Here is a 57,671-nt window from a genome sequence, read left to right on the forward strand (position 1 = left end):
TTACCTTTAGCTGAAGTTTATACCGCACTTAACCTTAAAATTATTGACGGTGCAGAAAACCCAATTCCTGTTTTATATGGCCAAAAACACCATGAAGCAGCGAAATTTCTTATCCTAACGGGCCATGTAGAAAACGTCACTAACTTAGTCATGGGAAGCAAAACCTACAGTAAATTACCTGAAAATATTCAACAAGCTTTGGTTGAATCAGGAAATGAAGCAGGCCAATATTTAACTGAATTAGTTCTAAAAGAAGAAAAAGAAATTATTGAAAAAATGAAGAATGAAGGGGTTACCGTCGTTGAAGTTGACCGTGAGCTTTTCAAAGAAAAATCTAAGCCATTCTATAATGAATTCCCAGAGTGGTCTGCAAATTTATACCAGCAAACACAAGATATTATTAATAATTAACCATCATGATTGGCGGTATATTCCGCCAGTCTTTTCACAATAATAAGGTTAGCTATTATTCTTGCAAGGATCTTCTATGTTTAAATTTCTGGGGAAATTAAGTGATATTGTATCATCACTCGCCGTCGCAGCGATTGTGATGATCACTATTCTTGCTGTGTTCATGCGTTGGCTTCTTAATGACCCTTTAATGTGGAGTGAAGAAGTTTTAATTATTTGCTACATCTGGCTTGTCATGATCGGTGCCGCTTCGGCCGCAGGTAAAAGAATGCATGTCAGTATTGATGCCATCACCTCTTTATTTCCTGAAAAAATACAGTTAGTTATCGCAGTATTCACCCATATTATGGCTATCATTGCTTTATCAATTTTCGGTTACCTTGGATACGAACTGTCTATTATTGCAGAAGATAAGATAACCCCAATTATTGGTGTTTCTTATTATTACATCGACCTCTCTGTTCCTATTGGTGCATCCATCATGGTGTTATTTTCAATTCAACATTTGTTGGAAGATATGAGCAAATTAATTAAAGGGGATAAACCATGTCAGTAGTTATCGCCTGTATTGTATTAATTTTCTGTTTTTTAATTAACGTCCCTATATTCTTAAGTGTATTAATCGCTTTACTCACTTATTTCTTTTCTGTTGGTGATATTTCTCCATTAATCGCCGTACAGAGAATTATTGGTGCAGGGGAAAACGTAACCTTACTAGCTATTCCTTTTTTTATTTTATTAGGAAATTTATTAAATTACACTGGAATAACCAGTCGAATGCTAAAATTCACTGGCACTTTATCCGGCCACTACCCTGGAGGTCTTGCTCAATCAAACGTATTGTTAAGCACCATGATGGGTGGGCTATCAGCATCTAACCTTGCAGACTGTGCAATGCTGTCTAAAATGCTAGTGCCTGAAATGACGAAATTAGGCTATGGAAGGAGTTTTTCTGCTGCTGTGACAGCCGCTGGTTCACTCATAACCCCAATTATTCCCCCTGGGATAGCCCTTATTATTTATGGGTTTGTTGCTGACGTTTCCATTGGCAAAATGTTTATGGCTGCAATTATTCCTGGCCTTATGTGCTGCCTTGCCTTAATGGTTACTATTTATTTGATTGCCAAGAGACGTGGCTATAAACCAGCAAGAGAAAAAGGACCGACTTGGTCAGAGGTATACCAAACCGGTAAAGGCGCAATGTCAGCTTTCTTGTTGGTTCTTGTGATCATTGGTGGAATTAGGTTTGGTATTTTTACCCCAACAGAAGCTGGTGCAATTGCTGTACTTTATGTCATCGTTATTGGTACCTTCTTTTATCGCGAAATGAAGTTAAAAGATATCGCCGCTTCGTTTCTCGAAACAGCTCGTTCAACCGCGAGTATTATGCTAATCATCATGACATGTTCCGCATTAGCATGGGTATTGACGAATGAGCAAGTGGCACAAGATGTCGCGCGAATGATGACCAATTTTTCTGACAATCCTTATGTATTTTTAATGATAGTCAATGCGGTTCTGTTAATTCTAGGCATGTTCATTGAAGGTAATGCCGCGATTATTGTGCTCGTTCCTCTATTAATGCCAACGGTGAAATTACTCGGTATCGACCCAATCCACTTTGGTATTGTGATGATATTGAATTTGGCTATTGGTTGTTTAACGCCACCAATGGGAACAGTGATGTTTGTCGCGACGTCTATCACAGGTGTGCGTATTGCTGACTTTATTCGTGAAGTATTACCGTTATTCTTCGCATTAATTGTTGTTTTATTACTAGTGACATTTATGCCTGTATTTACAACATTCTTACCAAGCTTATAAAAATAATACTAACTTTAGATGGCAAGTAGCTCAGAAAGCTACTTGCCCATTTTAACTAAGTGTTTTTATTTAAATTAATATAAATGAAATGCAGCAAGAATACGCATATTCACTTCACTACTTGACAACAGACTCCCTCGTAACAATTCACCATTACGGCTGAGCAACAATTTTGGGTCGAATAAATATGGCAGGAATAGCAAGAAGAGCCATTAAATAGAAAACCACACCATGATGGGCTGGAACGCGCTCATAAATATAACCAACAATAATGGTAAGCACAGCTAACCCACCACCGGTGGCTAGCGCAGAATACACCCCTTGTAACGGAATGATTTCATTTTCTTTACGCGCACTAATAAAACGCATCGCGGCTAAATGGCAAACCGTAAAGGTACCACTGTGCAGTATTTGTATAATGATTAATACTGGTAAACTGGTAAATGCCCCCATTAAGCCCCAGCGAATCACCCCACAAAATGCAGATAAGAGTAATAGATTACGAGCACTCCAACGCCTAAATAAACGGTGGCTCAACATAAAAACTATCACTTCTGCGACAACACCCAGTGACCACAAATTACCTATTACTAAATCTGAATAGCCCGCTTCTTTCCAAAATAGGGACGCAAACCCATAATAAGCTGCATGTGCACCTTGCAGCAGCGTTACGCAAACTAAAAACTTCACGATGTTCTTATCTGCAATTAATTGCTTAAAGGAAAGCTTATCATCGCCCTCTACTTTGGCAGCTCCAATCGGCATGATAGCGGGTTTTAACATTGACCCTAGCAATAATGCTAAGCAACTTATAATCAAAGCAACCATAATGGACTGATGACCCCAGACTCCCGCCAAATAGCCCATTAAAGATGAGCCGATAATAAATGCGATAGAGCCCCAAACACGGATTTTGCCATAATCGAATGAAAATTGTTTTTGCCAAGTGCCAGCCAACGAATCCCCTAATGGAACCATTGGTGCAAAGAACAAGTTAAACCCTATCATCACAAATAATAACCATGCCCAATGGGAACCAAAAGCAAAACCAACAGAGAAAATTAATGAGAGACCTGCTAGCAGTCGTAGTGCCATGATGAGTTTTGAGGGCTCTTTAACGGAAGGAGTAATAAACATTGCACCTAGGAAGCGAGCTGTTAGCCCGACACCGAGTAAAACCCCTATCATTTCTGCATCAATACCCTCGCCCTGTAGCCACACAGACCAAAATGGTAAAAAAATACTATACGCAAAAAAATAGGTAAAATAGTCAATAGCTAACCAACGTGTTGATGGAATGACCATCACCCCTCCCTTTTTTCAATGCAAAAAACCCGCTCATACAAACATGTAGAAGCGGGTTTAGGTAATTAAATATTGTTTATATTATGCGTAAACTGGGTATTTTTTGCAGATTGTTAATACTTTTTGTTTCACGCTTTCAATGGTCGCTTCGTCATTGAGGTTGTCTAGAATATCACACATCCAGCCAGCTAGCTCACCTGCTTCCGCTTCTTTAAAACCACGACGTGTAATTGCTGGAGAACCAATACGTACACCAGACGTTACGAATGGGCTTTTCGGGTCGTTTGGTACGCTGTTTTTGTTAACAGTGATATTAGCGCGGCCAAGAGCTGCATCAGCATCTTTACCAGTAATACCTTTATCAACTAAATCAACTAAGAATAAGTGGTTTTCAGTTCCACCAGACACAACTTTATAGCCACGTTTTTGGAAAACGTCGACCATGGCTTTCGCATTTTTCGCCACTTGCTGCTGGTAAACTTTGAACTCTGGCTCCATAGCTTCTTTCAACGCAACCGCTTTACCTGCAATCACATGCATTAAAGGGCCACCTTGAGAACCTGGGAATACCGCAGAGTTGATTTTTTTGTACATCTCTTCGTCGCCACCTTTAGCAAGGATCAAACCACCGCGAGGGCCTGCTAAAGTTTTATGGGTCGTTGTTGTGACAACATGAGCGTGAGGAACTGGGTTTGGATAAACACCAGCTGCAATAAGACCTGCAACGTGAGCCATATCAACAAACAGATAAGCACCAATGCTATCTGCAATTTCACGCATTTTAGCCCAATCAACCACACCTGAATATGCAGAGAAACCGCCGATAATCATTTTAGGTTGATGTTTTACTGCTTGCGCTTTGATATCGTCGTAGTCAATTTTACCGCTCTCATCAATACCATAAGGAACGATATTATATAACTTACCCGAGAAATTAACTGGCGAACCATGCGTCAAATGCCCACCGTGTGCAAGGTTCATACCTAACACTGTATCGCCCGGTTGTAATAAAGCCATGTAAACAGCAGCGTTTGCTTGTGAACCAGAATGCGGCTGTACGTTTGCGTAATCAGCACCAAATAATTCTTTTGCACGGTCAATCGCTAATTGCTCAACGACGTCAACGTACTCACAACCGCCGTAATAGCGTTTACCTGGGTAGCCTTCTGCATATTTATTGGTTAGCTGAGAACCTTGAGCCTGCATGACTCGTGGACTGGTATAGTTTTCAGAAGCAATTAATTCAATGTGTTCTTCTTGACGTTGTACTTCTTGCTCCATTGCTTCCCATAGTTTTGGATCATAGTCTGCAATATTCATTTCACGCTTTAACATTCGCTTCTCCTGCCTCAGCAATTCAATAGGTTGAAAATCGATTCATCGCAATAACACACAGTGTAAACTCTTTTTCTCTGTTGAGATAGCCCTAAAGAAAAAATATACGCAAACGATTGCATTAATTTTTTTCACTTCATTTGCTTCTTAAGGCTTCACTATAAAATAGCCCAAATTTTATTTTTTGACGCAGAGATCGCTGAATTTGCAAGCCCCTTCTCATTATGTGTTTATTTCAGTCATATTTTCCACGTTTGAGTATTTACTTGTTACCTTAAATATTATAAGTTGTATTTAAAATACATGTTTATAAATAAACTTTGTGTCTCTCAAATAAAAGTACGTTTATTACGGTGAAATAACGCTATCTAAATGAAAATATGCAATATATTTTCAAGTAGCTGAAAAATACATCATCGCGATGAACACTAAGGGAACATGAAAATAATTCAGGAGCACCTGTATGTTAGATAGCCAAACCATTGCCATTGTTAAATCAACTATCCCTGCCATTGCTGAGACAGGCCCCAAACTTACCGCCCATTTTTATGACAGAATGTTTAAACAACATCCTGAACTAAAAGATATTTTCAATATGACTCACCAAATGAATGGTGACCAACGCGAAGCCCTATTCAATGCTATTTGCGCTTATGCCGTCCATATTGAAACACCTGAAGCACTGGTTTCTGCCGTGGAAAAAATCGCACAAAAACACGTGAGTTTAAATATCAAACCGGAGCACTACCCAATTGTTGGGGAAAACTTACTGGCAGCTATCGATGAATTACTTAACCCAGGTCAAGAAGTGCTTGATGCATGGGGAAGAGCTTATGGTGTATTAGCGGATATTTTCATTGGTCGTGAAGCCGCAATTTACCAAGAAAACTCAGATAAAACGGGGGGATGGGAAGGCCTACGGGAATTTAAACTAAAACAAAAACAGCCACAAAGTGATGTCATCACCAGTTTTGAATTTGTCCCTGTCGATGGCAAACCCGTCGCAAATTACCGCGCAGGGCAATATATTACAATCTATGTAAATAGTGATGATTTTGAAAACCAAGAAATTCGCCAATATTCATTAACTACTGCACCTAATGGTCATAGCTATCGTATCGCCGTAAAACGCGAAGACCAAGGCGCTGTTTCTAATTTCTTACACCAGCAATTAAATGAAGGTGATAGCGTATTATTGGCCCCTCCTTGTGGTGATTTCTTTATCGATGTTGATAACCAAACCCCTGTCACGTTGATTTCTGCGGGTGTAGGCTTAACCCCGATGTTGAGTATGCTTAACCACCTCACAGAACAAGGGCACGATGCACAAGTCAATTGGTTACATGCGGCTGAAAATGGGGCTGTTCATGCTTTTAGCCATGAAATACAACAACTGATGGCAAAACAAAAAGCGGGGCAATCTACCATTTGGTTTAATCAACCTCGTACAACTGATCGGGCTGGCTTTGATTATCAATTCCAAGGTTTAATGGACTTAGAGCAAGTTCGTGAATGGATTGAGCAACCAAACATGCAGTTTTACTTCTGCGGCCCAGTCGGTTTTATGCAACATGTTGGTAAACAGTTGGTTTCAATGGGGGTTGATGCCAATGCTATTCACTATGAATGTTTTGGCCCACATAAGGTTCTGCCACTCAACTAATTGATAAAAAAATGCTCTTCTCGTGAGAAGAGCATTTCTTGAGATGCATTAACGCATTAAAATTGCTTTAATCACGTTTTAAAGCTCAAGCGGCTTAGTTTTCTCGCAATTTAGCGGTAACGGGTTCATCTAACAAATACACTGTTTTAATCCCATTCCTGTGTATTTTCCGTTACCGCTTTTTCCTTCTATGTTTAAATCGCTTCTTCGTCCTGTTCACCCGTACGGATGCGGATCACCCGGGCAACGTCATAAACAAAGATTTTACCATCACCAATTTTACCGGTTTGCGCGGTTTGCATAATGGTTTCGACGCAGTTTTCGACTATATCGTCCGGAACTACAATTTCAATTTTTACTTTAGGGAGGAAATCGACCATATATTCTGCACCGCGATACAGCTCGGTATGCCCTTTTTGGCGACCAAAGCCTTTCACTTCAGTAACAGTCATCCCAGTTATTCCTACTTCAGCCAGAGCTTCACGAACATCATCAAGTTTAAATGGCTTTATAATTGCATCAATTTTTTTCATAAATAGTCCCTGTTATGACCAGTTTTTACGGCCAAAACCTGAGGTGATCGGATAACGGCGATCTTTCCCAAAATTACGCATGGTAATACGCGGCCCAATAGGAGCTTGACGGCGTTTATATTCGTTAATATCAACAAGGCGTACAACTTTACGCACCATGTCTTTATCAAAACCTAACTTAATTAAATCATTAACGGAGAGATCTTTTTCGACATAACCTTCAAGTATCGCATCCAAAACGTCATAAGGCGGTAGGCTGTCTTGGTCTAACTGGCCTGGAGCAAGTTCCGCAGAAGGAGGCCTATCAATGACACGTTGAGGGATAGCTGGCGATATTGTATTACGATATTTAGCTAACTCAAAGACGAGGGTTTTAGGCACATCTTTTAATACATCAAATCCCCCAGCCATATCGCCATATAATGTTGAATAGCCCACGGCCGATTCACTTTTGTTACTTGTGGTCAACACTAAACGACGGCGTTTATTAGACATTGCCATTAGAATAACAGCTCGGCAACGTGCTTGTAGGTTTTCTTCTGTTGTATCAGCTGCTGTACCTTCAAACATAGGTGCTAATTGTGCCATGAATGCATCAAACATTGGCTCAATAGAAACAATATCAAATTCAACTCCGAGCAGCTCAGCTTGTTCTTTGGCATCATGGATGCTCATTTCAGAAGTATAGCGGAAAGGCATCATCACTGCCTGTACATGCTCTTTACCTATTGCATCTACGGCAATAGCAACAGTCAGCCCTGAGTCTATCCCCCCAGACAACCCTAAAATAGCACCGTTGAAGCCATTTTTAGTGATGTAATCACGTGTTGCCAATACCAACGCTTGGTAAACTTGAGCCACTGAGTTCGTTTCTTCTTGAGCCCCACCATCAGTCACCAATACCAAATCTTCAAAATGGACTGTCGCTACTTGTTCTTCAAACTCAGCCAACTGGTATACTTGTTTACCTTTATTCGCCAATACCTTAGAACCGCCATCGAATACTAGTTCATCTTGACCACCGACTTGATTGAGATAGACGATAGGCATATTAGTACGTTGGCAATGATCGACCAGCAAGTCACTACGAATATGTTCTTTGTGAATATCATAAGGTGAAGCATTTATCGTGAGTAATAACTCAGCACCGGCGCCTTTAACGGCATCCACTGGCTCGTCATACCAAATATCTTCACAAATCAATAACCCAATGCGATAACCTTTAAATTCTACTACGCAGGTTTTTTCATCAGCCGTGAAATAACGAGGCTCATCAAATACACCATAATTTGGCAGTTCTTGTTTAAAATAACGTGCGTGTAATTTGCCTTGGTAAAAAAATGATAACGCATTATAGATTTCATCGTTTTCATACCATGGGTGACCGACGATAATTGCTGTAGCAGAACTGGCTTTTTGTAGGCGTTCAAGTTGTACGAGGCAACGGTCTTCAAAATCACCACGGAAAATCAAATCCTCCGGAGGATACCCAGTCAGTGATAACTCTGAAAACATAACGATATCAGTGTGACCTGCTTGTTCTTTTACAACTTGCAGCATGCGTTCACAATTGCCTTCAATATCACCGACTAGCCAGTTAAGTTGTGCTAGCGAAATGTTAAGCTTACGGCTCATAAGGTGTTTTTTCTCCCGAAGCATGAATATGGATTGCTCTATTGCACATAATTTGTTCGATAAAATTCATGCGGTCAATAATTTTCATTTATTCTTTAAAATCATTGGCTTCTAAATCATGACGACCAAGTAATTTATAAAATTCTGTACGATTTCTCCCTGCCATTCTAGCAGCTTGAGTCACATTCCCCTTCGTCATTTGTAATAACTTACGCAAGTAATTTAGTTCAAACTGATTACGCGCTTCAACAAAAGTCGGGAGGGCCGTATTTTCCCCTTGCAGAGCCTGACTGACAAGCGCTTCACTAATAACAGGAGACGTGGTGAGTGCAACACATTGTTCAATGACGTTGACTAGCTGACGCACATTTCCTGGCCAACTCGCGGTAATAAGGCATTTCATCGCATCACTGGAAAAACTGCGTACAAACGGTTTATGGCGAGATGCTGACTCACGTAATAAATGATTAGCTAATAATGGGATATCTTCAGAGCGTTCATTCAATGCAGGAATACGTAGATTAACTACATTCAAGCGGTAATAAAGGTCTTCTCTAAACTCATTTTTTTCCATCGCTTTCGGTAAGTCACGATGAGTGGCAGATAAAATTCGTACATCAATATCTAAATCACGGTTACTTCCTAAGGGGCGTACTTTGCGCTCTTGCAACACTCGCAATAATTTGACTTGCAATGGCATTGGCATATCACCAATTTCATCCAAAAATAAGGTCCCACCACTAGCAGCGAAAAATAACCCCTCACGATTACTCACCGCGCCTGTAAATGCACCTTTAGCATGGCCAAAAAGTTCAGACTCTAATAATTGCTCAGGTAATGCGCCACAGTTAATCGCAATAAATGGCTTACGAGCACGAGGGCTTGCTTTATGGATTGCTTGAGCCAATACTTCTTTACCTGTACCACTTTGCCCATTAATTAATACGCTTACATCTGACTGAGCAACCATATGGGCTTGCTCTAGTAAACGGATCATTAAAGGGCTGCGAGTCACAATACCAGAGCTCCATTCCTCATCACTTATTGGGGTTGATGAAAGCGCAAGAGCTTCGTCGATGGCTTTATATAGTGCATCTTTATCAACGGGTTTAGTTAAGAAACTAAATACCCCTCGTTGTGTAGCCGCAACAGCATCAGGAATAGAGCCGTGTGCCGTTAATATAATAACGGGCATATTCGGATGGGCTTTTTGAATTTCATCAAATAACGCCATGCCATCCATTTCATCCATTCGTAAATCGCTGATCACTAAATCTAATTTTTCTTTTTGTAATATTTTTAGTGCTTCAGGCCCGCTTTCTGCCGTAATGACTTTAAAACCTTCACTACTTAAACGCATTCCGAGTAGTTTAAGTAGACTTGGGTCGTCATCCACTAACAGTAAATTTGCCGATTTACGGTTTGTCATTAGGTTCATTCTCCGATGAAGGCTGTTCTACAGATGAGCCCGATGTGTTACTTGGCTGCTGGCTCTCTGAAGATGTAGGTTTTTCCCCTTCTACTGCATTCTCGACTTCTTTTTCTGTTTCATTAGTACTTTTTTTGCGTGAAGAAAGTTGGCGTTCAATATCCGTTAAGTTTTCTAATTTTCGCGCAGTCGTGTTCAATTCAAAAGCCAGCTTGGCATTGTCTTCCTTTAGGCGGTCGAGTTTACTGTCCATTTCTTGCTGCAAACGCTTATAACGCGAACCTGCATCAGAAAGGTTAATAATTTGCACTTGTTGTTCACGCCATAGCTGCAATAAGGGGCGTACCCCTGTTGGAAAACTCAAACTATAGGTATTAATGCTATCAAGCATTTTTCGCCTTTCAGCAATGCTGGGGTCTGCTGAATTTAATAAGATATTTTGTTGAAATGCCGTCGACCAATCCGTCACCGTTATTTGATTAGCATCAGTTCGAGCCTGAGTCATATCAACCCTATCAGCACAATCCATCATACGTAACCAAAACAAGGCGTTTTCACGAGCTGCTAGCTGGTCATTATCCCAAATAGTTTCACAAGATGCATAGCGATAGTCAGTCACTTTAACTTCAGGTACAACAACTTGTGACAGTGTTTCAAGGGGGGATTGCCCATCGTTCGTAACACAACCTGTTAAAAAAAGGCCAAATAAAACCACCCCAATATGTGTAGTTGTACGTCTCATCACGTAACTAACCACCTGCTTTTGTTTATTAAACGCGACTTTATTACAAAGTACGGTTAAAAGTTCTGTAGACCGATTTACCATTATTCATTCTCTGCTGTTAGAGGCAGTTCAATTCTAAAACAAACATCTGCTGATTTATGAGGCACCAAGGAGAGCTCTCCCCCCATTTGTTTGATGCAATCCTGTGCAATACTTAGCCCTAATCCACTTCCTTTAACAGCACCTTTTCTTTGTAATGAACCTTGATAAAAAGGCTCAAATATCATGCTTTTTTCAGAATCTGGGATTGGAGTACCTGTATTAGCAACTTCAATCAGAAGTTTATTGTCTATCCTACGACTAGAAACCCAAATATTACCTGATTCGCTGCCATAGTGCACCGCATTGGAGTAGATATTATCGATTACACGCCCAAGAAGTGTCGGTTCTGCTAAGCAACTTTCAACTTTTAGACGCACGTCCGTTTTAATATTTTTCGCTCTCGCCGGTAAATTATGTGCATTTACAATATCGTCAATCAGCTTTTGCAAATCGACTAATTGTGCTTCAGGTGGGTTATCTACCAATTTGCGATTATAATCAAGAAGTTGTTCAATAAGTTGCTGAAGGTGCTTACTGCTATGATCTAAGATTTCGACAACTTCCCTTTGGGAGACCGTTAATGGCCCAGCAACCTCATCCGCAAGAAGCTCTGTTCCCTCACGCATACTGGCTAAAGGCGTTTTTAATTCATGTGAAATATGACGCAAAAATTCATGGCGTTGAGATTCAAGCCATGCCAAACGTTCGCTCAACCAGATGATCCGCTGAGCAATAGTACGCAGCTCTCGAGGGCCTTTAAAGCGTTCTATATTGCTCGCCAAGGTTCGACCAGTACCGAGGCGGTTAATCATTCGCTCAATAACCTTCACCGGACCAATAATCATCCTTGTGAATAAAGTGACCAGTAATGCGCTCAATAAAAAGAGGATTAAACTTTGCCAACCAAATAATTGCCCTTTATTGGCAATTGCTTTTTGTAATTGCTCTCCACGACTAAAAATCACATTTCTTGTTTCTTGAATTAAAAGTGCATTTTCAGCGGAAAATTGTTCCAATGCTTGAACAACTTTCTGGGTTGGTTCGTTATTTTCACAAGTAACTGCTTTAAGTTGCCCTAATATTTTAGACAGGTTAGAGGTATCTGAGTCTTTCGGTAAAATCGTCTTTTGGCGCTCAAGCATCTGTTCATAGTCAACAAATTGCTTTTGATACTGTGTCTGTAGTGTCGCATCTTGTAAAACACAATATTGCCGATAACTACGCTCCATTTCCAAGGCGAGACTACTCATGACCTCACTGCGCCTTGCGTCAAGCAATGTGGTCTTATTGATATCGGCTGCTTGATTACTCAGTTGCTCTAAGCTTTGGTAAGCCTGATAAGCTAACACTAAGAGTGGTAATAATACCAACCAGAATGCCATAACAACCAATTGGCGCAAGGAGCGCGGGAAAAAACGCCATTTACTCAATGCATTCATCTCATACTCATTAAACGTTTTTTAATGGTAACAGAACTCTTTGTAGGACGGGTAGTTGAATCACAATTCTGTATACCGCAATGTTGAAATCAGACTAAGTGTATAATGTGATAGCAATCAACATGCCAACCTCTCTAAATAAAGGTCGGGGCTTTTTAGCCACGCATATCTATTGATAAATAAATAGCAAAAGCGCATTTCAACAACCAATCACTTAAGATGATCTTTGGGGAAACTACACTGAGATAGCAACGCAGCGGTTCGAAAGAATGGGGGAGATAAACAGGAAGGCGGGATAGAGTATTGGACTCTACCCCGCCAGCGATGGGCTACTTCTTTTATATGACTATGTCTTTACAATAAAGATAATCATATAGGTGGTGCCTCACTCAACGTGTCGCCCTGTGTTTGATAAGGCCCGAAGGCGAGTATCTGTGCTGTTGGACGGTAGGCACCTTACTTTGGCGTCATTCTTGCTTTATGTGGTATGTACCCAACTAATTATGGACCTACATAATAAATTGAATGAGCAACTGAGTATTATTATGCACAAGCCATGCCAACTTTTCAAGAAAACACTCATCACTTTGAATAATAACAAAAAATATATTCAACCATTCTTTTACGGGATTTAAGTACACAAAAATAGTGTTCTCCATTCATCGTATTGTCGCTAATTTAAGACACTCTAGCACCAAAAATAAAATAACCTTAAATATCAAAAAGATAAATGTCTCCATTTGGCGACAGTGACAATACTGGTTTGTCGTTTATTTTATACACCCCGTATTAAAGGGGGAAAAACCTAGTTAACCCTATTGATATTTCAGTTAAGTTACATTAAATATATTTATATTTTACGTGTGAAATAAAATATTAACGCTAATTTGACAATCCATAACAAAGCAGACAATCAAAAAAATAATTACTTATAATACATTAAGATAAGAAATTATAGCATTTTCTTTTTATATGGTTTGCTTTTTCCGCAAAGCAATATAATACTTAAAAAGAACAAATCAATTGACCTTTTTTTAAACAATAATAGGATGTCAAATGAAAGACTCTTCAACGGTAACTAACAAACCAGATGACCTCAGTGCTGGCGTATACGTTTTACAGCAAACAATTGGTTTCATGTTTCAAGCTGCATTACGTGCAGCTGCAAAACTTAATTTAGCTGAACACTTAGAGAGTGGCCCCAAAACGTCAGAGCAGCTAGCACAAGAACTCGGTTGCAGAGAAAGAACAATTCGCCAAATACTGCGCCTGCTTGCCAGCCACCGGATTTTTACCTCTCTAGGTGACTCGCGTTTTGCCTTAAACCCTGAAGCCGAATTTCTAAAGGCTGATCATCCATTTTCATTACGCCAAGCGATACTCATGGTAACAGACCAAACATTTTGGATGCCGTCTTATCAATTAAGTGATATCGCATTAAAAAAACCGGTATTTGAAGATTTATTTGGCGGTAGTTTCTTTGAATATTGGGAGAAAAATGCCAACTTACCCGACAACTTCCATAATGGTATGTCATCATTTTCAGCGATAGAAAATAACTCTGTAGTTAGGCATTATGATTTCAATGAAAATATTGTTGTAGCTGATATTGCGGGTGGCTTTGGTGGTTTACTTCTCGAAGTACTGAAAAACAACCCAACAGTTCAAGGTATTCTATTTGATAGGGAACATGTTTTAGAAAATAATATCTTACACTTATTAGAAGATGACTCTCGTTGGGAAACTTGCCCCGGTTCTTTCTTTGAAAAATGCCCAGAAGCCGACATATTTTTACTTAAGTATATCAGCCATGACTGGCCAGATGACAAAGTTGTTGAGATCCTAAAAACTATCCGCCGTGCTATGAAGCAATCATCTAAATTACTCTTGATCGATTGTGTTATTGGTGATGATGACAAACCCTATTTTGGCAAAGAATTGGATTTACTCTGTATCAACCTTTCCGCGGATGGCGGCGGGCATACAAAAGCAGAGTTTGAAGCGCTATTTGCCAAGTCTGGGTTAAAACTTAATCGGATCATCGACACGGATACCCACGTTTATATCATTGAAGTAGTGCCTGTTTAATCATCTAAAATAAGGGGTAACTCTTCAGGTAATAAAACATTACGCCTTAGTTTTATTACCTTATACGATTAAATCATTGCCTATTGTGGGCTCGCCTTCCCTCCTCCTTTTATACTCTGCTTTTCTGATGAATATCAGAATTCTAAATGATGTTTATAGATTATCCTTTCCCATCTTGATATAAGACTGAGTAACACACTACACATTAAAATAATAAAGCCAAATGATAAAAATCGCCTTAATTGATGACCATATTGTTGTACGGTCTGGGTTCGCTCAATTGCTTACCTTAGAAAGTGATATTTCAGTGGTTGGGCAATATGCAAATGCCCAAGAAGCTTGGCCAAACCTAATTAACCTTGATATAGATGTGGCCATTATGGACATTTCTATGCCTGATGAAAACGGCTTGCAATTACTCACGCGTCTACGCCAGAAAAAGCCCGACTTCCGTACAATTATTTTAAGTATTTATGACACGCCGGCTTTTGTTCAAAGTGCGTTAGATGCGGGGGCTAGCGCTTATTTAACGAAACGCTGCGGGCCAGAAGAATTAGTCCAAGCTGTTCGTTCTGTCCATCAGGGAGGTTGCTACCTATGTTCAGATGCCATGAGAGCTTTACGCCATTCACCGCAGCAACAAAAAGGAATTCAAGAGCTTACCCCTCGTGAACGCGAAGTATTTGATTTATTAGTATCAGGGTTAAGCGTTAAGGTCATAGCTGAACAACTCGAATTGAGCCATAAAACTGTTCATGTGCACCGTGCTAATGTACTCGGTAAATTACAGTGTGAAAATACCATCGATCTGGTTCATTATGCATTAGAACACAACCTGATTTCTCGATAATTTATGATGAATAAAAGCCTGCGATTAACACTGCAATCCACCTTTCTACTTTTTACCTATTCATTATTGTGGGTTGGGTTGTGGATCATCGGTTTTTATTTGAGCCAAAATAGTTTTCAAGCAACATTATTTCTTCCTCAAGGGTTAAGACTCGCTTTAATGATCATCCTTTGGCGACGCTATTGGCCAACACTGCTACTCAGTGAAGGAATCCTCAATCTTTGGCTATCAGAAGAACAATTACTGTTTCAACCTATTTTATTACTCTCTCCATTGCTTAGCCTTGGAGTCGCTTTTATTATTCAAGATATCTGGTGGCGATACACTTTATATTGGCAACGTTTATTACTGTTGCTCGCCGGTGTGGCTGCAAATAGCATTCTGCATGCGTTATTATTTGGTTGGTTATCCCCCTATTCCGTTAGCCAGTTATTTTTAACGACATTCACTGGCGGAATTTTGCTATCCCCATTTGTTTACCTAATTTATGAATATCTACACGAACAGCACTACCAAATGTTACTTGACTATGGGACTCCTGATAAGCAATTACGTACTTCATTGATTGTCTGGTGCTTTTTGTTTTGTGTTGTCGGTTTAAGCGCTCAAGTCTTTTTTGCGCCTGAAATAGAGCGTTTAATTGTCCTACTGGTATTTATTCCTAATGTTTTTATGGCCTATCGCTATGGCTGGCAAGGTGGAGTACTTTCCGCTCTATTAGGGAGTTTAATTATTACTTTTGCTCGGCAATTCCACGGTGCCTTCGCTGATTTAGAAGAGCTAGAGATGTTCTTAAGTACCCAAGCCCTTATTGGTATTGGATTAGGGATTGCCATTAGCCGTCAAAAACAACTTGCTAGCAATTTACAACGTTACCGCCAACGTTTAGAACAAGAGCTAAAAGCTCGTCGTGATTTAATGCGCCAATTAGTCCATACCGAAGAAGATATTAAAAAAGCGATTGCCCGTGAGTTACACGATGAAATCGGCCAAAATATTACCGCCATCCAAATTCAATCAATGTTAGTCAAAAAAACTGCCGCTGATCCACTTGGCCAGCAAGCAGCGAGCCAAATTAATGAACTCGCGCAGCAAATTCACCAGTCTACACGGCAATTGTTGCGCCAGTTACGCCCGCCCGTGCTAGAAGAAATGTCCTTGGAAAAAGCGCTTAAACACTTAATTGCTGAGTTTTCCTTCCCTGAAAGGAATATTCAATGCCATTTTCATTACGGTTTACAAGAAACACCAATAAACGAAACGGTTTTATTTACACTATATCGGCTAGTCCAAGAGTTACTTAACAATATCAGTAAGCATGCAAAAGCCACTCAAATCCATATATCACTTGAACAAGTAAATGACCAGATCCAGCTTATCGTTGATGATAATGGCGTTGGTATTCCTTTTAGTAAACGAACCAGCGGCTTTGGTTTACGTGGTATTGAAGAACGAGTCAGAGCCTTAGGCGGTGATTGGACGTTAACCACCCAAAATGGAACGAAAATAAGTGTTAACTTGCCCACATTTTGAGATAAAACATCGCAAAACTAGGAATTATTCCTACCCCTCTAATACCTTCTCTCATCCTTTTTGTTAAAAACTTGATTACATTTGCCAAACAAGAGAAACAACACCATGACAGGTAATGACACGTTGAGTCTGGATAACACTTATCGTTTTTGGCGTCGCCGCTTAATGCTATCAATGATTATTGGTTATGCCACTTTTTACCTTACACGAAAAAGCTTTAATTTCGTGATGCCAGTTATGCAAAGTGAATTGTTTCTCGATAAAAGCGATATCGGCTGGATAGCCACTGCGTTTTACCTTACCTACGGTATTTCAAAGTTTTTATCGGGTATTTTTCACGATATTACAGGATATCGCTGGTTTATGGGGGCAGGCCTAGTGATGACTGGGTTGCTAAATATCGTATTCGCCTATTGCTTATCGTTCCCTGCTTTATTAGTGGTGTGGACATTAAATGGTTTTTTCCAAGGTTGGGGATGGCCTCCTTGCGCACGTATCTTAACCCATTGGTATTCACGCAATGAACGTGGCTTTTGGTGGGGATTATGGAATATCTCGATAAACCTTGGTGGAATGCTGCTGCCTTTATTGACAGCGCTATTAGCCACCCAATATAGCTGGCAGATGGCTTTAATTGTTCCTGGGGTAATTGGCGTGGTTGTTGGTTTATGGCTATGTAGTCAGTTACGAGGAACACCACAAGAAGAGCATCTTCCTAGCGTGGGCCAATGGCGAAAAGATGTGCTGGAATTACGCCAAGAGCGTTTGTCTCCGCCAATGCCAATGCTCTTGATTTTAAAAGAGAGCATCGTTTTTAACCGCATGATTTGGTTATTAGGTTTCTCTTATATCTTAGTTTATTTGATCCGTATGGCAATAAATGATTGGGGAAACCTGTGGTTAACGGAAACACACGGTACCAACTTACTGAGTGCTAACGCAACATTATCGTTATTTGAATTAGGTGGCTTATTAGGGGCACTTTGTTCTGGCTGGGGTTCAGATCTTTTGTTTCGCGGCCAACGCGCACCTATGATTTTACTGTTTTCATTGGGCCTGTGTGTTTCAGTTAGCGCCTTATGGTTAACGCCAATTCATCATTATGCATTATTGGCTGTATGTTTTTTTGCTATCGGCTTTTTTGTTTTTGGACCACAAATGTTAATCGGTCTAGCTGCAACAGAATATTGTCATAAAAAAGCAGCTGGAGCGGTAACAGGCTATCTTGGCTTGTACGCCTATTTAGGTGCCGCAATTGCTGGATGGCCACTCTCTCAGGTCATTGCACGTTATGGTTGGTCAGGGATGTTTACCTTGCTCGCCAGTGCAGCGGCTCTGATGGGGCTACTGCTAATGCCTCTTTTGATTGCCAATGTCAGCAAACGGGAGCACTTAGCAGGCACTGTTTCACCCTCTGATAATAAAACCTGAAAAAAGGACTGACAATGAAACTGAAAACTCTCTCTACGCTTATCGCTGCGGGTTTGTCACTTGCAGCAATCACTACCACTGCAAATGCCGCAGGCCGTCTGGTGGTTTACTGTAGCGCAACTAATGCCATGTGCGAAACAGAAACCCAAGCTTTCGCGAAAAAATACGATGTCAAAACCACATTTGTTCGTAACGGTTCTGGCAGTACTTTAGCTAAAATTGAAGCAGAAAAACGCAATCCACAAGCTGATGTATGGTATGGCGGTACATTAGACCCTCATTCACAGGCGGGGGAAATGGATTTACTCGAACCCTATAAGTCGCCAAAATTATCTGAAATCATGCCTCAGTTCCAAGACCCTGCGAAACGTAAAGGGAACTATTCTTCCGCGGTTTACATTGGTATTTTAGGCTTTGGCGTAAATAAAGACCGCTTAAAAGAAAAAGGTTTACCTATCCCAACTTGCTGGAAAGACCTGACTAAACCTGAATATAAAGGCGAAATTCAAATTGCTGACCCACAAAGCTCAGGGACAGCTTATACCGCACTGGCCACTTTTGACCAGCTATGGGGAAATGAACAAGCTTTTGATTATCTGAAAAAACTGAATGCGAATATTTCACAATACACCAAGTCAGGGATTGCACCGGCACGTAATGCGGCTCGAGGTGAGTCTGCTATTGGTATCGGGTTCTTACATGATTATTCATTAGAAGTCGAAAATGGCGCACCATTAGAGCTTATTGCACCTTGTGAAGGTACAGGCTATGAAATTGGCGGTATCAGTATCCTTAAAAATGCGCGCAATATGGATAACGCCAAACTATTCGTTGATTTTGTCCTCTCTAAAGAAGCGCAAGAACTTAGTTGGAAAGAAGGTAAATCTTACCAGATTTTAACCAATACCACTGCGGAGTCTTCCCCAATTTCATTAAAACTCAATGACTTAAACCTAATTAACTATGATATGGATAAATACGGGGATGCAGATGTCCGTAAAAATCTGATCAATAAATGGGTTACTGAAGTAAAAATGAGCAAATAACAATTTGGTGCGGCGTTAATACGCCGCATTGAGCACTTACTTAACTAAAATAAAAATTAATTTAATTAAGCTCAAAATAGTTTGTGTCATGGCTAAACACCCTGCTTACACAAAATATAATGAGCTTAGGGGGATCTATGTCTCAAACCCTAACACTGACACCGCCTAAAAAGCGAGATAGCACCTTTTTCTGGTTGTTATTAGCTTGGATTGGTTTTGCTTTGCTACCTTCTTGGAGCCTTGATTATGGCTTACTTGATTCTACGCAAGATGAAATCCTTGCCGCGTATGGTTGGAGCAGCTTAAACATTAGTTGGCTTTGGTATTTATTGCCTTCTATTTTATTTATTCGCCCGTTAACACCTGCGGATCGCTATCATAAAACTCGCCATTATTTGGATATTGGCATTGCAGTAGCAACGGTTGCTGTAGTCATTTTGACCTCTTATCTTGAAGGAAAAGGCTTAGGCTACTCTTCGATAGTGTTATTTATCGCCCTTGGCATGGTGATGACTCTCGCACTAACACGCCTTGAATGGCTTGGTGGCGACCAGTTTGTTATTGGTTCACTCATCACTGTTGTCACCCTGATTGCGCTGTTTATTGTTTTTCCGAGCGTGGCTATTTTTATTCCCATGTTCACCGATGGTAATGGCGATTTTGCTCCCTTTGCGTTTGTAGCGATTTTGACACAATCACATATTGTTCAAGTCATTATTAACTCAATCTTTTTATCATTGGCGGTTGGTGCTGGCTGTACCTTCTTTGGTTTAATTTTAGCTATTTACACCACTCGTATTGCGAAACGCTCCGCAATTATTGGCCGTATTTTCTCAATATTACCCATCGTAACTCCGCCATTCGTTGTCGGTTTGGGTGTTACGTTGATGATGGGGCGTTCTGGGTATATCACCGAATTTCTCGCGGCCTATATGGGGTTAGAAAATACCAACTGGTTATACGGTTTTACTGGTATTTGGCTAGCTCAAGTCCTCGCCTTTACCCCTATGTCATTTATGATTTTGGATGGGGCAATTAAAACTATTCATCCATCATTAGAAGAAGCTTCGTATACCTTACGAGCTAACCGCTACCAAACCTTTTTTAATGTGTTTATGCCATTACTGAAACCTGCACTGGCTAACGCATTCTTAATTGTCATCGTTCAGTCATTAGCCGATTTTAGTAACCCATTAGTGTTAGGCGGTAACTTCGATGTTCTAGCAACACAAATTTATTTTTATATCACAGGTTCTCAGCTCGATTATCAAGCAGCAAGTACCTTGGGTGCATCACTATTAGTTTTCTCACTATTAGTGTTCTGCGTTCAATATATGTGGATAGGTAAGCGTTCCTATGTCACTGTTTCGGGCAAATCGTATCGCGGTGATGTACAACCATTACCTGTGTCATTAATTGCTACTGTAACTACCTTCTTAGCTATTTGGGTTGCCTTTAACGTATTGTTATACGGTAGTATTTTCTATGGTAGCTTCACGGTAAACTGGGGCGTTGATTACACATTAACCTTCGATAACTTTATTAAGTTATTCGGTCAAGGTATGAGTGACGGCGCATGGCCATCCTTATTAGATACCCTTCTGTACGCGGGTATTGCTGCACCAATCACCGCCATACTCGGCTTGTTAATTGCTTATATCGTCGTTCGCCAAGATTTTCGTGGTAAAAAAACCATCGAATTTACCACCATGCTGTGCTTTGCCGTACCGGGAACAGTGGCTGGTGTGTCATACATTTTAGCCTTTAATGACTCGCCATTTTACTTAACTGGTACCGCAGCTATCGTCATTATATCGATGACCATGCGTAATGTTCCGGTCGGTATCCGTGCCGGTATTGCGGGCTTAGGGCAAATTGATAAATCGTTAGATGAAGCCTCACTCAGCTTACGGGCAGGCTCCATGCGCACCATTTTCTTTATCCTGTTGCCATTACTGCGCCCTGCGATTTTATCGGCTTTGATTTATAGCTTCGTGCGAGCGATCACGACAGTAAGTGCCATTGTATTCTTGGTAACCCCCGATACTCGCGTAGCAACTGCCTACATTCTTAATCGTGTTGAGGATGGTGAATACGGCGTGGCAATTGCTTATGGTTCAATACTGATTGTCGTCATGTTGGCCATTATTTTCTTATTTGACTATTTAATTGGCGAAGCCCGTGTTTCACGTTCCAAAGCCAAAAATGCACAGTAATCATGGAGTAACTGACATGACACAACATAATTTTGTTGAATTAAAAAATGTGACTAAACGCTTTGGTACCAATACGGTCATCGACGATTTAAGTCTTTCTATTCCACAAGGTAGTATGGTGACCTTATTAGGTCCCTCTGGCTGTGGTAAAACCACGGTATTACGTTTAGTCGCAGGGTTAGAAAAACCCACAGAAGGACGGATGTTTATAGATGGTGAGGATGTTACCGATCGTTCAATCCAACAACGTGATATTTGTATGGTTTTCCAATCATATGCCCTATTCCCTCATATGTCGTTAGGGGACAACGTCGGTTATGGTTTGAAAATGTTAGGCTTACCTAAAGCTGAAATCAGAAAACGTGTTGACGAAGCACTAGAATTGGTTGATTTAGCTGGCTTTGCTGACCGTTTTGTTGACCAAATTTCTGGTGGCCAGCAACAGCGTGTTGCTTTAGCTCGTGCCTTGATCCTCAAACCTAAAGTGTTGTTATTTGATGAGCCATTAAGTAACTTAGATGCCAATTTACGCCGTAGCATGCGTGAAAAAATCCGTGAATTACAGCAACAGTTTAACATCACCTCGTTATACGTGACCCATGACCAAAGTGAAGCCTTCGCCGTTTCCGATATGGTTTTGGTGATGAACAAAGGGAAAATCATGCAATTAGGTTCTCCACAAGAACTGTACCGTCAGCCTGCCTCAAGGTTTATGGCCAGCTTTATGGGAGATGCGAATATTTTCCCTGCCACACTGACTCATGATTCAGTAAATATTTTTAATTATCACTTACCTCGCCCAGCACAACTAGCAACGGATAATACGGAAATCACTGTCGGTGTACGCCCTGAAGCTATCACGCTCAGCTTACAAGGTGACGATAGCCAACGCTGTACTGTCACTCATGTGGCTTATATGGGGCCTCAATATGAGGTCACTGTTGATTGGCATGGTCAATCCATGTTGTTGCAAATTAATGCCACACAATTGCAGCCAACAGTAGGGGAAAACCTTTATTTACAGATCCACCCCTATGGCATGTTTATTCTTGAGTAATGTTACACTCTTTAAATAATGCTTAATGTGGTTAGGCAACAGGTAAATGAAATACCAGAGTAAAGTACAAGGAAGTAACCACGTTAAGAAGCATTAAAGACTAGCTTAACTAACAACAGAATAACTTGGCATTTGTGAATAACTCGTCGCCCCTCCGCCCTTTAGGGTGGAGGAATACGCAGCACCGATAGGAAGTTTAATCACTAAAAGCATGTAAGCCGTTATTTGAATATCAAACTTTATTTTTTTCTAAAAAAATAATTAACATACTTAAAAGAATAAATAACATACCGATTATCATTGAAATTGTCATAGACTCATCTAAAAGATAAGATGAGATCATGACACTAATGATTGGTGAAATAAGAATTGAGTATGATGACAGTTTAACACCGCCGTGCCCTATCATGTAATACCAAAGAATATAAACAATCACCCCATTAGCCAGCCCCATATAGATAATTGGAATATATACAGTCCAAAGAAATTCAGGATGTATATTACTCAATATGTTTACATCAACATCTAAAAATGGCATTAACAATACAAGAAAAATCAATGAGACTATATTTTGGTAAAATACTTTTGAAGTTAGGTTTATTTTTAAGACGATTTTTTCAGATAAAATGGTTCCTATCGCCCACATGAGTGCACTTAATAGAATTATCGCTTCGCCAATACTTATGCCAGATGGCGCTATAAATATAAAAATGCCACTAATACATAATAAAGACACAATTATTGAACGAAATTCAATGTGTTTATTCATTATGCTCAGCAAGAGTGTTGCCATTACTGGCATCGTATAAACAAGTACAGACGCCTTTACCGCTTCAGTATGCTTTAACGCCAAACTATTTAATATAGGAACCAAAAAAACATTCAAAAAACCAAGTGGGATACTTTTTAAAAAGTATTGAATATTAAACCGATATCGACCAATAATGAAAAATACAAAACACAAAAAAACAACTGAAATAACTAATGAATAGATTCTAAAACCCCAAACACCTACTTGGTCAATTGCCAGTTTTGATATAGGAATTGCACTCCCCCATATTAATGACATTAAAGTAGCACAAAGAAGCACTTTAATTTTTTTCATTATACCTCACAACTAATGCCATTCTTTTGCTTATTTTATTAGATGTTACTGTAGAAACAAAATGTGGGATTTTTCTTTTTTTTGTGTCAAAAATTAAAATATTTAGATATGATGGGATAAATGTTTCTAAAATTTCTTTTTTTTCGTTATCTAATATCATCGTTAACCCTCCATAGTTCGCTTCCCATTCCTTTGTTAAGTTAATCACGATGCCTATACCATCATCGGAGTCACAATGTGTAGTTAAAAAATCATTTTTATCAAACTTGCTTAAATATATGTTTGATATCATGTTTACTTTCTTTCCAGTTATACTCCATAAAAAATCTTTAAATTTAACATCATCAACAACCGCAATTAAATCAACTAAAATTATTTTAATTTCATCAAAGCATATTCTTCTAAATGAAAATGAAAACTCGCCATTATCTCTATCCTCAAATGCTATTGTTTTTTCATAATTGATACTCTCTATATCAGTGTCAGAAAGATAAAAATCGCTTACCCCTTGCCTATTTTTTATAATAAAACTCCATTTATCCTCTTCAATATTATTAATTAAATTTAAATTAACTTCAAATTCAGGAAAAAAATCTTTTATTGAAAAACTAGTATACCCATTACTTAAAAATTCTTTGTTATGCTTACTTATCCCCATTAAACAGATTCTCCTCTGAAAAACTCAAGTCCCTAAGTGAGATTGTAACTTTCCTTCCTTCCAATGAGATAGCATCATATTTAGTAATAACTTTAATTACTTGGTCAACCACTAACCCTGACATTACAGCTAGTGATGGTGAGCTTTGCCAAGCATTAACAGTTCTCACCCCATTTAAAAACTGTTGCTTCATTCTTGCTTCTTGAAACTCTTTCACTGTCGGGTCATCACTATAGAATGTTTTTTTAATTTGATGTTTAACATCAAAGTATGTTTTCCCTATTTGATTATTTAAATAAATAGGTCCTATGGATATTTCATGTGGGTCCCCACCAAGTTCAATGATAGGTATCGATTTATCAATAGCAACTTTGTGTATTACCTCCTCTACCGTATTTTTTTTGTAGTAGCCTAAACTTGCCCATGCAAGTAAAATCATATCAACATTATTAAGTAAATCATTAATTCTATTTTCATTTGGCGTTAAAAATTCAAAAAACTTTTCTATTTTAGTGTGTTTATTATGCTTATATATTCCATTTTCAGCTGAGTCAACTTTTCTTTTTCCGATATCCTCCTCTGTATATAAGACTTGTCTATTTAGGTTTGATAATTCGACAATATCACCATCAACAATCCTTAACGTTCCAACCCCCATTAATGCAAGTTGTAATGAGCACCATGTTCCCCATCCACCCATTCCCAACACTAAAACTCTGCTTTTTTTCAAACGTTCCTGATATCTTATCGATGATAAATTATCATTATCGACTAAAGAAAATTGTAATAATTGACGATCGTACAATTCAATCTCTCTAGAAGAAAGTAATTCGGATGAAATAATATTATCTTCAACTAAACCACATGATATCATTTTTTGAATAAAATCTATGACTTCATATTCTTCAACATTTAAGTTTCTATTTAATAGTTCCTTTATTATTCTAGGTAATGTATGTTCTCCATCTAATTTAGACAATACGACTTTTACCCATTCAGGGGGGGACTTAATTATTTTAGCCTTACTAGGGATCTCACCAATACAAATATTTCCATTATCAGATTCAATAACATGATGAGAACGCTTTATCATTGGTTTTGTTATTCCGTTATACATATTCACACCTCCATTAAAATGCCGCCGTGGACGGCATTTTTTCAATCTTTACGACTCTAATATAACTTCTTCATCTTCATTATACATCGCAATTTCTTCGCTAATTGAAGATATACGCTCAGTTAAATCATGTAATATTATTTCATTTTCCATATTTTCACCTAGAATAAATGTAATTTTAATTAAATATTATCCACATTGATAACATTAAGATTAAAAATGATTAAATTAAGACAGTCAATATCAATAGAGAAACAAAAAAACTAACCATATAACAATAAAAAATACTGATAATTCATATTATTTAAATATATGCATGCTATTTTAAACCTCATAAAAAAACCAGCGCTTAAGTCTCCTTAAACGCTGGTTTTTAATAGCAGGATTAATTATAAGAATGCTTTATATGGCAGTTCAGGTTCATTTTTAAAAATATCATTAAAGCCACGGAAATGCTGATAATGCATGCGGTCTTTATCTGTTGGGTAAGTATACTTACCACCTACCTGCCAGAAAAACGGCGCAAATTTGTATTGTAAACGCTCTTTTTTCATATTCCATAAAACTTCTATTTCACGTGGGTCATTTTGGAAGTTGGCCCAAATATCATGGTGGAATGGAATAACTCGCTCGCAATCAAGTGACTCCGCAGCACGCAAAATATCAGATGAAGTCATTTTGTCCGTGACTCCACGGGGGTTCTCTCCAAAAGAAAGCAATGCCACGTCAATATTATAACGGTTACCATGTGCTGCGTAATAATTTGAATAGTGAGAATCACCTGAGTGATAAATAGAACCACCTGTTGTTTCAATTAAATAATTCACCGCACGGTAATCCATACCATCTAGGATTTCTTTATCATAAGAAGACACGCCTTGCGGTAGCGTAACCAGTGCTGTACGGTCGAAAGAATCGAGTACACGAATTTTCATGTCTCCGACTTCAATCACATCCCCCACCTTTGCCACAACACAACGCTCTGTAGGAACGCCCCATTTGGTCCATAAATCAACACAAGCTTGCGGGCCAATAAATTTAACGTGTTCACCGCAATTTTGTAATACTGCGGCTGCGACATTGACATCAATATGGTCGGCATGGTCATGGGAGGCTAATACCGCATCAATGTGTTTAATTGCAAATGGGTCGAGAGGAAAAATAGAGGTTCTTAGGTTAGGCTGTAATGCTTCTACCCCTCCCATGCGCATCATTTGGTGTTGCTTATTCATCAACGGATTTTTCTGCGTTTTTTTACCTGTCCCACACCAAAAATCGATAGAAATATTGGTATTACCTGCACTTTTCAGCCAAATTCCTGTACAGCCTAACCACCACATTGAGAATGTATTTGGCTCAACAACCGTTTTTTCAATTTCTTCATTCAACCAAGTTCCCCACTCAGGAAACGTACTTAAAATCCAAGATTCACGTGTGATTTCATTTACTTTACTCATAGTATTAATACCTTTTTCCAGAATTTTGAATGTAGGGAGCTTGGCGCCTTAATAGAGCATTAAGGCACTTAGCAAGATAGGATTAAATGCAATAAACCAAATATATGAAGGAATTAGACCAGTATGACCCGTGTTCCCTGTGCTTCAATGGCTTTAATAACTTCAGGGTTAGCGTTTTTTCCAGTAATTAAAACATCAATTTTATTTGCTGGGCAAAAGAGCATTCCTGTTCGATGCCCCACCTTAGAACTGTCAACCACCACCACGAGCTTATCGATTTGGTCAAGCATCTGTTGTTCAGCCACCGCCGTTAACATATCCGCTTTATACAAGCCGGCCTCTGTTAAGCCTTTGCCCGATGTAAACATCCAGTTACCTGCATAACCCATTAAGCTGTTCAGAGCTGGGTTTAAAAAAATATTTTGTGCCTTGTTGTACTGGCCACCAATTAAAATAACATCGTCGTGGTCTTGGTCTATTAAATAGCTTGCTAGCGGAAAATAATTGGTCACTATCTGTACGTTTTTCCCGCACAATTGCTGCCCAAGAAGGAACGCTGTTGAACCGCAGTTAATTACCGCGCTCTCACCGGGTAAACAGATTTCTGCCGCCTTAACCGCTATTTGTGATTTTTCCTCGTAGTGGTCAGTACTGTTAATATTTAACGGTGTCCACTTACGCTTTTTATTTTCAATTCTTTCTGCACCATTACGGACTTTTCGTAACTTACCTTGCTCATCTAACTTAGAAATATCGCGACGAGCCGTTGCAGGAGACACATTAAAGTGATCGGTAATATGAGAAACGTTGATCACCCTATTTGTTTCTAATAAAGACAATATTTCATTGTGTCTTTGCACTTCATTCATAACTATCGTCCTATTAATAAGTAATCACCCTATGATTAAGTTTGATTACTTGTGATTGGTTTTGATTCTATTTATCTCGCTATTAGTTGTCAACCTTTGTCGCAACAAAAAACAAATATTTACTATGAATAAAAAAACAATATTGATTTTATTGGTATTTTTAAATTTTACGTGATCAAGTCGCCATTTATTTATTTTTTTGCTGGTAAAAAAACAGACAAATGCAAACAATCATAAAAGATCAGACGGTGATTACATATGATTACTTTTGGTTTTTTAACGACATTTTATAGGTTTAAAATGATTATATCGCAAGAACACCAGATACGATCAATATGATTAATCTCTACCCCATATAAATTACAAAAACAATTTGATTAGAGGTAAAAATATGGATTTTTTATACGACGCTTTCTATATTTTTTACAGCCAGGTAATGACAAAAGCGCCTCTATTATTAGGCTTAGTCACTTTTATTGGTTACTGGCTTTTGAAGCGTGACGGTACCACAATTCTTAAAGGAACAATCAAAACCATTGTCGGCTTTATGTTAGTCAGTGTTGGTGCCAGTACTCTGGTCTCCAGCTTCAAACCCGTGATTGAAAAAATGTCTGAATATCATGGCCTCACCGGTTCAGTCATTGACCCTTATACCTCCATGATGGCCACTATGGAAACCATGGGGGATGACTATTCATGGGTGGGTTATACGGTATTGTTAGCACTTGCACTTAACATCCTACTGGTACTCTTTCGCCGTATTACCGGTATCCGCACCATCATGCTGACGGGACATATCATGTTCCAGCAAGCAGGATTGATTGCTGTTTTCTATTTTGTACTTGGCGCAAGTATGTGGGAAACCATTATCTACTCTGCGGTTTTAATGGCGTTATATTGGGGGATTTCCTCCAATATTATGTTTAAACCTACGCAGGAAGTCACTGGTGGGGCTGGTTTCTCAATTGGCCACCAGCAACAATTTGCCTCATGGATAGCCACTAAAGTCGCACCAAAATTAGGAGATAAAAAAGACAGCGTAGATAATTTAAACTTACCAAAATGGTTACACATCTTCCACGATAGTATTTCTGCAACAGCGATTGTGATGACCTTGTTCTTTGGGGTTATCCTGATTTCCTTCGGCATTCCAAACCTACAATCAATGGCAGGCACAACACACTGGACCATCTATATTATTGAGACTGGGCTAAAATTTGCGGTAGCCATTCAAATTATTGTAACCGGCGTGCGTATGTTTGTGGCTGAATTATCGGAAGCTTTTAAAGGTATTTCAGAACGAGTGATCCCAAATGCAGTGCTCGCGATTGACTGTGCGGCTATCTACGCCTTTTCACCAAATGCAATGGTATTTGGCTTTATGTGGGGGGCAATTGGCCAATTTGTTGCCGTACTCGGTATGCTGGCATTTAGCTCCCCTATTATGATTATCCCAGGCTTTATCCCGATGTTTTTCTCAAACGCCACTATCGGTATTTTCGCTAACCACTTTGGGGGCTGGAAAGCCGTGATGAAAGTATGTTTTGTCATGGGAGTCATAGAAATATTAGGCTCGGCATGGGCGATTGATTTGATTAACCGCCAAGGCACTGATTTCAGCGGCTGGATGGGTATGGCCGACTGGGCATTAGCCTTCCCTGTTATTATGCAAGGGTTATCATTTTCAAAAATGTTTTTCTTTGTTGTCGTGGCGTTAGCCGTTGTCTATATGTACTTTGCGGCTAAAAAACTACGCGCAGAGGAAGATGCACAAGCCGCTTTAGGGCCTATTACTGAGCTAGAAGAAACTGAAGAACCACCCGAAGCTACATTTGAAAACCCCAGTGTTAAACCCGTTAGGATTTTAGCCGTTTGCGGTAATGGACAAGGTTCATCAATGATGATGAAAATGAAAATTGGTCAATACCTTGAGAAAAAAGGCATTCCCCATGTAATGGACTCCTGCGCAGTATCTGACTATAAGTCAAAATTAACGGCAACAGATATTATCGTTTCTTCAAAACACCTAAGTGCTGAGATGGACCCAGGTGAAGGCAAGTTTGTTTTAGGCGTACAAAATATGCTCAATCCACATTCGTTTGGTGATGAACTGCTCAGTATTATTCATACTAATTTTCTAGCAAATAAATAGCATCACTGAGGAATTATGACCTTAAATGTTCATTTAATATTAAAAGGAAGACAATGATGGGGTTTAAACAGTCATTAATTGATAATAATTCAATCCAGCTACAAGCATCCGCAACCAACTGGCGTGATGCCATTAAAATCGGTACGGATATGCTGGTCGCTTCTGGCGCAATCAAACCCGCCTACCATGATGCGATTATCAGTAGCGTCGAAAAACTCGGTCCTTACATTTGTATCGCGCCCAATCTCGCACTTCCCCATGCTAGGCCTGAAGATGGTGTGATCCGCACGGCTTTTGCCCTTGTCACATTAGAAAGCCCCATTATTTTTGATGGGGAAGAGGAACCCGTCGATGTGCTGATCACTCTTGCTGGCAGTTCATCAGATGAACACATGGAAGGCTTAATGGAAGTCACTCGCGTTCTTGATGATGAAGACAGTGAAACAGGCGTTGACCTCAATAAATTGCGCCGCTGTCGAACGATTGATGATGTTTATCAGGTTATTGATCAAGCATTATGCTAATTTAATGATAACAAAAGAAAATCACTAATTAGCTATAGAGGTAATCCACTATGTATAAAGTATTAGCACTTGATTTGGATGGCACCGTACTCACTCAGGATCACACAATTCACCCTGAAGTCAGACAAGCCATTCAGGCAGCAACAAAGCAATGTCACGTTATGATTGTAACGGGACGCCATCATACCGCTGCTCGCCCTTATTATGATGAGCTAGGGCTAACCACGCCTATTATTTGTTGCAATGGTACTTATATCTATGATTACCAAAACGAAAAAGTTATCACGCACAATGCACTCACCAAACAAAATGCACTCACTTTTATCGAACTCGCGCAACAAGACAAGCTGAAAATGGTGATGTATATCACTGATGCCATGGTGTATTCAAAAGTCGATCCTATCGATTACATGAATGCAATGGAGCAATGGGCTAACGCCCCAACAATGGCCCATCCACCCAAAATTTATCGTATTGATTCATTTGAAGAACAAGTCCAGCACGCTGACTATATTTGGAAGTTTGTTGTCGAAGGTGAACCCGCTACATTACAACGTTTCTTGAATTCCCCTTGGATAAAACAAACTTTTAATGCAGAAAAGTCATGGTCAAACCGTTTCGATTTCGCCGCTAAAGGCAATAATAAAGGAATACGTTTAGCTGAACACCTTAACTCTCTGGGGTATCAACCAAACCAAGTTATCGCTGTCGGCGATAATCACAACGATATCTCCATGATTGAGCTAGCGGGCTTAGGAGTTGCAATGAAGAATGCCGATGATACCGTGAAATCCCACGCAGATGTCGTTTGTGCTACAGATAACAATGGTGATGGCCTTGCGCGTTTGATACGTGAAAATATTCTAGGACAATCACAATGACCAAACCTTTGATCCAAATTGCATTAGACCAAACTGACTTACAATCCGCTTTAAACGTCGCTGAAAATGTGCACTCCTTTGTCGATATTATTGAAGTAGGAACAATTTTAGCCTTTGCGGAAGGAATGAATGCCGTTGCCACGTTACGCAAACAATACCCAAACCATATTATTGTTTGTGATATGAAAACTACCGATGGCGGTGCCATTCTTTCCCGTATGGCCTTTGAGGCTGGTGCAGATTGGATCACCGTTTCCGCGGCGGCTCATATCGCCACTATCGCCGCCTGTAAAAAAGTCGCCGATGAATTTAACCGGGAAATCCAAATCGAAATCTATGGTAATTGGACATTTGAAGATGCTAAAAACTGGGTTGAACTTGGTATCTCACAAGCCATATACCACCGGTCTCGTGATGCTGAACTCGCTGGTATTGGTTGGACTAACGAAGATATCGAAAAAATGCGTCAGCTTTCTGACCTTGGGCTAGAACTGTCTATCACTGGCGGTATCGTTCCTGAGGATATCCACCTATTCAATGGCATCAAAGCGAAAGCGTTTATCGCTGGGAGAGCCTTAGTTGGTGATACAGGGAAGCAGACCGTAGAAGCATTGCGTGAACAAATCAATCGCTTTTGGAAATAGTGTTTTCGCCCCCACTCGCTAAAAAAACAGGCCAGAAGAAAAATCAACTGGCCTGATAAACAACCTTAATTAACTATTAACCTAATTGTTTACGTGCATTACGGAAAATTCGCATCCATGGGCTATCTTCTCCCCAGTTTTCAGGGTGCCATGAGTTACTCACCGTACGGAAAACACGCTCTGGGTGAGGCATCATAATAGTGGCTCGCCCATCTTTTGTGGTAACCGAAGTGATCCCATTAACTGACCCATTCGGGTTAGCTGGATACTGCTCAGTCACTTGACCATAATTATTCACAAAACGCATGGCTACTAGCCCATTGTCTTCTAACTGCTGTAAATGTGTCGCACCACGAGCCTCTACCTGCCCCTCGCCATGAGAAACCGCTATCGCCATGCGAGAGCCAGCCATATTTTGCAGCAATAATGACGGGCTATTCGCAATTTCAACTAAACTAAAGCGGGCTTCAAAACGTTCTGAACGGTTACGAACAAAACGTGGCCAGTACTCTGCTCCTGGGATCAGCTCATGTAAGTTTGACATCATTTGGCAACCATTACAGACCCCTAAGGATAAGGTATCAGGACGATTAAAGAATGCCGCAAACTCATCACGAACTTTATTATTGAACAAAATTGATTTTGCCCAACCTTCCCCCGCCCCTAATACATCACCATAAGAGAAGCCGCCACAAGCTACCAGTGTTTGGAATTGACTCAGGGATAAATTCCCCGCTAACAAGTCACTCATATGAACATCAACCGCATCAAAACCTGCACGGTCAAAAGCGGCTGCCATTTCAACATGAGAGTTAACACCTTGTTCGCGCAATACCGCCACTTTTGGACGTACACCTGATAAAATATATGGCGCGGCGACGTCATCTTCAATATCAAAAGTCAGATGAGCATGTAAACCAGGGTCTTGGTCATCTTGTTTCATCGCGTGCTCTTCATCAGCACACACTTCGTTATCACGCAGACGTTGCATTTGCCATGTTGTTTCAGCCCACCATTGGCGCAGTTGGCTACAAGAGCCATGATAAACCACCGTATCGCGACTATTAATTATCACCGCATCATCTTGCGTCGCCGTCCCCAAATAATGAACACAAGAGGCCAAGCCAGCCTGAGCAAAGCATTCTTCTACATAAGATTTATCCGCGCCATTAATTTGGATCACAGCTCCAAGTTCTTCATTGAATAACGCGGCAAGAGTGTCTTCATCGAATGAGCTAATATCAACATTGATCCCACAGTGCCCTGCAAAAGCCATTTCCGCTAATGTGACAAACAAACCGCCATCTGAACGGTCGTGATAAGCGAGTAATTTTTGCTCTGATAATAATTTCTGCACAGTATTAAAGAAGCCGAGCAGCAACTCAGGGCTGCGTACATCAGGGGCTTTGTTGCCTAATTGGCGATAAACCTGTGCGAGTGCAGAACCACCTAATGCATTGTGGCCTTGACCAAGGTCAATCAATAATAATGCGTTATCTGTCGATGTTTTTAATTCAGGAGTCACTGTTAAACGCACATCTTCTACACGCCCAAATGCAGTGATCACCAATGAGAGTGGTGACGTCATTTCACGTTCCTCACCCTCATGCTGCCAACGTGTTTTCATTGACATTGAGTCTTTACCAACAGGGATGGTTAACCCTAATGCAGGGCAAAGCTCTTCACCGACGGCTTTAACCGCTTCATATAACCCAGCATCTTCCCCTGGATGCCCTGCTGCCGCCATCCAGTTTGCTGACAATTTGACGCGTTTTAAATCTTGAACGTAAGAACAGGCGATATTTGTTAACGCTTCACCGACAGCCATACGTGCAGAGGCCGCGAAATCTAATAGTGCTACCGGCGTTCTTTCGCCGATAGACATCGACTCACCATAGTAGCTATCTAAGCTTGCTGTTGTTACTGCGCAATCTGCAACAGGGATCTGCCATGGCCCGACCATTTGGTCGCGAGCGACCATCCCGGTAACGGTACGGTCACCAATCGTAATTAAGAACGTTTTCTCAGCCACCGCAGGTAAATGAAGTACACGTTTAACCGCTTCATTTAGGTTAATCGTTGTTCTATCTAATGCATCGGCTTCTGCTTTCAGGGTTTTCACATCCCTAAGCATTTTCGGCGTTTTACCCAGTAGCACATCCAACGGCATATCAATAGGTTGATTATTAAAATGCTGGTCATTTAGCGTTAAATGGCGTTCTTCTGTTGCTTCACCAATCACTGCAAATGGCGCACGCTCACGCTCACAAATTGCCGTAAATACAGGAAGCTGTTCTGGTGAAACAGCCATAACATAGCGTTCTTGTGACTCATTACACCACACTTCTAATGGGCTCATTCCCGGCTCATCATTGAGGATTTTACGCAGTTCAAAGCGACCTCCACGGCCCCCATCACTGACTAGCTCAGGCATAGCATTTGACAGACCACCAGCGCCCACATCATGAATAAATAAGATTGGGTTATCATCACCAAGCTGCCAACACCTATCGATAACCTCTTGGCAGCGACGCTCCATCTCTGCATTATCACGTTGCACGGAGGCAAAATCTAAATCAGCATCGGATTGACCTGACGCCATAGATGATGCAGCACCTCCCCCTAAACCAATATTCATGGAAGGGCCGCCAAGTACTACTAATTTAGCACCTACGGTGATCTCACCTTTTTGAACATGGTCCGCTCGGATATTACCAATACCGCCCGCTAGCATAATTGGTTTGTGGTAGCCTCGTAATTCTTCACCATTATGGCTGTTAACTTTTTCTTCATAGGTACGGAAGTAACCCAATAACGCAGGACGGCCAAACTCATTATTAAATGCCGCCCCCCCAAGAGGCCCTTCCATCATAATGTCCAGCGCAGTAACAATCCGCTCAGGTTTACCGAAATCCTCTTCCCATGGCTGTTCAAAGCCCGGAATTCGTAAGTTAGAAACAGAAAAACCAACTAAGCCTGCTTTTGGTTTTGCACCACGACCTGTGGCCCCTTCATCACGAATTTCACCACCAGACCCTGTTGCAGCACCAGGCCACGGAGAGATTGCCGTTGGGTGGTTGTGTGTCTCTACTTTCATTAAAATATGTGCATCTTCTTGATGATAACGATAAGTGCGCCCTTCTGGATCAGGGAAGAAGCGGCCAACTGATGAGCCTTCCATTACCGCAGCATTATCTTTATATGCAGATAAAACGTGATCAGGTGTTTTCTCAAAGGTATTTTTAATCATTTTAAACAGCGATTTCGGCTGTTCTTCACCGTCAATAACCCAATCTGCGTTAAAAATTTTATGGCGGCAGTGTTCTGAGTTTGCTTGTGCAAACATATATAATTCAACGTCTGTTGGGTTACGCTTCAAGCCTGTAAAAGCATTTAGCAGATAATCTATTTCATCATCAGCCAATGCTAACCCCATTTCTTTATTTGCTGTTTCTAATGCAAGGCGTCCACCAGCAATAATATCAACCACTTTCATGGGAGCTGGTTGTTGCTGCGCAAACAACGCACTGGCTTGTTCAAAAGAAGAAAAAATAGTTTCCATCATGCGGTCATGCAAAATAGTGATTACATCATGCCATTGTTCTTGGGTTAAGTTGTCCCCTTGAACATAGTAAGCAATTCCGCGTTCAATACGTTTCACTTGAGTAAGACCGCAGTTATGCGCGATATCCGTTGCTTTAGAAGACCATGGAGAAATCGTCCCCGGACGTGGGGTCACTAGAATCAGCTTACCGAATGGGTCATGCTCCGCCAGAGAAGGACCATACTTTAACAAACTGCTCAGTTTGCCTTGCTCACTTTCACTTAACGGCGCTGACAGCTCAGCAAAGTGCATATATTCAGCATAAATATCCGTAACAGGGAGCTGTTTTTCTGCGAACAGCGCCAAAAGGCGGGTAATACGAAATGCTGATAGAGCAGGTGAACCACGCAAAATTTCCATAGTCTTAATTTCTCTCTTTTAAACGCCAGCCCTGAACATGAAAGCAGGGAAACCGAAGGACATTATAGAGCAATGTTCATCAATACGAAACCGTTTGCGTGATTAAAAATGAAGCGGTTAGTTAAATATTATTATGTGCTAAATACGATAATATAGGTTGCACCGATCTTGATTGTTGAGCAAAATAGCCAACCACTGGAATTATAACCATTACTTAGCCATACTCTTTTTAGGTATACCAGCACCAGTTAATGCACGAGAAACTATTATTTGAATAACTTAAAAGTTAACTATCTAATCATCCTAGTTATCACGCTACTGGCTACAATGGTCATTGGTTTTAACGTCCGTTGGCCAAATACACAAGATTCACAAATTAATAGAATTATATCTCAAGGTGAATTACGTATTAGTGCTGTTAGCTCACCACTTATCTATATAGATGAGCAAAAACAGTTGCGCGGATTTGACTATGAACTCGCCCAAGGGTTTGCCTCATATCTTGGTGTTAAACTAAAAATCACCATTCGCCCAAATTTTGAGCAGATTTTTGATGATCTTGAAAATGGGGATGCAGATATCGCTGTCGCTGGGCTACTTTATAATAAAGAAAGGTTAGCAAAAACTAAAACTGGGCCAAGTTACCTTAATGTCACCCAGCAACTCGTATATAGAAAGGGAACCACGAGGCCAAAATCTTTCAATGATATTGATGGCAAACTACTGGTCACCTCTGGTACCGCCCATGCTAGCACGCTAAAGGAGCTTGCTAAGGAATACCCAAATCTAAAATGGGAAGAAACATCTCAATATACTACAAATCAAATACTTGAGATGCTAGCTGATGGTGAAATCGATTATACACTAGAAGATTCTATCGCCATCGCTTTACAGCAGCGCATCCATCCTCAAATTGCTGTCGCTTTTGACCTATTAGATGACCATGCTGTTACCTGGTATATGCGACGTAGTCAAGAAAATAGCTTAGATGCCGCATTACTGGACTTTTTCAATCTCAGCAATGAAAGTGAATTATTAGCACGGTTAAATGAAAAGTATTTTAGCCACGTAGAGTCATTCGATTACTTTGATACCATGGCATTTATTAAAGCTATCGATAATAAACTACCTGACTACCAACCTTTATTTGAAAAATATGCCCAACAGATAGATTGGAAACTACTCGCAGCAATTGCATGGCAAGAATCTCACTGGGACCCCCTTGCAACTTCTCCTACCGGGGTTCGTGGCTTAATGATGTTAACAAAGCCAACGGCAGCAACGATGGGAATTGCCGATAGGTTAGACGCAGAAGAAAGTATTAAAGGCGGTGCTGCTTATATTGCTTATATAATGGACCGGTTACCCGAAACCATCGCAGAAGATGACCGAATTTGGTTCGCTCTTTCAGCTTATAATATGGGATATGGCCATATGCAGGATGTGCGTAAACTAACGGAAATGCTAGGTGGGGACCCAAATCGGTGGTTTGATGTTAAAGCACGGTTACCATTACTGACCCAAAAGAAATATTATTCACAGCTAACCTATGGCTATGCTCGTGGGCATGAGGCTTATCGCTATGTTGAAAATATTCGTCGATATCATCAAAGCCTAGTCGGTTATTTGCAAAGCCGAGAAAGAAAACAACATACGCTTGATATTGCTCAAAAGTCATTAACTTACTTGATTTCGCCTGATAACTTAAAAACTACAGGGGCTAACCCAACTGAAAATCAGTCACCTACTACAGAAAAAGTTAGCATTAAAAACCTGGGGGCGATGAGCTCCTCTAACCAAACACCTAAAATCCATAACATGGAAAAGCTATCCTTAGGCCATTATTTGATTTCGCCTTATTCATTACAAGATGAAACAGAGACTGATAACCCAGTGCCAGTTCCACCACTTAAATCCCCAGATAACCCGCTTTAAACCTACGAATTAATAGCAAATCGGATAGTGAAATAACACCGCTAACTCTGTTGACGCTTTTGTGCTTTTTTCTGCTCTCTGCGCATTTTAAAAAAAGCACTAAGCATTGAAGAACACTTTTCGGCTAAGACTCCGCCAGTCACATCCACATAATGATTTAACCCAGCTTGCCCCATAATATTAATATAAGAACCACAAGCCCCTGTTTTAAAATCTTTAGCGCCATACACGACACGACCAATTCGGCTGTGAATTATCGCTCCTGCACACATGATGCAAGGCTCTAATGTGACATATAATGTGGTATCTAATAAACGGTAGTTGCTCAGAGCTTGCCCTGCTTGTTGCAAAGCAATAATTTCAGCATGGGCTGTCGGGTTGTGGTCAATAATGGAACGATTCCAGCCTGAAGCAATTAGTTGATTATCTTTAACAAGTAACGCCCCCACCGGGATTTCGCCTATCTCTTGCGCTTTCAACGCTAGCTCTAGGGCTTGTTGCATCCAAAACTCATCAATTTCTATTTGCGTCACTCTTACCTCTGTTCAATACATTTTATGTATTGATTATCCCGAAATGTTAGAGTGACTGCAATTTGAAATAGTCGACACCCGTATCATCTTCAGCTAATTGCTAAAAATAGCTAATTTTGCGGCAAACCCCATGAAGAACGCCCCAACCGTATAGTTTCCTAACTTCGCCAGCACTTGTTTTTCACGTAAAAAACGCGCAATTAAGTAACCACTAAAAATCAGTAAGCTCAGATATAAAAAGCTAACAGCTTCCAAAATGGTGGCTAATACCAAGTAAGGTACCCATGCATGAGAATAATTAAAATCTATAAACTGAATAAAAAATGAAATATAAAATAAAATGGCCTTAGGGTTAGTTAAACTGAGTACTAAAGCCCGAGTGAAATATTTCTCAGCTTTAATTTCTATCGTACTTTGTTCAGAAGACATTGATTTCTTTTGTAAAAAAGTAGCATACAAAATTTTGCAGCCTAAATACAATAAATAAGCAGCCCCTAAGTAACGAACAATGGTGAATAGAGTCGGTGATGCTTTAATCAGTGATGCGACACCAATAAAAGAAAGGAAAATCAGGATTGCATCCCCAGTAAATACCCCTATTGCAGCGCGGTACCCTGCTCGAGTACCATGTGATGTACTTGTTTTTAATACATAAAGCGAGTTTGGCCCCGGTACAATGATAATTAATATTAACCCTGCCAAATACGTCCAAAAATTCAATACACCTAGGTTTTCAAACATAGCCATACCCTAATAATTTTTTATTATTACTACCATAACTTTTGTTATCTGAAAATATTTATTCAAGTGAATGTTATCGGTAAATATTAATCACTTAATTTTCTTTTACATTCAAGGTTAATAATTCAACTCAATTTTTATCAGCAATTTAATTGGCGATATATCAATAACTACTTCATGCATAACAAGTTATTTAGGGGAGGTCGTTCCTCATAATTAATAACTTTAGCCACTTCGTCAGATAAAGGAGCATAGATTATGAGTAAGCAGTCCCTCAAATTTGAGTGAAATACCTGACAACAGGTAAGGGCTAAATTACTTGTACATTGCTTCATTTATAGTACCGGACACATTGTCCAGATCAATACAATTGAATGTTAGTGTTCTATCCTCCATCAACACCCTAATAGAATATAACTTCTCCATTGAAGCCCCTATTTTCTGTGGATACACAGCATAAGGTATTAATTGTTCTTTTTGCCACTCTTTGCAAGATTTAAAATCACCTAGCCCTTTAACTTTTATGAGTTGCTTATAAGGGCTTACTACTTCTGGCTTTTTATTGTTATCTAACATCGCCTGTAGTTCATCCAAGCTGTAGGTAGTCGCCATTACAGACGATTGAAAACATATGAACAACACAACTGCTAGTATCCTTTTCATCTCACACCATCCCATTAATTAATTTCAGTGATGTTAGCGTAGAGGAAATGCAAATTGAAGCAAACCTGCCGAGTTTCGCTAGACACACTTAAACTAACTACCTTTACATAACTTGTAACCCATTTAACCTTCATTTGATAGCATCCCGTTTTATACATCACAATGGAGTGTTTTTTTATGCGCAAATATATTGCACCTTTAGCTGTAATTTCAGTCACACTATCTACGTTCGCTATGGCCAATTCCATACAAACTTCATCTGAATCGGTAGAAGTCAAAGAGGGTGTTATCAATGCTCCTGAAATCACTATCAAATTAAACGGGAAGCAATCTAGCAATGAACCACAGGAAAAAATTATTGTAGAAGCTGATTCTATCGAAATTGTCGATGGAGAACTTCGAGCTAAAGGCGCTAAGTTATATGAGCAGGATAAGAAAATAGAATCGAATAAATAATTTATTGCCCAAGCTAGCTAGATCATCAATGGCTTGGGCAACAAAAACCTGCCAAAGCAGGTTCACTTTATCTTTTAGTCATGCCAGCATTATTCTGATTAGTTTTGTTTTTTCTCACACAATTGACAGAGACTCGCCTAACTTACTACCTTTTAAATTCATCTGTTTCAGAAGCTCCGCATATATAGTAACCTTACCTGCTTCACTGAAATCAATGCATAGATAGTGTGATTCTTCGTATTTAGATCGACGTAGCTTGTTAAGATGATTTAAAATGATTTTAGCGGCAGTAATACAAACCTCATGTGTGTACTTGTATAAGTGGGCTTGCATGGCTCCTAGCGCAGTAAAGCACCTAAATATTCATCAACTGATGGTGATTTTAAGTTTTGTGTTGCTTTATCCGACATTACTGACATTGAAATGCCCCTATATAACAAAGCACTCTACTTTAAGTGCACTCACTAGGTATTTTCTAAGCTATAAAAAGGGATGCGTTGAGTTTTGTGTTACGAATTTAGATTTTTCAATATGAAATATACTGTATAAAATCACAAATACCAGACGAAAGTAACGAATAAGTGCAAGGTATAAGTTGCTAATTATTAACTTATTTAAGTGTAAATTATTGATATGTCATTATTAATTACTAAAAAATGTATCAACTGCGATATGTGTGAGCCAGAATGCCCAAATGATGCAATTTTTATGGGCGATGAAATTTATGAAATTGACTCCAGCCTGTGTACTGAATGCGTAGGCCATTATGACAAACCTACGTGTCAATCTGTCTGCCCGATAACAAACACAATCATCACCGACCCTCAACATATTGAAACTGAAGAACAGTTATGGGACAAATTTGTTGCAATTCACCACGCTGATAAAATTTAACCCCAATTAACCTCCCCTCGCTATTGAGCTTTAATGCTTAGAAAGCTGCCAGTAGATTTTCTGGCAGCTAGGCATAGCATTATTTAAAGATTACTTTCAATAATGACTGTAGCAGCGGCATAGTGGCGTTCGTCTGTAATCGAAACATGGAAATGTGTTGCTTTTAAGCTACCTGCAAGTTCCAGCGCAGCGCCATTTAAATTAAGTAATGGCTTACCCAATTTATCATTTGTCACTTCGAATTGGGTAAATGCTAAACCATTGCGTATTCCTGTGCCTAATGCTTTTGCAGCAGCCTCTTTGACTGCAAAACGTTTTGCCAAAAAACGCGCTGGCTTTGATTGTTTTTGGTATTGAACGAACTCGCTTTCTGTCAGTATCCTGTTCGCTAGGCTGTCACCTGTGCGTTCAATTGCAGACTCAATGCGTGCTATTTCAACAATATCTGTACCTAACCCTACAATCGCCATTATTTACGCGCTTCTAATAATATTTTTTTCATATCAGCAACGGCTTGTGCTAACCCGCTAAATAAAGCACGACCAATGATTGCATGACCAATATTTAGCTCATAAATTTCCGGTAATTGGGCAATACGCTGAACATTATGGTAAGTCAACCCGTGACCTGCATTCACTTTAATACCTTTACCTGCGGCATATACCACACCATCACGAATACGACGAAATTCTAACTCTTGCTCTTGTTCTGTTTTCGCATCTGCATAAGCCCCAGTATGGATCTCAATAAATGGTGCCCCACACTCTTGTGCCGCATCGATTTGCTCGTGATCTGCATCAATAAATAATGAAACTAAAATACCCGCTTCAGAAAGGCGCTTAACGGCATCAGCTATTTTTTGTTTTTGACCTGCGACATCCAAGCCACCTTCAGTGGTGACTTCTTCACGTTTTTCAGGGACTAAGCAACAAAATGCAGGTTTAATACGGCAGGCTATCCCAACCATTTCATCCGTTACTGCCATTTCAAGATTCATTCGAGTTTGAATGGTTTCATTTAAAAGGGCGACATCTCTATCGGTAATATGGCGACGATCTTCACGTAAATGCACCGTGATGCCATCAGCCCCTGCTTGCTCAGCGACAAAAGCAGCTTGTACAGGGTCGGGATATTGAGTGCCTCTTGCATTCCTAACAGTTGCAATGTGGTCAATATTTACACCTAACAAAAGCTCAGCCATTTTTTTCTCCCAATAAATAAACGATAACAAACAACTCTCCCTTCTATCCTACTGTAATTTGCCATCTTGAGGGAATAAATCTCTCATCATTCGAGGTGAATTCCAGCTTAATTGCCCTATTTCAATGGTTACACTTTTATTTTGCGAAGCGCTTCGTAGAATTTTATTGAAATGATAAATTCACGTTGTTCAAAGCGAAGACTTTCAGTAAAAATAATAAAAAAGGGGCGAATAACCATAATCAATATATTTAATATATGGGGTCATTCAATCATTAAAATAACAATATATTTAATTGGGCTTATTCTGCACTTTAGGCGAGTAGGTAAATTGGCGAAATAGCTCGCGGCTTTTTAAGGGCTTTCCACCTAAGTAGGGTTTAAGGGCAATGCGAGTGAAGCGTTTGGCTGCTTTCAATGTATCAGCATCTGGGAATTCTCTACTAGCCAGTGCTTTAAGTTGCTTACCTGTGAAACTGAGCTGGTCAACAATTAAACTACCAATAAAACCTTTTTCTTCACGGTAACGGTAAGTCATAGTATCGGAAACTGGTTCTCCACTGCCTGCACAGTGTAGAAAATCCACCCCATAACCAAGGTAGGAAAGCAGCGCCAATTCAAATTGGCGTAAAGCAAATTCTGGGGTCTGTTCACTTGCTGCGAGTATTTGCAAACAAGAAAGGTAATCAAAAAATAAGGCTGAATAAGGTGTGCCAAATTCTAATACTCGAGCGGTTAATTCATTAAGGTATAAACCGCTATATAAAACCGTCCCCGTTAAAGGTAAAGCCAAGGAAACAGGGTCAGCATTAATGAGTGTTTTGATTTCACCTTTGCCTCCCCAACGGATCAGCAAAGGTGTGAAAGGCTGTAAACAGCCTCTTAATGGTGAGCGGTTACGGCGAGCACCTTTCGCAAGCAAGCGAATTTTCCCTTCACCTTCAGTGAAAAAATCAAGTAATAAGCTTGTCTCACTGTAAGGCCTTGAATGGAGTACAAACGCACGTTGCCAACCACTCATTCTGCCACCAATTATTTGAGGTCGTCGACATAACCAAGGCTGCGCAATGCTCTTTCGTCATCAGCCCAACCAGATTTAACTTTAACCCAAAGCTCAAGGTGTACTTTATTATCAAACATTCTTTCCATATCAATACGCGCTTCAGTACCAATGGTTTTCAGTTTGCTACCTTTGTTACCAATCACCATTTTCTTCTGGCCTTCTCGCTCAACCAGAATCAACCCATTGATATGATATATACCCGAATCCGTCACTTTAAATTGTTCAATTTCTACAGTCACTGAGTACGGCAATTCATCCCCAAGAAAACGCATTAGCTTTTCACGGATGATTTCCGATGCCATAAAACGCTGGGAACGGTCGGTGATATAGTCCTCAGGGAAATGGTGAGTCGCTTCAGGTATATGTTGCTTCACAATCTTAGCAATTGTATCTACACCCGTGCCTTTCTCCGCACTGATAGGAACAACATCCAAAAAGTTCATTTTCTGGCTAATCATACCGATATGCGGCAACAATATCGTTTTATCGACCACATTATCAATTTTATTGATCGCTAAAATAACAGGGCAACGTAAGCTAGATAGCTTAGTCAATACCATTTCATCATCAGGCGTCCAATTAGTGCCTTCAACCACAAAAATAACTAATTCCACGTCACCAATTGAGCTCGATGCGGCTCGATTCATTAAACGGTTAATAGCTCGTTTTTCTTCAATATGTAACCCTGGAGTATCTACATAAATAATTTGGTAATTATCTTCTGTATGGATCCCCATAATACGATGGCGAGTCGTCTGAGGCTTTCTCGATGTAATCGAAACTTTTTGCCCCAGTAATTGATTTAATAATGTTGATTTACCAACATTTGGCCGCCCAACTATAGCCACAAAGCCACAGTGGGATTGTAATTCACTCATTCAAGCTCCAAAATTTTCAATGCTTGCTCTGCGGCGGCTTGCTCTGCTTTACGGCGACTTGACCCAACCCCATTAATAGGCTGTTCAATACCGCTGACTTGACAGTGGATCGTAAATTCTTGATCGTGAGCTTCACCTTTTACCTGAACAACTAGATAGTTAGGTAATGGTAAATGACGCCCTTGCAGATATTCTTGTAACCTTGTTTTCGGGTCTTTTTGTTTATCACCCGGACTGATTTCATCCAGTCTACTTTGATACCAATCTAAAATAATTCTTTCGATCGTTTGAATATCACTATCTAAAAAAATACCACCGATCAGTGCTTCAACAGTATCAGCAAGGATAGATTCGCGACGAAACCCACCGCTTTTTAATTCCCCCGGCCCTAAACGCAAGCATTCACCGAGTTCAAATTCACGGGCAATTTCCGCTAATGTATTTCCACGCACAAGTGTTGCTCGCATTCGGCTCATATCACCTTCATCCACTTTAGGGAAACGATGATATAAGTCATTTGCAATAACAAAACTTAATATTGAGTCCCCTAGAAATTCTAGGCGCTCATTGTGTTTGCTGCTTGCGCTTCTATGTGTTAAGGCTTGGATTAATAACTCATTTTGATTGAATTGATAACCAAGCTTACGCTGTAATCTTTCTAGTAAAGAGGGGTTCATGTGCGCCCAACCATTTTTATTTGATAAAAAAGCACACGCAACAGACCTGTAAAATAAGCCATTTTACAAAACTGTTGCGTTTGCACTGACTCCCGAGTCAACCCACATTTTATACAGCTCAGTAGAACTAATTATAAAATACCATTAGTTACCATGCATTATAAAGGAGGGTTAATAATTGGAGAGCCAATAATATTAATTAAACTATATTGTACACTGGGTAAAATAATAATGCTTCGGATTATGCGGATTTTCAAATGAAAACCCGCACAACCACCGTTTGGCAGATCCAATTAATAAGATTATAGTGGACCAATTCGGCTAAAGCGAATACCTGTAGGCCATTCGTTTTCTTGTTTATCCAAACTTAACCAAATAAACACAGCTCGACCAACTAGGTTTTCTTCAGGAACAAAGCCCCACATACGGCTATCTGAACTGTTGTCCCTATTGTCACCCATCATAAAATAATGCTTTTCAGGCACAATCCATTCATTCTTTGGCATACCCGGTTGCAAATACCTTGCTTCAGTAATAGCTTGGCGAATAATTAGGATTTGATGCTCAACAGTGCCTAATTTTTCGCTACGCTCATACTGGCGCAGTGCATTTCTAGGTAATGCTTCGTCCAATGGGATTTCATAATTACCCTTTTGGCTGTCAACAACAGAATCAACATCAAAAAACATCGTCCATTCACTCGGTGCCAATGGACCATAAGTAATAGGGAGTTTTTCCGTGCACTTGTTATCAGCACAATTTGGGTAAATAGTCAGTTCTTTCGCATCTGGGTTATAAACGATTTTATCCCCAGGCATACCAATCACACGTTTTACAAAATCAACATTTGGATCTTTCGGGTATTTAAATACCGCAATATCACCACGTTTAGGTTTACCAGTTTCGATTAATGTCGTCTGCGTAATTGGGTCTTTTAGCCCATAAGCAAATTTCTCAACCAACATAAAGTCGCCAACTAATAAAGTTGGCATCATTGACCCTGAAGGTATTTGGAATGGCTCATAAATAAATGAGCGGACAACCAGCACAATAGCTAACACAGGGAAAATAGATGACCCTGTTTCAAGCCATGAAGGACGGCGAACTGCATTCGCAACATCCGCTTCACTCACTGCACCGTTAGTCGCATCCTGTAATTGCTTTAGCTTCGCTTTACGAGCAGGTGCAAATTTAAACTTGTCTAAACACCATATAATCCCTGTGATTAATGTTGCCAGTGTTAGGATCAAGGCAAAGGTGTTAGCCATTGAGTCTCCTTGTAAACTTAGTTGTCTTTACCAACATGCAATATAGCAAGAAACGCTTCTTGTGGTAATTCAACATTACCTACTTGTTTCATCCGCTTCTTACCATCCTTTTGCTTCTGTAACAGTTTCTTCTTACGGCTAACGTCACCGCCATAACACTTGGCAAGCACGTTTTTACGTAGTTGTTTAACTGTAGAACGAGCAATAATATGGTTACCAATCGCCGCCTGAATCGCAATATCAAATTGTTGGCGAGGTATTAGTTCTTTCATTTTTTCGACAAGTTCACGCCCACGATGTTGTGAATTTCCGCGGTGAGTAATCAAGGCGAGGGCATCAACACGTTCGTTGTTAATAAGAACATCGACCCGCACCATATCCGATGGTTGGAAACGTTTAAATGCGTAATCCAACGATGCATAACCACGAGAGGTTGATTTCAAACGATCGAAGAAGTCCAGAACAACTTCAGACATTGGAATATCATAAGTAAGCGATACTTGATTACCATGATAGACCATATTGGTCTGAACACCACGTTTCTCAACACACAATGTAATCACATTACCTAAATACTCTTTAGGCATCAGCATGTGACATTCTGCAATTGGCTCACGCAGTTCTTCAATATTATTCAATGCAGGTAGCTTCGAAGGGCTATCTACATACACAATTTCACCGTTGGTTTGTTTTACTTCATACACTACCGTTGGTGCAGTAGTAATCAGGTCAAGGTCGTATTCACGCTCTAAACGCTCTTGGATGATTTCCATGTGTAATAAGCCAAGGAAACCACAACGGAAACCAAAACCGAGTGCCGTAGACGTTTCTGGCTCATAGAATAATGATGCATCATTCAGGCTAAGTTTACCAAGGGCGTCACGGAAAGCTTCATAGTCATCAGAGCTTACAGGGAATAAACCTGCATAAACCTGTGGTTTTACTTTTTTAAAGCCAGGCAGCGCTTTTTCAGCAGGATTACGAGCACCTGTTAAAGTATCACCTACTGGTGCCCCAGTGATATCCTTAATCGCACATACTAACCAGCCTACTTCACCACAATTTAATACATCGCGGTCAATTCGCTTCGGTGTAAAAATACCAAGGCGGTCAGCGTTATACACTTGACCTGTACTCATGACTTTGATTTTATCGCCTTTTTTCAAGGAGCCGTTTTTAATACGGATCAATGAAACAACACCTAAATAGTTATCAAACCATGAGTCAATGATTAAGGCTTGTAAAGGCGCATCCGCATCACCTTCTGGTGGGGGGATCTCTTTAACCAGACGCTCAATCACATCTTGAACGCCAATCCCTGTTTTTGCTGAACAGCGAACAGCATCATGTGCATCGAGCCCCACGATATCTTCTATTTCATCCGCAACACGCTCAGGGTCTGCCGCAGGCAAGTCGATTTTGTTCAAAACAGGAACAACTTCTAGGTCCATCTCAATAGCGGTATAACAGTTTGCAAGTGTTTGAGCTTCAACCCCCTGCCCTGCATCAACCACTAACAGGGCACCTTCACATGCTGCTAATGAGCGTGATACTTCATAAGAGAAGTCAACGTGGCCAGGTGTGTCAATGAAATTTAATTGGTATGTTTCACCATCCGCAGCGGTATAATCGAGTGTAACACTCTGTGCTTTAATGGTGATCCCACGCTCACGTTCTAAATCCATTGAGTCTAAAACCTGCGCCGCCATTTCACGATCTGTTAAACCACCACAAATCTGAATAATACGATCTGATAAGGTAGACTTACCATGGTCGATATGAGCAATGATAGAAAAGTTTCTTATGTTATTGATTTTCAAGGTAATATCTTCTTTTAAATTGCCTTACAAAATCAGCTTTGTGCAAATATCGCGACAAAACTAAAATGCTATGATTATCACAAGATTGTTAATTAGCAGCATTTTACATACAAGAACCCACTAACACAAAGATTCAATGTAAAACAACTGTAAACCTGTATAAGGTTAATAAGTTAGTTATCGTAATTTATCGCTAACTCCCCTGTAAAATATACTGTTTTATACCACCGTGCTTATACTATTTTCATTCCTGCTCAAAATAATCTAAAAAGCCAATGAATTGCTAATCATCCATTTATTAATAAGCTTTAAACCGCAAAAGGGAAACTACATGTTTCCCTTTTTAGTGATAGTACCAATTTATATTTCGAATACAAGCCATTGAAATTTAGCAATTAACTTGTATCGAAAGCTCTGTCGGAGGTAACCCAATTTGTAAAACCACAGGTTGAAAAGCTTCGTCATCACGCCATTTTGACGCCAACTTACGTGCTATAAAAAAGCCAATTACACCACCAGCCACACCAGACATAGCTATCCAAAACTGTTCTAAGCTAAATGATTGCGCTAGACCTGCAAAAATAAATAACCCTAAAATAGGCGTTAAATAAACTAATAGTGCAGAGCGGATCAAGCTACCTTCTGGAATACCGACCTCAATCTTTTGCCCTACCACCAGTGGCTGTTCAATCGCAATTTCTAATTCATGTTCCGTATTTGGCCCTATTTTACTTAATGCGTAAGAACCACAGGTTTTACGAGCACCGCAACTTCCACAGCCAGATGAAGAACCATAGCGCAATAACGCCCTACCGTTTTGCCAACGGACTACTGTTGCCCACTCTTTTACCATAACTTACTCCCGGAACTGAATACTACCCGCCACGACTTGTGCGGTTGCCAACGGTAATTCACCGATGATAGTGACCACATGTTGTTTTTGCGCCATCGTATAAATTGTCCGACGCCCATTTTGTAAGGGTTGATCTAACAACGGGCCTTTTGCAGATTTTGTCACATTAACAGAAAAGGTAAATAGACCATCACTAAACATCGCCGTTTCGACTATATCGTCTTCAGCTAATTTACGTGAAGAGCGCGATATTTCTTCGAAGCCTGGTGGCAACATACCGATTTGCCACTTAAATGAGGGATTGCCATTTTTGGGCGAAATCAATAAAGGCGGCATATTTACCTTGCTCAAGGTAAGCAACGAATCTTTCACTGTTTTGCTATCGAGTACCGTTGAGATCACACGAAATTGTTCAAGTGTTTGACTATTATTATCGAGAAGATCGATACGTAATGGTAATTTCGTTTCTTCATCGATCAATACTACATAGTTAAAACGTGAATTGTCTTTCGATATTATGCGGATCACTAATGCAGGTCGGTCACCAATATGAGTGCGCCCTGCATCAATAAAATTATAATACGGTTTAATTTGTTGATAATTAGCAAAAATTACCGAAGGTAAGTTATCAACAATATTTTTGCCATTTAAGCTAAATGCATCAAACCCTGGCTCAAAATAGCTAATGCTGTCACCTTTTTGCACAATTTCACGTCGTGACGAATCCATCTGGATCATCTGAGAAACAGGCTTACCATCAATAATAGTATGGCGATAACGTACAGGAGTAATTGATTGAGGGTTAAATGTCACAAATGACATTTCATAAGAGAGAGCTTGGGCAGCATTTCCCATTTCTTTAAAAAGAACATCGGCATCTTGTTCAGATGCCGAAGCTTGATTAGAAACAATCAGGCTGCCCGTCAGGCAGATGACGGATAACCATTTATTCATTATTGCAATTTAACTCCTGCTGAAGACGCAGCTTGTGCAGGTTCTTGATATTGCTGATTCTGATTCAACATTGAGCGTCTTTCAATTTCATACTGCTGCAACATTGCATTAATACGTTGATTTTGCTGCTCAACTTGTTGCAGTTGTTGCTCGTTACCAAACAGTTGATTATCAGATATATTTAAGCTTACTGGCGCACCACTTCCTACTGGAATTGTGTTAAACATAGGCTCATCAACTGGTGAATCAACAGCATCACTTTGATTATATTGTTGAACACCAACAATCACAGCCAATGAAACACAAGCTGCCACACCAATTTGGGTTAATTGGCTCGCCCAAGGACGAATTTTGCCCCAGAATGGGAAGCTTCCCCAAGTCGCAGGTTCAGGCTGCGATTCAACAACTACCTGAGGATTAATACGCACAGCTTCATTCTCTAGTGCTGCCGCAACTTTACTAGCAATATCAAAATGCATGACCTCGCTAGTTTCGTTACGTAGAGTATCACGAATAAGATGATAGCTCTCCCAACGTTGCTTTAACGTTGAATCACGTGAAATGGCGTTTACAAGTTCTAAATCTAGAACTTCGCCATCCATCATTGCGGAAAGTTTCTCTCTTTGCATGCCCAATTACCTTCAGTTAATTGCATCACAATTATAGTTAATTGACTGATTTAACAATACTAATACTGTTGAATCAGAGGTTGTACTTTATTATCAATCGCTTCTCTTGCTCTAAAAATACGCGAACGTACAGTGCCAACAGGACAATCCATAATTTCTGCGATTTCTTCATAGCTCAAACCATCTAGTTCGCGAAGCGTAATTGCCATTCTTAAATCTTCGGGCAATGATTCGATGGTTTTAAAAACGACTTTCTTTAATTCATCAGACAACATTAAGTTCTCTGGGTTCGAAATTTCTTTTAAAGCACCAGCTGTTTCAAAGTTTTCTGCATCACTCGCTTCGAGATCTGACGCGGGTGGACGCCTATCTTGAGCAACTAAATAATTTTTAGCCGTATTAACCGCAATACGATAAAGCCAAGTGTAAAATGCGCTATCACCACGAAATGACCCGATGGCACGATACGCTTTTATAAATGACTCCTGAGCTACGTCAGGGACGTCGGCCTGCGGCACATAGCGAGAGACTAGACTTGCAACTTTATGCTGATATTTTATTACCAGTAAGTTGAAAGCTTGTTGATCGCCTTTTTGCACCTTCTCAACCAATATCTGGTCAGTTAATTGCTCGCTCATTCCAGGAAGTATCTCCCGAATTCAGGCTGATAATATGTTAACTTGATCATGTTCTCCCTTCCTAAAGCAAGCACTACTTTGAGTAGTAGAACTAGTTGAAGTTCAATTAAATCTAAAAAAATAGTCAATAATTTACAAAACGGCCAACGTTGCTGTTTCGATGATCCTAAAAGATCTTCATTAAAACAACTGTATATAACATTTCCGTCTCTCATGAATACAGCATACGAATTTTGTAAATAAATACTATTACCACCACACGAAACCAATTTGAATATGTAAATAGACTTAGGTCAATACATGTTTACTAAACAGCAATCCATCAATAGCAATAGACAATCCAATAGGCTAACATAAAAAACTCAATACATACTATTATATACACGCAAACACTTATGAACGCATCCACACAGCATTACACTGATATCTTAATCATTGGGAGTGGTGTCGCAGGACTTTCAGCTGCCTTACGGCTCGCCCCCTTTCATCAAGTGACTATTCTCAGCAAAAGCAACCTCAGTGAAGGGGCTTCCTACTACGCACAAGGTGGTATTGCCGCCGTTTTTGATGATACCGACAGTATTGAATCTCATGTTGAAGATACCCTCATCGCTGGTGCGGGTATTTGCCAAAAAGAAGCGGTTGAATTTATTGCCTCAAACGCTAAGCATTGTGTTCAGTGGCTGATCGACCAAGGTGTTTTATTTGACACCGAAATCACCGAAAGCGGCGAAACACAATATCATTTAACCCGTGAAGGGGGTCATAGCCATCGGCGGATCTTACATCATGCGGATGCCACAGGTAAGGAAGTTGAAACAACTTTAGTCGATCTTGCCATTGCCCACCCTAATATACATATTAAAGAACGCTATAACGCCGTTGACCTTATCCTTTCTAATCCAGCCAACTCTTCTCGTATTTTAGGTGCCTACGTCTGGAACCGCCAAAAAGAACAAGTCGAAACAATCCGAGCAAAAACAGTTGTGTTAGCAACGGGAGGTGCTGCTAAAGTTTATCAATACACGACAAACCCTGATATTTCTTCTGGCGATGGCATCGCAATGGCATGGAGAGCCGGCTGCCGTGTTGCTAACCTTGAATTTAACCAGTTCCACCCAACCTGTTTATTCCACCCGCAAGCACGTAATTTTTTACTAACAGAAGCATTGCGCGGAGAAGGGGCTTATTTAAAACGCCCTGATGGTAGTCGTTTTATGCCAGATTATGACGAGCGATGCGAACTTGCTCCTCGTGATATTGTTGCTCGGGCAATTGACCATGAAATGAAGCGCCTTGGTGCTGATTGCATGTATTTGGATATCAGCCATAAGCCTGATGATTTCATAAAAAACCACTTCCCAACCATTTATGCGAAACTAATGACTCTAGGGTTAGATCTCACAAAAGAGCCAATCCCAATTGTGCCTGCGGCTCATTATACTTGTGGTGGCGTCATTGTGGACAAAATGGGTATGACCGATATCACCAACTTATATGCTATAGGGGAAGTGAGTTACACTGGTTTACACGGTGCAAACCGTATGGCCTCAAATTCACTCTTAGAATGCCTTGTATATGGCTGGTCAGCAGCAGAAAACATCAATAAAACCATAAAACAGATCGATGAGATCCCTTATTTGCCTGAATGGGATGAAAGCCGAGTGCATAATTCGGATGAACAGGTTGTAATCCAACATAACTGGCATGAATTACGCCTATTTATGTGGGATTATATGGGGATCGTTAGAACCACCAAACGCCTTGAGCGCGCCTTACGTCGTATTCATCTATTACAGCAAGAAATCCATGATTACTATGCGAATTTCCGTATTTCAAATAATTTACTGGAATTACGAAACCTCGTTCAAGTTGCTGAATTAATGGTACGTTGCGCGCTAGAGCGCAAAGAAAGCCGTGGGTTACACTATACACTTGATTATCCAGACCCATCACCAAATTCAGGGCCTACCGTTTTAATACCTGAATAGAGGGTCACAAAGCCGACACTGGTGTCGGCTTTTCTTTAGCTAGCTTCACGGTATATAGCTTAGTACTTTAAATAAAATGGCTGAATAAGTTTACGAAATGCTTCGGTATATTCATTATTTTCATTTTTTAGCGCTAAAGATGTTTGTTGTACCGATGCTTCCTGTAATTGAATACCCAGCAGCATACGGTGATAACCAGTTTTAGGTTTATCGCTAATATCGACGCGAAAAGCTGTAAACCAGCCAGATTTCCCTGCCATATCCTGCAATCTCTCCCCAACTTCGTATGGTAAGACTAAACAAAACAGCCCATGGGGAGCAAGACAGGACTTCGCACTTTTTAGCAATACATCATGGGTTAAAGCACATGTATACCTTGCTTGGTCTCGTTTTTTATCACGGCATGCGACCGCAGGTTCAAAATAAGGCGGGTTACTCACAATCAAGTCATACTGAGTCTGCGAATGCTGGCTATAAGTAATAATATCTTGGTTAATTATATGTAAGCGTTCCGCCCAAGGTGATTCATTAAAGTTTTCTTGTGCTTGCGCCGCTGCTTCATGGTCTAATTCGACGGCATCAACACGCAATGTTGGGTTTCTTTGGGCTAACATCAGGGCTATCAAGCCACTACCACTGCCAATATCTAAAGCTGCTCTAACCCCTTTTACGGGTGCCCAAGCCCCCAGCAACACGCCATCAGTCCCCACTTTCATTGCACATCGGTCATGTGCGACAAAAAACTGTTTAAAAGTAAACCCACCTTTGCGGTAATTTTGTTTTAGTTCACACATGCAAACACTCTAATTGGACAATATTTATTCTATCGTACTCATTTTGAGCAAATAAAAATGATAATTTAACCTATTCGCTACAATATTATTCTTATATTATGAGAATAATATTTGAGACGAATTTTTTTTACTGCTAAGTTCAAAAAAAGGAGATGCAATGAATAGTATAAATCGAACCCTAGATATCTTGTCATATATCACAACCAGTGCATCTCCGGTGACGCCTCAGGCTATCTCATCTGCATTAGGCATCCCATTATCGACAGTTTATCGGTTGCTGGCAATTCTCATAAATTGGGAATTTGTCTCTTATGCAAAACAATATGGTACTTATTGTGTCGGTTCGCAGAGTATCAAAAACCAAGAAAAATACTATCACCACAGTTTATTGATGGGAGCTTCTAAACAAGAGCTACAAAAGCTAGCGAAAAAAACGCAAGAAACCGTGGCGATAATTACTTCAAACTTACGGGAAACTATTTGTGTAGACATGATTGAAAGTGAACAGGCCTTACGCTGCTCTTTTATTATTGGTCGTGGTAATACCTTAATAAAAGGAGCAAGTGCAAAAACGTTACTGGCCTTTCGTCATGAACAATACCAAACCCATGTATTTGAAACACACGCGAAACAATTAGCACATGAGCAAAGTAAATTTAAATTACAACAAGACCTACTGCAGATACAAAAACAAGGCTATGGCGTGTCTATCAGTGAAATTGACGAGGGCGTATTGGGGGTTTCTGCCCCTATTTTCAAAGGAAATGATGTTTTAGCTGTAATTTCAGTTATGGCGCCTGAATTCCGTTCCACTCATCGCGTCGATGAATTTATTACGCATACTTGCCAAACAGCCCATAACATTACTAAATTAATTAACCTGGAGTAACTATGACACAAGCTTTCCAATGGCAAGGGCGCACAGATGGTGAAACACAAGAACATTTGCGCATCCATCAGGTCATTAACCAACACGCTCCTGCTAAATTTGCCTTAATTGGTTTTGCGTCCGATGAAGGCGTTAGACGTAATCAAGGCCGTCAGGGGGCCAAAGCGGGTCCAAATGCTATTCGCAGCCAACTTGCAGGGTTGCCAATTCATCAACCACTTGCCATCAAAGATAACGGGACAATTAGCTGTGATGACGGTGATCTCGAAGCCGCACAACGCCGTCTATCTGATGAATTAGTAGCTATATTATCTGCTAACCAAAAACCTATCGTCCTAGGTGGTGGTCACGAAGTGGCATTTGCCAGCTTCCAAGGCCTGTTTGACTATGTTGAACAATATCAAGCGGGTAAAACAATTGGTATTATTAACTTTGATGCGCATTTCGATTTACGCGAAGCCCCTATTGCCACTTCCGGCACGCCATTTTTGCAATCTGCCATGTTATGTCAGCAATACCAACGTCCTTTCAAATACTTATGCTTAGGCATCGCAGATCATGGCAATACAAAAGTCCTATTCGATACCGCTGATACGTTAGGTTGCCAATATATCCGCGATAAAGAATTAGCTTATACCAAGCTACCTCAAGCAATTGAAAAAATTAAAAAATTCATTGACGATGTAGACTATTTATATGTCACCGTCGATTTAGATGTATTTTCTGCTGCCATTGCGCCAGGCGTTAGTGCACCAGCACCGAAAGGTATTTCTACTGAAATTTTTGATGAACTATTTTCCATTATCAAAAGTAGCCAAAAAATTGCCGTTTTTGATATCGCAGAATGTAACCCTGAGTTTGATATTGATAACCATACCGCCAAACTCGCAGCTTATTTGATTTACCAATATTTATTCTAATAAAACAACACAACAATTCGACTGATAAATACACTGTTTCTCACGCTGTTAAGATAACTTACTTTCGAGCACCACAATAAAAATAGCTTTGAAATTGATTATCAAATTAGCTGTAGCGTAATATCTTAATGGTTTTTAACTATTGAATTTCGCGTTACAGCTAGGCGGCAAGTGACGTTATCCCTAGGAGCATACAAAAGTATGTGACTAGGGTAGCGGAGCGCGGCTAACAACTCTGTAGCGTGAAAGACAACAGTTAAAAAGGGAAAAATATGATTCTACACCTAGACACGCTCTCCACCCTATTTCTAACAGTAATCTGCCTATTGATGGGGATCCACTTAAAAAAACGTATTGATTGGCTACAACGTTTTTGTATTCCCTCCCCTGTTATTGGCGGTTTTCTGGTTAGTTTGATTATCTGGGGACTTAAATCATTCAATCTAGCCGAGATTAATTTTGATACCAGCTTACAAACCTTTTTAATGGTTGCCTTCTTTACCACTATTGGGATTGACGGTAGCTTCCGTATTTTGAAAAGTGGCGGTCGGTTACTATTTATCTATCTTTTCATCTGCTGGTTTGTGGTTATCTTCCAAGACACTTTCGGTGCAGGGCTTGCCCATTTATTAGGTGTTGAACCTGTTATCGGCATTATGGCTGGCGGTGTTTCTCTAACAGGAGGGCACGGTGGTGCGGCTGCTTTTGGTGGTATGGCAGAAAGCTTAGGGGTGCAATCAGCGACAGTCGCCGCTATTGCCGCCGCAACTTTCGGTTTAATAACGGGAAGTCTACTCGGTGGGCCAGTCGCTTCATTTTTGATCAAGAAATTTAACGTTCGCATTCAAGCTGATGAAAATGTAGAACGAGTTCAAATACCTGAAACCATCGCAGGGAAAATCGAATCTATCGATGCCCATGCTTTTTTAAAAATGCTCGCGTTAGTACTGGGGATCATGGTAATTGGTCAATTCGCCTCGGCACAATTTACTAAGGCAACAGGATTTTCATTACCGAGTTATGTAGGCGCAATGATCATCGCTATTGTTATCCGCAATATTAACGACCAAATTGAATTATTCCGCATCAACCAAAAATCGGTTGACCTGATATCAGAAGTCTCCCTTGGCTTATTTTTAACAATGGCAATGATGTCATTAAAAATTTGGGAGTTGAAAACAGTTGCACTACCATTATTTACCATCCTATTAGCGCAAGTTATTATATTAACGTTATTAGTTGTCTTTGTTATTTTTAGGCTGCTAGGTAAGAATTACGATGCCGCCGTGATGTGTGCTGGTTTAATGGGCCACGGGCTGGGAGCTACGCCAAATGCAATGGCTAACATGTCTTCCGTTTGTGAGCGTTATAAACATGTTTCCATGAAAGCCTTTATGATTGTCCCATTGAGTGGTGCAGTACTCATTGATTTAGTCGGGATACCTTACCATACTTGGCTTATTAATATATTTAGCTAATCATTTCGAAAGGGAGGTTCTCCTCCCTTTTCAATGGTGTTATCCAGCCTAAACCCTACCTACTTTCATTGATATATCACTCCCTGTCTACTTTAAAAACAGTTACAATTGAGGAAAGCTGATTTTTCAGGTGAACAATTTTGCTAACCTGTTTATAATCAGCGCCCCAAATAGAGGTATATCATGACTGCATCCACTTTTTCTGAACTTGAACTTGACGAAAGCCTAATTAATGCGCTTTCGGATAAAGGCTATCAACGCCCAACGGCTATTCAAGCCGCGGCTATTCCTGCTGCAATGGATGGCCGAGACGTTTTAGGTTCAGCCCCTACTGGAACAGGTAAAACCGCCGCATTTTTAATCCCTGCGATTCAACATTTACTTGATTTTCCAAGAAAAAAATCA

Annotated in this window: 52 protein-coding genes (2 of these 52 cut by a window edge); 23 read left to right on the forward strand and 29 right to left on the reverse strand. The window is 40.1% G+C overall.

Translation table 11 applies throughout. The features are described 5' to 3' along the window. From ACIPUA_RS11065 to ACIPUA_RS11075, 3 genes are all read left to right on the forward strand, one after another. Positions 1 to 411 carry the 3' portion of a C4-dicarboxylate TRAP transporter substrate-binding protein gene (locus tag ACIPUA_RS11065; RefSeq protein ID WP_071548209.1) on the forward strand. The gene continues 594 nt to the left of window position 1, outside the view, so only the last 411 of its 1,005 coding nucleotides appear in the window; its start codon lies beyond the left edge, outside the window; its stop codon occupies positions 409 to 411. A gap of 76 nt (positions 412 to 487) precedes the next feature. Continuing rightward, positions 488 to 967, forward strand: coding sequence for a TRAP transporter small permease (locus ACIPUA_RS11070; protein WP_048607855.1), 480 nt, complete (start codon positions 488 to 490; stop codon positions 965 to 967). Continuing rightward, a complete protein-coding gene (locus ACIPUA_RS11075; protein WP_042844653.1) occupies positions 958 to 2,235 on the forward strand; it encodes a TRAP transporter large permease in 1,278 nt (425 codons plus the stop codon). The genes ACIPUA_RS11070 and ACIPUA_RS11075 overlap by 10 nt, the downstream gene beginning before the upstream one ends. 153 nt (positions 2,236 to 2,388) lie before the next feature. On the opposite strand, the gene ACIPUA_RS11080 is transcribed toward ACIPUA_RS11075, so the two are convergent. After that, positions 2,389 to 3,540: a 3-phenylpropionate MFS transporter gene (locus ACIPUA_RS11080; protein ID WP_449059666.1), complete on the reverse strand. Its 1,152-nt coding sequence runs from the start codon at positions 3,538 to 3,540 to the stop codon at positions 2,389 to 2,391. An 81-nt stretch (positions 3,541 to 3,621) separates the two neighbouring features. After that, a complete protein-coding gene (gene glyA / locus ACIPUA_RS11085) occupies positions 3,622 to 4,875 on the reverse strand; it encodes a serine hydroxymethyltransferase (RefSeq protein ID WP_105881182.1) in 1,254 nt (417 codons plus the stop codon). Between the two features lie 463 nt (positions 4,876 to 5,338). Here glyA and hmpA point away from each other — a divergent pair, with 463 nt between their 5' ends. Continuing rightward, positions 5,339 to 6,538, forward strand: coding sequence for an NO-inducible flavohemoprotein (gene hmpA, locus ACIPUA_RS11090; protein WP_449059667.1), 1,200 nt, complete (start codon positions 5,339 to 5,341; stop codon positions 6,536 to 6,538). 194 nt (positions 6,539 to 6,732) lie between these two features. On the opposite strand, the gene glnB is transcribed toward hmpA, so the two are convergent. From glnB to ACIPUA_RS11115, 5 genes are all read right to left on the reverse strand, one after another. Further along, the gene (gene glnB, locus ACIPUA_RS11095) at positions 6,733 to 7,071 is read right to left on the reverse strand and encodes a nitrogen regulatory protein P-II (protein WP_004912721.1); all 339 of its coding nucleotides are present in this window, start codon (positions 7,069 to 7,071) and stop codon (positions 6,733 to 6,735) included. A 12-nt stretch (positions 7,072 to 7,083) separates the two neighbouring features. Continuing rightward, positions 7,084 to 8,706 (reverse strand): NAD+ synthase, encoded by a 1,623-nt coding sequence (locus tag ACIPUA_RS11100; RefSeq protein ID WP_071548212.1) that lies wholly within the window; start codon positions 8,704 to 8,706, stop codon positions 7,084 to 7,086. Positions 8,707 to 8,794: 88 nt separating this feature from the next. Then, positions 8,795 to 10,135 (reverse strand): two-component system response regulator GlrR, encoded by a 1,341-nt coding sequence (glrR, locus tag ACIPUA_RS11105; protein ID WP_042844663.1) that lies wholly within the window; start codon positions 10,133 to 10,135, stop codon positions 8,795 to 8,797. After that, positions 10,122 to 10,877: a two-component system QseEF-associated lipoprotein QseG gene (gene qseG / locus ACIPUA_RS11110; protein ID WP_449059686.1), complete on the reverse strand. Its 756-nt coding sequence runs from the start codon at positions 10,875 to 10,877 to the stop codon at positions 10,122 to 10,124. The genes glrR and qseG overlap by 14 nt, the downstream gene beginning before the upstream one ends. 83 nt (positions 10,878 to 10,960) lie before the next feature. Further along, positions 10,961 to 12,400, reverse strand: a complete 1,440-nt coding sequence (locus ACIPUA_RS11115; protein ID WP_042844664.1) for a sensor histidine kinase — start codon at positions 12,398 to 12,400, stop codon at positions 10,961 to 10,963. Between the two features lie 1,056 nt (positions 12,401 to 13,456). Here ACIPUA_RS11115 and ACIPUA_RS11120 point away from each other — a divergent pair. From ACIPUA_RS11120 to fbpC, 7 genes are all read left to right on the forward strand, one after another. Beyond that, positions 13,457 to 14,488 carry a methyltransferase gene (locus ACIPUA_RS11120; RefSeq protein WP_166685322.1) on the forward strand — a complete coding sequence of 344 codons (1,032 nt, stop codon included), beginning with the start codon at positions 13,457 to 13,459 and terminating at the stop codon, positions 14,486 to 14,488. Positions 14,489 to 14,711: 223 nt separating this feature from the next. Next, on the forward strand, positions 14,712 to 15,338 hold the full coding sequence (locus ACIPUA_RS11125) for a response regulator transcription factor (protein ID WP_042844669.1): 627 nt from the start codon (positions 14,712 to 14,714) through the stop codon (positions 15,336 to 15,338). A 6-nt stretch (positions 15,339 to 15,344) separates the two neighbouring features. Further along, positions 15,345 to 16,871, forward strand: coding sequence for an MASE1 domain-containing sensor histidine kinase (locus tag ACIPUA_RS11130; protein ID WP_042845368.1), 1,527 nt, complete (start codon positions 15,345 to 15,347; stop codon positions 16,869 to 16,871). Positions 16,872 to 16,976: 105 nt separating this feature from the next. Beyond that, entirely contained in the window at positions 16,977 to 18,302 is a 1,326-nt protein-coding gene (gene uhpC / locus ACIPUA_RS11135; protein WP_042844672.1) for an MFS transporter family glucose-6-phosphate receptor UhpC, read from the forward strand. A gap of 14 nt (positions 18,303 to 18,316) precedes the next feature. Then, on the forward strand, positions 18,317 to 19,348 hold the full coding sequence (locus ACIPUA_RS11140) for an ABC transporter substrate-binding protein (protein WP_449059668.1): 1,032 nt from the start codon (positions 18,317 to 18,319) through the stop codon (positions 19,346 to 19,348). 137 nt (positions 19,349 to 19,485) lie between these two features. Continuing rightward, entirely contained in the window at positions 19,486 to 21,564 is a 2,079-nt protein-coding gene (locus tag ACIPUA_RS11145) for an ABC transporter permease (RefSeq protein WP_042844677.1), read from the forward strand. A 16-nt stretch (positions 21,565 to 21,580) separates the two neighbouring features. Further along, positions 21,581 to 22,621: a ferric ABC transporter ATP-binding protein gene (fbpC, locus tag ACIPUA_RS11150; protein WP_042844680.1), complete on the forward strand. Its 1,041-nt coding sequence runs from the start codon at positions 21,581 to 21,583 to the stop codon at positions 22,619 to 22,621. A 232-nt stretch (positions 22,622 to 22,853) separates the two neighbouring features. On the opposite strand, the gene ACIPUA_RS11155 is transcribed toward fbpC, so the two are convergent. From ACIPUA_RS11155 to ulaR, 6 genes are all read right to left on the reverse strand, one after another. After that, entirely contained in the window at positions 22,854 to 23,726 is an 873-nt protein-coding gene (locus ACIPUA_RS11155) for a DMT family transporter (RefSeq protein WP_449059669.1), read from the reverse strand. Beyond that, positions 23,713 to 24,384, reverse strand: a complete 672-nt coding sequence (locus tag ACIPUA_RS11160) for a 2OG-Fe(II) oxygenase family protein (protein WP_449059670.1) — start codon at positions 24,382 to 24,384, stop codon at positions 23,713 to 23,715. The genes ACIPUA_RS11155 and ACIPUA_RS11160 overlap by 14 nt, the downstream gene beginning before the upstream one ends. Beyond that, the gene (locus tag ACIPUA_RS11165; protein WP_129466135.1) at positions 24,371 to 25,501 is read right to left on the reverse strand and encodes a ThiF family adenylyltransferase; all 1,131 of its coding nucleotides are present in this window, start codon (positions 25,499 to 25,501) and stop codon (positions 24,371 to 24,373) included. The genes ACIPUA_RS11160 and ACIPUA_RS11165 overlap by 14 nt, the downstream gene beginning before the upstream one ends. 48 nt (positions 25,502 to 25,549) lie before the next feature. Further along, positions 25,550 to 25,654, reverse strand: a complete 105-nt coding sequence (locus tag ACIPUA_RS11170; RefSeq protein WP_071548218.1) for a pantocin A family RiPP — start codon at positions 25,652 to 25,654, stop codon at positions 25,550 to 25,552. Positions 25,655 to 25,890: 236 nt separating this feature from the next. Then, on the reverse strand, positions 25,891 to 26,958 hold the full coding sequence (gene ulaG, locus ACIPUA_RS11175) for an L-ascorbate 6-phosphate lactonase (protein WP_449059671.1): 1,068 nt from the start codon (positions 26,956 to 26,958) through the stop codon (positions 25,891 to 25,893). A gap of 113 nt (positions 26,959 to 27,071) precedes the next feature. After that, on the reverse strand, positions 27,072 to 27,827 hold the full coding sequence (gene ulaR / locus ACIPUA_RS11180; protein ID WP_042844690.1) for an HTH-type transcriptional regulator UlaR: 756 nt from the start codon (positions 27,825 to 27,827) through the stop codon (positions 27,072 to 27,074). A gap of 391 nt (positions 27,828 to 28,218) precedes the next feature. On the opposite strand from ulaR, the gene ACIPUA_RS11185 reads away from it, so the two are divergent. The 4 genes from ACIPUA_RS11185 to ACIPUA_RS11200 are packed head-to-tail and all read left to right on the forward strand — an operon-like array spanning position 28,219 to position 32,028. Continuing rightward, the gene (locus ACIPUA_RS11185; protein WP_042844692.1) at positions 28,219 to 29,979 is read left to right on the forward strand and encodes a PTS ascorbate-specific subunit IIBC; all 1,761 of its coding nucleotides are present in this window, start codon (positions 28,219 to 28,221) and stop codon (positions 29,977 to 29,979) included. Between the two features lie 56 nt (positions 29,980 to 30,035). Further along, a complete protein-coding gene (locus ACIPUA_RS11190; RefSeq protein WP_042844695.1) occupies positions 30,036 to 30,503 on the forward strand; it encodes a PTS sugar transporter subunit IIA in 468 nt (155 codons plus the stop codon). Between the two features lie 50 nt (positions 30,504 to 30,553). Continuing rightward, complete coding sequence (locus tag ACIPUA_RS11195) at positions 30,554 to 31,384, forward strand: Cof-type HAD-IIB family hydrolase (protein ID WP_449059672.1); 831 nt, start codon at positions 30,554 to 30,556, stop codon at positions 31,382 to 31,384. Beyond that, a complete protein-coding gene (locus ACIPUA_RS11200) occupies positions 31,381 to 32,028 on the forward strand; it encodes a 3-keto-L-gulonate-6-phosphate decarboxylase UlaD (protein ID WP_042844699.1) in 648 nt (215 codons plus the stop codon). Before ACIPUA_RS11195 ends, ACIPUA_RS11200 begins: the two co-directional genes overlap by 4 nt. A gap of 76 nt (positions 32,029 to 32,104) precedes the next feature. Here ACIPUA_RS11200 and purL read toward each other — a convergent pair whose 3' ends face one another. After that, on the reverse strand, positions 32,105 to 35,992 hold the full coding sequence (gene purL, locus ACIPUA_RS11205) for a phosphoribosylformylglycinamidine synthase (protein ID WP_449059673.1): 3,888 nt from the start codon (positions 35,990 to 35,992) through the stop codon (positions 32,105 to 32,107). A 270-nt stretch (positions 35,993 to 36,262) separates the two neighbouring features. On the opposite strand from purL, the gene mltF reads away from it, so the two are divergent. Next, entirely contained in the window at positions 36,263 to 37,927 is a 1,665-nt protein-coding gene (mltF, locus tag ACIPUA_RS11210) for a membrane-bound lytic murein transglycosylase MltF (protein WP_449059674.1), read from the forward strand. 41 nt (positions 37,928 to 37,968) lie between these two features. Here the strand turns inward: mltF and tadA are convergent, their stop codons facing one another. From tadA to ACIPUA_RS11225, 3 genes are all read right to left on the reverse strand, one after another. Continuing rightward, positions 37,969 to 38,460: a tRNA adenosine(34) deaminase TadA gene (tadA, locus tag ACIPUA_RS11215; RefSeq protein ID WP_042844704.1), complete on the reverse strand. Its 492-nt coding sequence runs from the start codon at positions 38,458 to 38,460 to the stop codon at positions 37,969 to 37,971. A 93-nt stretch (positions 38,461 to 38,553) separates the two neighbouring features. Beyond that, positions 38,554 to 39,201, reverse strand: coding sequence for a leucine efflux protein LeuE (gene leuE / locus ACIPUA_RS11220; RefSeq protein WP_449059675.1), 648 nt, complete (start codon positions 39,199 to 39,201; stop codon positions 38,554 to 38,556). Between the two features lie 315 nt (positions 39,202 to 39,516). Beyond that, complete coding sequence (locus tag ACIPUA_RS11225) at positions 39,517 to 39,864, reverse strand: hypothetical protein (protein WP_042844706.1); 348 nt, start codon at positions 39,862 to 39,864, stop codon at positions 39,517 to 39,519. Positions 39,865 to 40,041: 177 nt separating this feature from the next. Between ACIPUA_RS11225 and ACIPUA_RS11230 the strand changes: the two genes are divergently transcribed. Next, entirely contained in the window at positions 40,042 to 40,320 is a 279-nt protein-coding gene (locus ACIPUA_RS11230) for a hypothetical protein (RefSeq protein WP_042844707.1), read from the forward strand. A gap of 633 nt (positions 40,321 to 40,953) precedes the next feature. After that, positions 40,954 to 41,214, forward strand: a complete 261-nt coding sequence (locus ACIPUA_RS11235) for a YfhL family 4Fe-4S dicluster ferredoxin (RefSeq protein WP_042844708.1) — start codon at positions 40,954 to 40,956, stop codon at positions 41,212 to 41,214. Between the two features lie 83 nt (positions 41,215 to 41,297). Here ACIPUA_RS11235 and acpS read toward each other — a convergent pair whose 3' ends face one another. From acpS to rpoE, 11 genes are all read right to left on the reverse strand, one after another. Then, complete coding sequence (acpS, locus tag ACIPUA_RS11240; RefSeq protein ID WP_042844709.1) at positions 41,298 to 41,684, reverse strand: holo-ACP synthase; 387 nt, start codon at positions 41,682 to 41,684, stop codon at positions 41,298 to 41,300. Further along, positions 41,684 to 42,415, reverse strand: a complete 732-nt coding sequence (pdxJ, locus tag ACIPUA_RS11245; protein WP_449059676.1) for a pyridoxine 5'-phosphate synthase — start codon at positions 42,413 to 42,415, stop codon at positions 41,684 to 41,686. Before pdxJ ends, acpS begins: the two co-directional genes overlap by 1 nt. A 291-nt stretch (positions 42,416 to 42,706) precedes the next feature. Then, complete coding sequence (gene recO, locus ACIPUA_RS11250) at positions 42,707 to 43,435, reverse strand: DNA repair protein RecO (protein ID WP_042844712.1); 729 nt, start codon at positions 43,433 to 43,435, stop codon at positions 42,707 to 42,709. An 11-nt stretch (positions 43,436 to 43,446) separates the two neighbouring features. Continuing rightward, positions 43,447 to 44,355 carry a GTPase Era gene (era, locus tag ACIPUA_RS11255; RefSeq protein WP_042844713.1) on the reverse strand — a complete coding sequence of 303 codons (909 nt, stop codon included), beginning with the start codon at positions 44,353 to 44,355 and terminating at the stop codon, positions 43,447 to 43,449. Next, a complete protein-coding gene (gene rnc / locus ACIPUA_RS11260) occupies positions 44,352 to 45,032 on the reverse strand; it encodes a ribonuclease III (RefSeq protein WP_042844714.1) in 681 nt (226 codons plus the stop codon). Before rnc ends, era begins: the two co-directional genes overlap by 4 nt. A 302-nt stretch (positions 45,033 to 45,334) precedes the next feature. Then, entirely contained in the window at positions 45,335 to 46,300 is a 966-nt protein-coding gene (gene lepB / locus ACIPUA_RS11265; RefSeq protein WP_042844715.1) for a signal peptidase I, read from the reverse strand. Between the two features lie 17 nt (positions 46,301 to 46,317). After that, the gene (lepA, locus tag ACIPUA_RS11270) at positions 46,318 to 48,114 is read right to left on the reverse strand and encodes a translation elongation factor 4 (protein WP_042845371.1); all 1,797 of its coding nucleotides are present in this window, start codon (positions 48,112 to 48,114) and stop codon (positions 46,318 to 46,320) included. Between the two features lie 394 nt (positions 48,115 to 48,508). After that, the gene (gene rseC, locus ACIPUA_RS11275) at positions 48,509 to 48,973 is read right to left on the reverse strand and encodes a SoxR-reducing system protein RseC (protein ID WP_042844716.1); all 465 of its coding nucleotides are present in this window, start codon (positions 48,971 to 48,973) and stop codon (positions 48,509 to 48,511) included. A 3-nt stretch (positions 48,974 to 48,976) separates the two neighbouring features. Beyond that, a complete protein-coding gene (rseB, locus tag ACIPUA_RS11280) occupies positions 48,977 to 49,927 on the reverse strand; it encodes a sigma-E factor regulatory protein RseB (protein WP_042844718.1) in 951 nt (316 codons plus the stop codon). Then, a complete protein-coding gene (rseA, locus tag ACIPUA_RS11285) occupies positions 49,927 to 50,556 on the reverse strand; it encodes an anti-sigma-E factor RseA (protein WP_042844719.1) in 630 nt (209 codons plus the stop codon). The genes rseB and rseA overlap by 1 nt, the downstream gene beginning before the upstream one ends. A 59-nt stretch (positions 50,557 to 50,615) precedes the next feature. Further along, a complete protein-coding gene (gene rpoE / locus ACIPUA_RS11290; protein WP_042844720.1) occupies positions 50,616 to 51,194 on the reverse strand; it encodes an RNA polymerase sigma factor RpoE in 579 nt (192 codons plus the stop codon). Positions 51,195 to 51,589: 395 nt separating this feature from the next. Between rpoE and nadB the strand changes: the two genes are divergently transcribed. Then, positions 51,590 to 53,185, forward strand: coding sequence for an L-aspartate oxidase (gene nadB / locus ACIPUA_RS11295; RefSeq protein ID WP_042844726.1), 1,596 nt, complete (start codon positions 51,590 to 51,592; stop codon positions 53,183 to 53,185). Between the two features lie 59 nt (positions 53,186 to 53,244). Here nadB and trmN read toward each other — a convergent pair whose 3' ends face one another. Then, positions 53,245 to 53,979, reverse strand: a complete 735-nt coding sequence (trmN, locus tag ACIPUA_RS11300; RefSeq protein WP_042844728.1) for a tRNA(1)(Val) (adenine(37)-N(6))-methyltransferase TrmN — start codon at positions 53,977 to 53,979, stop codon at positions 53,245 to 53,247. Positions 53,980 to 54,136: 157 nt separating this feature from the next. Here trmN and ACIPUA_RS11305 point away from each other — a divergent pair, with 157 nt between their 5' ends. The 4 genes from ACIPUA_RS11305 to srmB form a co-directional block, all read left to right on the forward strand. Next, entirely contained in the window at positions 54,137 to 54,868 is a 732-nt protein-coding gene (locus ACIPUA_RS11305) for an IclR family transcriptional regulator (RefSeq protein WP_042844731.1), read from the forward strand. 2 nt (positions 54,869 to 54,870) lie between these two features. Next, positions 54,871 to 55,788 carry a formimidoylglutamase gene (gene hutG / locus ACIPUA_RS11310; RefSeq protein ID WP_449059677.1) on the forward strand — a complete coding sequence of 306 codons (918 nt, stop codon included), beginning with the start codon at positions 54,871 to 54,873 and terminating at the stop codon, positions 55,786 to 55,788. A 272-nt stretch (positions 55,789 to 56,060) separates the two neighbouring features. Further along, positions 56,061 to 57,266, forward strand: a complete 1,206-nt coding sequence (gltS, locus tag ACIPUA_RS11315; RefSeq protein WP_129466146.1) for a sodium/glutamate symporter — start codon at positions 56,061 to 56,063, stop codon at positions 57,264 to 57,266. A 183-nt stretch (positions 57,267 to 57,449) separates the two neighbouring features. Then, positions 57,450 to 57,671: the beginning of an ATP-dependent RNA helicase SrmB gene (srmB, locus tag ACIPUA_RS11320; RefSeq protein WP_042844736.1), read on the forward strand. 1,110 nt of this gene lie beyond the right edge of the window; 222 of the gene's 1,332 nt are visible here — the first part of the coding sequence; the start codon lies at positions 57,450 to 57,452; the stop codon falls past the right edge of the window.

Source organism: Providencia sp. AGC89, assembly GCF_053543535.1.

Coding starts and splice junctions, on each gene's coding strand:
- glnB (WP_004912721.1), bottom strand. CDS start 7,071: ATGAAAAAAATTGATGCAATTATAAAGCCATTTAAACTTGATGATGTT.
- ACIPUA_RS11185 (WP_042844692.1), top strand. CDS start 28,219: ATGGATTTTTTATACGACGCTTTCTATATTTTTTACAGCCAGGTAATG.
- ACIPUA_RS11160 (WP_449059670.1), bottom strand. CDS start 24,384: ATGGGGATAAGTAAGCATAACAAAGAATTTTTAAGTAATGGGTATACT.
- acpS (WP_042844709.1), bottom strand. CDS start 41,684: ATGGCGATTGTAGGGTTAGGTACAGATATTGTTGAAATAGCACGCATT.
- ACIPUA_RS11125 (WP_042844669.1), top strand. CDS start 14,712: ATGATAAAAATCGCCTTAATTGATGACCATATTGTTGTACGGTCTGGG.
- ACIPUA_RS11115 (WP_042844664.1), bottom strand. CDS start 12,400: ATGAATGCATTGAGTAAATGGCGTTTTTTCCCGCGCTCCTTGCGCCAA.
- leuE (WP_449059675.1), bottom strand. CDS start 39,201: ATGTTTGAAAACCTAGGTGTATTGAATTTTTGGACGTATTTGGCAGGG.
- ACIPUA_RS11225 (WP_042844706.1), bottom strand. CDS start 39,864: ATGAAAAGGATACTAGCAGTTGTGTTGTTCATATGTTTTCAATCGTCT.
- ACIPUA_RS11120 (WP_166685322.1), top strand. CDS start 13,457: ATGAAAGACTCTTCAACGGTAACTAACAAACCAGATGACCTCAGTGCT.
- trmN (WP_042844728.1), bottom strand. CDS start 53,979: ATGTGTGAACTAAAACAAAATTACCGCAAAGGTGGGTTTACTTTTAAA.
- lepB (WP_042844715.1), bottom strand. CDS start 46,300: ATGGCTAACACCTTTGCCTTGATCCTAACACTGGCAACATTAATCACA.
- ACIPUA_RS11140 (WP_449059668.1), top strand. CDS start 18,317: ATGAAACTGAAAACTCTCTCTACGCTTATCGCTGCGGGTTTGTCACTT.
- ACIPUA_RS11165 (WP_129466135.1), bottom strand. CDS start 25,501: ATGTATAACGGAATAACAAAACCAATGATAAAGCGTTCTCATCATGTT.
- ACIPUA_RS11070 (WP_048607855.1), top strand. CDS start 488: ATGTTTAAATTTCTGGGGAAATTAAGTGATATTGTATCATCACTCGCC.
- ulaG (WP_449059671.1), bottom strand. CDS start 26,958: ATGAGTAAAGTAAATGAAATCACACGTGAATCTTGGATTTTAAGTACG.
- uhpC (WP_042844672.1), top strand. CDS start 16,977: ATGACAGGTAATGACACGTTGAGTCTGGATAACACTTATCGTTTTTGG.
- ACIPUA_RS11170 (WP_071548218.1), bottom strand. CDS start 25,654: ATGGAAAATGAAATAATATTACATGATTTAACTGAGCGTATATCTTCA.
- rseC (WP_042844716.1), bottom strand. CDS start 48,973: ATGGTAAAAGAGTGGGCAACAGTAGTCCGTTGGCAAAACGGTAGGGCG.
- ulaR (WP_042844690.1), bottom strand. CDS start 27,827: ATGAATGAAGTGCAAAGACACAATGAAATATTGTCTTTATTAGAAACA.
- ACIPUA_RS11190 (WP_042844695.1), top strand. CDS start 30,036: ATGGGGTTTAAACAGTCATTAATTGATAATAATTCAATCCAGCTACAA.
- rseB (WP_042844718.1), bottom strand. CDS start 49,927: ATGAATAAATGGTTATCCGTCATCTGCCTGACGGGCAGCCTGATTGTT.
- ACIPUA_RS11200 (WP_042844699.1), top strand. CDS start 31,381: ATGACCAAACCTTTGATCCAAATTGCATTAGACCAAACTGACTTACAA.
- ACIPUA_RS11080 (WP_449059666.1), bottom strand. CDS start 3,540: ATGGTCATTCCATCAACACGTTGGTTAGCTATTGACTATTTTACCTAT.
- ACIPUA_RS11195 (WP_449059672.1), top strand. CDS start 30,554: ATGTATAAAGTATTAGCACTTGATTTGGATGGCACCGTACTCACTCAG.
- ACIPUA_RS11100 (WP_071548212.1), bottom strand. CDS start 8,706: ATGAGCCGTAAGCTTAACATTTCGCTAGCACAACTTAACTGGCTAGTC.
- qseG (WP_449059686.1), bottom strand. CDS start 10,877: ATGAGACGTACAACTACACATATTGGGGTGGTTTTATTTGGCCTTTTT.
- ACIPUA_RS11130 (WP_042845368.1), top strand. CDS start 15,345: ATGAATAAAAGCCTGCGATTAACACTGCAATCCACCTTTCTACTTTTT.
- ACIPUA_RS11075 (WP_042844653.1), top strand. CDS start 958: ATGTCAGTAGTTATCGCCTGTATTGTATTAATTTTCTGTTTTTTAATT.
- ACIPUA_RS11155 (WP_449059669.1), bottom strand. CDS start 23,726: ATGAAAAAAATTAAAGTGCTTCTTTGTGCTACTTTAATGTCATTAATA.
- recO (WP_042844712.1), bottom strand. CDS start 43,435: ATGAGTGGTTGGCAACGTGCGTTTGTACTCCATTCAAGGCCTTACAGT.
- pdxJ (WP_449059676.1), bottom strand. CDS start 42,415: ATGGCTGAGCTTTTGTTAGGTGTAAATATTGACCACATTGCAACTGTT.
- rnc (WP_042844714.1), bottom strand. CDS start 45,032: ATGAACCCCTCTTTACTAGAAAGATTACAGCGTAAGCTTGGTTATCAA.
- ACIPUA_RS11305 (WP_042844731.1), top strand. CDS start 54,137: ATGAATAGTATAAATCGAACCCTAGATATCTTGTCATATATCACAACC.
- gltS (WP_129466146.1), top strand. CDS start 56,061: ATGATTCTACACCTAGACACGCTCTCCACCCTATTTCTAACAGTAATC.
- hmpA (WP_449059667.1), top strand. CDS start 5,339: ATGTTAGATAGCCAAACCATTGCCATTGTTAAATCAACTATCCCTGCC.
- ACIPUA_RS11230 (WP_042844707.1), top strand. CDS start 40,042: ATGCGCAAATATATTGCACCTTTAGCTGTAATTTCAGTCACACTATCT.
- ACIPUA_RS11145 (WP_042844677.1), top strand. CDS start 19,486: ATGTCTCAAACCCTAACACTGACACCGCCTAAAAAGCGAGATAGCACC.
- glrR (WP_042844663.1), bottom strand. CDS start 10,135: ATGACAAACCGTAAATCGGCAAATTTACTGTTAGTGGATGACGACCCA.
- ACIPUA_RS11235 (WP_042844708.1), top strand. CDS start 40,954: ATGTCATTATTAATTACTAAAAAATGTATCAACTGCGATATGTGTGAG.
- era (WP_042844713.1), bottom strand. CDS start 44,355: ATGAGTGAATTACAATCCCACTGTGGCTTTGTGGCTATAGTTGGGCGG.
- nadB (WP_042844726.1), top strand. CDS start 51,590: ATGAACGCATCCACACAGCATTACACTGATATCTTAATCATTGGGAGT.
- rpoE (WP_042844720.1), bottom strand. CDS start 51,194: ATGAGCGAGCAATTAACTGACCAGATATTGGTTGAGAAGGTGCAAAAA.
- fbpC (WP_042844680.1), top strand. CDS start 21,581: ATGACACAACATAATTTTGTTGAATTAAAAAATGTGACTAAACGCTTT.
- glyA (WP_105881182.1), bottom strand. CDS start 4,875: ATGTTAAAGCGTGAAATGAATATTGCAGACTATGATCCAAAACTATGG.
- rseA (WP_042844719.1), bottom strand. CDS start 50,556: ATGCAAAGAGAGAAACTTTCCGCAATGATGGATGGCGAAGTTCTAGAT.
- hutG (WP_449059677.1), top strand. CDS start 54,871: ATGACACAAGCTTTCCAATGGCAAGGGCGCACAGATGGTGAAACACAA.
- purL (WP_449059673.1), bottom strand. CDS start 35,992: ATGGAAATTTTGCGTGGTTCACCTGCTCTATCAGCATTTCGTATTACC.